This window comes from Streptomyces sp. CB02980 (assembly GCF_014451325.2).
In the GTDB taxonomy this organism is placed as follows: Bacteria; Actinomycetota; Actinomycetes; order Streptomycetales; family Streptomycetaceae; genus Streptomyces.
On record NZ_JACSCH020000022.1, the window covers coordinates 57,086 to 113,809 of the forward strand.

General features: G+C 72.1%; 46 protein-coding genes and 1 pseudogene (2 of these 47 only partly in view). 25 read left to right on the forward strand and 22 right to left on the reverse strand.

Going from position 1 to position 56,724, the window contains the following annotated elements; translation table 11 throughout:
• The 3 genes from uraD to E0F75_RS33935 all read right to left on the reverse strand — a co-directional run.
• Positions 1–356: the 5' portion of a 2-oxo-4-hydroxy-4-carboxy-5-ureidoimidazoline decarboxylase gene (uraD, locus tag E0F75_RS33925; protein WP_229314808.1), read on the reverse strand. It extends 169 nt beyond the left edge of the window; 356 of the gene's 525 nt are visible here — the first part of the coding sequence; it begins with the start codon at positions 354–356; its stop codon lies off the left edge, out of view.
• Between the two features lie 155 nt (positions 357–511).
• Positions 512–850: a helix-turn-helix domain-containing protein gene (locus E0F75_RS33930; RefSeq protein WP_229314890.1), complete on the reverse strand. Its 339-nt coding sequence runs from the start codon at positions 848–850 to the stop codon at positions 512–514.
• 44 nt (positions 851–894) lie between these two features.
• Positions 895–1,146 carry a thiamine-binding protein gene (locus tag E0F75_RS33935; RefSeq protein ID WP_229314891.1) on the reverse strand — a complete coding sequence of 84 codons (252 nt, stop codon included), beginning with the start codon at positions 1,144–1,146 and terminating at the stop codon, positions 895–897.
• A 140-nt stretch (positions 1,147–1,286) separates the two neighbouring features.
• Between E0F75_RS33935 and E0F75_RS33940 the strand changes: the two genes are divergently transcribed.
• The 4 genes from E0F75_RS33940 to E0F75_RS33955 all read left to right on the forward strand — a co-directional run bounded on the left by E0F75_RS33940 (position 1,287) and on the right by E0F75_RS33955 (position 5,893).
• Positions 1,287–2,120 carry a TIM barrel protein gene (locus E0F75_RS33940; RefSeq protein WP_229314809.1) on the forward strand — a complete coding sequence of 278 codons (834 nt, stop codon included), beginning with the start codon at positions 1,287–1,289 and terminating at the stop codon, positions 2,118–2,120.
• A 47-nt stretch (positions 2,121–2,167) separates the two neighbouring features.
• On the forward strand, positions 2,168–3,085 hold the full coding sequence (locus tag E0F75_RS33945; protein ID WP_229314810.1) for a 2-hydroxy-3-oxopropionate reductase: 918 nt from the start codon (positions 2,168–2,170) through the stop codon (positions 3,083–3,085).
• A gap of 189 nt (positions 3,086–3,274) precedes the next feature.
• Positions 3,275–4,732 (forward strand): catalase, encoded by a 1,458-nt coding sequence (locus E0F75_RS33950; protein ID WP_229314811.1) that lies wholly within the window; start codon positions 3,275–3,277, stop codon positions 4,730–4,732.
• Positions 4,733–5,227: 495 nt separating this feature from the next.
• Positions 5,228–5,893, forward strand: a complete 666-nt coding sequence (locus E0F75_RS33955; RefSeq protein WP_229314812.1) for an HNH endonuclease family protein — start codon at positions 5,228–5,230, stop codon at positions 5,891–5,893.
• Here E0F75_RS33955 and E0F75_RS33960 read toward each other — a convergent pair.
• Positions 5,829–7,055, reverse strand: coding sequence for an MFS transporter (locus tag E0F75_RS33960; protein ID WP_229314813.1), 1,227 nt, complete (start codon positions 7,053–7,055; stop codon positions 5,829–5,831). The genes E0F75_RS33955 and E0F75_RS33960 overlap by 65 nt on opposite strands.
• Before the next feature lie 70 nt (positions 7,056–7,125).
• On the opposite strand from E0F75_RS33960, the gene E0F75_RS33965 reads away from it, so the two are divergent.
• Positions 7,126–8,154, forward strand: a complete 1,029-nt coding sequence (locus tag E0F75_RS33965) for an ArsR family transcriptional regulator (RefSeq protein ID WP_229314814.1) — start codon at positions 7,126–7,128, stop codon at positions 8,152–8,154.
• Between the two features lie 12 nt (positions 8,155–8,166).
• On the opposite strand, the gene gcl is transcribed toward E0F75_RS33965, so the two are convergent.
• Complete coding sequence (gcl, locus tag E0F75_RS33970) at positions 8,167–9,945, reverse strand: glyoxylate carboligase (protein WP_229314892.1); 1,779 nt, start codon at positions 9,943–9,945, stop codon at positions 8,167–8,169.
• A 332-nt stretch (positions 9,946–10,277) separates the two neighbouring features.
• Here gcl and E0F75_RS40795 point away from each other — a divergent pair, with 332 nt between their 5' ends.
• The 3 genes from E0F75_RS40795 to E0F75_RS33990 all read left to right on the forward strand — a co-directional run bounded on the left by E0F75_RS40795 (position 10,278) and on the right by E0F75_RS33990 (position 13,026).
• Positions 10,278–11,531, forward strand: coding sequence for a hypothetical protein (locus E0F75_RS40795; RefSeq protein WP_374115482.1), 1,254 nt, complete (start codon positions 10,278–10,280; stop codon positions 11,529–11,531).
• A gap of 135 nt (positions 11,532–11,666) precedes the next feature.
• Positions 11,667–12,470, forward strand: a complete 804-nt coding sequence (locus tag E0F75_RS33985) for a TIGR04222 domain-containing membrane protein (RefSeq protein ID WP_229314815.1) — start codon at positions 11,667–11,669, stop codon at positions 12,468–12,470.
• A gap of 19 nt (positions 12,471–12,489) precedes the next feature.
• Positions 12,490–13,026 carry a GNAT family N-acetyltransferase gene (locus tag E0F75_RS33990; protein WP_229314816.1) on the forward strand — a complete coding sequence of 179 codons (537 nt, stop codon included), beginning with the start codon at positions 12,490–12,492 and terminating at the stop codon, positions 13,024–13,026.
• 59 nt (positions 13,027–13,085) lie between these two features.
• On the opposite strand, the gene E0F75_RS33995 is transcribed toward E0F75_RS33990, so the two are convergent.
• The 3 genes from E0F75_RS33995 to E0F75_RS34005 form a co-directional block, all read right to left on the reverse strand.
• Positions 13,086–14,867 carry a bifunctional UDP-sugar hydrolase/5'-nucleotidase gene (locus E0F75_RS33995; protein WP_229314817.1) on the reverse strand — a complete coding sequence of 594 codons (1,782 nt, stop codon included), beginning with the start codon at positions 14,865–14,867 and terminating at the stop codon, positions 13,086–13,088.
• A gap of 321 nt (positions 14,868–15,188) precedes the next feature.
• Positions 15,189–16,817, reverse strand: a complete 1,629-nt coding sequence (locus tag E0F75_RS34000; protein WP_229314818.1) for an AMP-binding protein — start codon at positions 16,815–16,817, stop codon at positions 15,189–15,191.
• Entirely contained in the window at positions 16,814–18,499 is a 1,686-nt protein-coding gene (locus E0F75_RS34005; protein ID WP_229314819.1) for an AMP-binding protein, read from the reverse strand. Before E0F75_RS34005 ends, E0F75_RS34000 begins: the two co-directional genes overlap by 4 nt.
• Before the next feature lie 91 nt (positions 18,500–18,590).
• Here E0F75_RS34005 and E0F75_RS34010 point away from each other — a divergent pair, with 91 nt between their 5' ends.
• Complete coding sequence (locus E0F75_RS34010; protein ID WP_229314820.1) at positions 18,591–19,406, forward strand: helix-turn-helix transcriptional regulator; 816 nt, start codon at positions 18,591–18,593, stop codon at positions 19,404–19,406.
• A gap of 178 nt (positions 19,407–19,584) precedes the next feature.
• Here the strand turns inward: E0F75_RS34010 and E0F75_RS34015 are convergent, their stop codons facing one another.
• Positions 19,585–20,700: a winged helix DNA-binding domain-containing protein gene (locus E0F75_RS34015; RefSeq protein ID WP_229314821.1), complete on the reverse strand. Its 1,116-nt coding sequence runs from the start codon at positions 20,698–20,700 to the stop codon at positions 19,585–19,587.
• Positions 20,701–20,846: 146 nt separating this feature from the next.
• Here E0F75_RS34015 and E0F75_RS34020 point away from each other — a divergent pair, with 146 nt between their 5' ends.
• Positions 20,847–21,953, forward strand: coding sequence for a magnesium and cobalt transport protein CorA (locus E0F75_RS34020; RefSeq protein ID WP_229314822.1), 1,107 nt, complete (start codon positions 20,847–20,849; stop codon positions 21,951–21,953).
• Between the two features lie 291 nt (positions 21,954–22,244).
• Here E0F75_RS34020 and E0F75_RS34025 read toward each other — a convergent pair whose 3' ends face one another.
• Both E0F75_RS34025 and E0F75_RS34030 read right to left on the reverse strand, forming a co-directional pair.
• Complete coding sequence (locus E0F75_RS34025) at positions 22,245–23,432, reverse strand: MFS transporter (protein ID WP_229314823.1); 1,188 nt, start codon at positions 23,430–23,432, stop codon at positions 22,245–22,247.
• Positions 23,429–24,667, reverse strand: coding sequence for an aminotransferase class V-fold PLP-dependent enzyme (locus tag E0F75_RS34030; RefSeq protein ID WP_229314824.1), 1,239 nt, complete (start codon positions 24,665–24,667; stop codon positions 23,429–23,431). The genes E0F75_RS34025 and E0F75_RS34030 overlap by 4 nt, the downstream gene beginning before the upstream one ends.
• On the opposite strand from E0F75_RS34030, the gene E0F75_RS34035 reads away from it, so the two are divergent.
• Together E0F75_RS34035 and E0F75_RS34040 are read left to right on the forward strand one after the other, a co-directional pair.
• A complete protein-coding gene (locus E0F75_RS34035; protein WP_229314825.1) occupies positions 24,666–26,099 on the forward strand; it encodes a PLP-dependent aminotransferase family protein in 1,434 nt (477 codons plus the stop codon). The two genes, E0F75_RS34030 and E0F75_RS34035, sit on opposite strands and share 2 nt — an antisense overlap.
• A gap of 45 nt (positions 26,100–26,144) precedes the next feature.
• Positions 26,145–26,543, forward strand: a complete 399-nt coding sequence (locus E0F75_RS34040; protein WP_229314826.1) for a molybdopterin-binding protein — start codon at positions 26,145–26,147, stop codon at positions 26,541–26,543.
• A 15-nt stretch (positions 26,544–26,558) separates the two neighbouring features.
• Here the strand turns inward: E0F75_RS34040 and E0F75_RS34045 are convergent, their stop codons facing one another.
• Positions 26,559–28,088: a PucR family transcriptional regulator gene (locus E0F75_RS34045; protein ID WP_229314827.1), complete on the reverse strand. Its 1,530-nt coding sequence runs from the start codon at positions 28,086–28,088 to the stop codon at positions 26,559–26,561.
• Positions 28,089–28,315: 227 nt separating this feature from the next.
• Here E0F75_RS34045 and E0F75_RS34050 point away from each other — a divergent pair, with 227 nt between their 5' ends.
• The 5 genes from E0F75_RS34050 (at position 28,316) to E0F75_RS34070 (ending at position 35,418) form a co-directional block, all read left to right on the forward strand.
• A complete protein-coding gene (locus tag E0F75_RS34050; protein WP_229314828.1) occupies positions 28,316–29,167 on the forward strand; it encodes a xanthine dehydrogenase family protein subunit M in 852 nt (283 codons plus the stop codon).
• Positions 29,164–31,965 carry a molybdopterin-dependent oxidoreductase gene (locus E0F75_RS34055; RefSeq protein ID WP_229314829.1) on the forward strand — a complete coding sequence of 934 codons (2,802 nt, stop codon included), beginning with the start codon at positions 29,164–29,166 and terminating at the stop codon, positions 31,963–31,965. The genes E0F75_RS34050 and E0F75_RS34055 overlap by 4 nt, the downstream gene beginning before the upstream one ends.
• 106 nt (positions 31,966–32,071) lie before the next feature.
• On the forward strand, positions 32,072–32,458 hold the full coding sequence (locus tag E0F75_RS34060) for a molybdopterin-binding protein (RefSeq protein WP_229314830.1): 387 nt from the start codon (positions 32,072–32,074) through the stop codon (positions 32,456–32,458).
• Between the two features lie 89 nt (positions 32,459–32,547).
• Positions 32,548–33,384 carry a molybdate ABC transporter substrate-binding protein gene (gene modA, locus E0F75_RS34065; protein ID WP_229314831.1) on the forward strand — a complete coding sequence of 279 codons (837 nt, stop codon included), beginning with the start codon at positions 32,548–32,550 and terminating at the stop codon, positions 33,382–33,384.
• Positions 33,385–33,480: 96 nt separating this feature from the next.
• Positions 33,481–35,418 carry an ABC transporter permease gene (locus E0F75_RS34070; RefSeq protein ID WP_229314832.1) on the forward strand — a complete coding sequence of 646 codons (1,938 nt, stop codon included), beginning with the start codon at positions 33,481–33,483 and terminating at the stop codon, positions 35,416–35,418.
• Positions 35,419–35,503: 85 nt separating this feature from the next.
• On the opposite strand, the pseudogene E0F75_RS40800 reads toward E0F75_RS34070, so the two are convergent.
• Positions 35,504–35,605 (reverse strand): annotated as a pseudogene (locus tag E0F75_RS40800) (TOBE domain-containing protein); the annotation flags it as partial.
• Positions 35,606–36,183: 578 nt separating this feature from the next.
• On the opposite strand from E0F75_RS40800, the gene E0F75_RS34080 reads away from it, so the two are divergent.
• A complete protein-coding gene (locus E0F75_RS34080; RefSeq protein ID WP_229314833.1) occupies positions 36,184–36,876 on the forward strand; it encodes a class I SAM-dependent methyltransferase in 693 nt (230 codons plus the stop codon).
• Here E0F75_RS34080 and E0F75_RS34085 read toward each other — a convergent pair.
• From E0F75_RS34085 to E0F75_RS34095, 3 genes are all read right to left on the reverse strand, one after another.
• A complete protein-coding gene (locus E0F75_RS34085) occupies positions 36,847–37,413 on the reverse strand; it encodes a universal stress protein (RefSeq protein WP_308189629.1) in 567 nt (188 codons plus the stop codon). The genes E0F75_RS34080 and E0F75_RS34085 overlap by 30 nt on opposite strands.
• A 287-nt stretch (positions 37,414–37,700) precedes the next feature.
• A complete protein-coding gene (locus E0F75_RS34090; RefSeq protein WP_229314835.1) occupies positions 37,701–38,036 on the reverse strand; it encodes a YnfA family protein in 336 nt (111 codons plus the stop codon).
• Positions 38,037–38,083: 47 nt separating this feature from the next.
• A complete protein-coding gene (locus tag E0F75_RS34095) occupies positions 38,084–39,403 on the reverse strand; it encodes an NAD(P)/FAD-dependent oxidoreductase (protein ID WP_229314836.1) in 1,320 nt (439 codons plus the stop codon).
• Between the two features lie 262 nt (positions 39,404–39,665).
• Between E0F75_RS34095 and E0F75_RS34100 the strand changes: the two genes are divergently transcribed.
• Both E0F75_RS34100 and E0F75_RS34105 read left to right on the forward strand, forming a co-directional pair.
• The gene (locus tag E0F75_RS34100; protein WP_229314837.1) at positions 39,666–41,273 is read left to right on the forward strand and encodes a carboxylesterase/lipase family protein; all 1,608 of its coding nucleotides are present in this window, start codon (positions 39,666–39,668) and stop codon (positions 41,271–41,273) included.
• Positions 41,274–41,430: 157 nt separating this feature from the next.
• Positions 41,431–42,585 carry an ABC transporter substrate-binding protein gene (locus E0F75_RS34105; RefSeq protein WP_229314838.1) on the forward strand — a complete coding sequence of 385 codons (1,155 nt, stop codon included), beginning with the start codon at positions 41,431–41,433 and terminating at the stop codon, positions 42,583–42,585.
• A gap of 5 nt (positions 42,586–42,590) precedes the next feature.
• Here E0F75_RS34105 and E0F75_RS34110 read toward each other — a convergent pair whose 3' ends face one another.
• Together E0F75_RS34110 and E0F75_RS34115 are read right to left on the reverse strand one after the other, a co-directional pair.
• A complete protein-coding gene (locus tag E0F75_RS34110) occupies positions 42,591–43,376 on the reverse strand; it encodes a DUF4239 domain-containing protein (protein ID WP_229314839.1) in 786 nt (261 codons plus the stop codon).
• A 242-nt stretch (positions 43,377–43,618) separates the two neighbouring features.
• A complete protein-coding gene (locus E0F75_RS34115; RefSeq protein WP_229314840.1) occupies positions 43,619–44,902 on the reverse strand; it encodes a hypothetical protein in 1,284 nt (427 codons plus the stop codon).
• Positions 44,903–45,268: 366 nt separating this feature from the next.
• Between E0F75_RS34115 and E0F75_RS34120 the strand changes: the two genes are divergently transcribed.
• The 3 genes from E0F75_RS34120 to E0F75_RS34130 all read left to right on the forward strand — a co-directional run bounded on the left by E0F75_RS34120 (position 45,269) and on the right by E0F75_RS34130 (position 49,684).
• Entirely contained in the window at positions 45,269–46,471 is a 1,203-nt protein-coding gene (locus tag E0F75_RS34120; protein ID WP_229314841.1) for a serine hydrolase, read from the forward strand.
• Positions 46,472–46,905: 434 nt separating this feature from the next.
• Positions 46,906–49,119 (forward strand): RNA polymerase recycling motor ATPase HelR, encoded by a 2,214-nt coding sequence (gene helR / locus E0F75_RS34125; RefSeq protein WP_229314842.1) that lies wholly within the window; start codon positions 46,906–46,908, stop codon positions 49,117–49,119.
• 145 nt (positions 49,120–49,264) lie between these two features.
• Complete coding sequence (locus E0F75_RS34130) at positions 49,265–49,684, forward strand: hypothetical protein (RefSeq protein ID WP_229314843.1); 420 nt, start codon at positions 49,265–49,267, stop codon at positions 49,682–49,684.
• A 21-nt stretch (positions 49,685–49,705) separates the two neighbouring features.
• Here the strand turns inward: E0F75_RS34130 and E0F75_RS34135 are convergent, their stop codons facing one another.
• Complete coding sequence (locus E0F75_RS34135) at positions 49,706–50,197, reverse strand: SRPBCC domain-containing protein (protein ID WP_229314844.1); 492 nt, start codon at positions 50,195–50,197, stop codon at positions 49,706–49,708.
• 316 nt (positions 50,198–50,513) lie between these two features.
• Between E0F75_RS34135 and E0F75_RS34140 the strand changes: the two genes are divergently transcribed.
• Entirely contained in the window at positions 50,514–51,035 is a 522-nt protein-coding gene (locus tag E0F75_RS34140; RefSeq protein WP_229314845.1) for a molybdopterin-dependent oxidoreductase, read from the forward strand.
• A 27-nt stretch (positions 51,036–51,062) separates the two neighbouring features.
• On the opposite strand, the gene E0F75_RS34145 is transcribed toward E0F75_RS34140, so the two are convergent.
• The 3 genes from E0F75_RS34145 to E0F75_RS34155 form a co-directional block, all read right to left on the reverse strand.
• The gene (locus E0F75_RS34145) at positions 51,063–52,106 is read right to left on the reverse strand and encodes an ABC transporter permease (RefSeq protein WP_229314846.1); all 1,044 of its coding nucleotides are present in this window, start codon (positions 52,104–52,106) and stop codon (positions 51,063–51,065) included.
• 134 nt (positions 52,107–52,240) lie between these two features.
• Complete coding sequence (locus E0F75_RS34150; RefSeq protein ID WP_229314847.1) at positions 52,241–53,833, reverse strand: sugar ABC transporter ATP-binding protein; 1,593 nt, start codon at positions 53,831–53,833, stop codon at positions 52,241–52,243.
• Positions 53,834–53,926: 93 nt separating this feature from the next.
• Positions 53,927–54,988, reverse strand: a complete 1,062-nt coding sequence (locus E0F75_RS34155; protein ID WP_229314848.1) for a substrate-binding domain-containing protein — start codon at positions 54,986–54,988, stop codon at positions 53,927–53,929.
• A gap of 401 nt (positions 54,989–55,389) precedes the next feature.
• On the opposite strand from E0F75_RS34155, the gene E0F75_RS34160 reads away from it, so the two are divergent.
• Positions 55,390–56,724 carry the 5' portion of a beta-galactosidase gene (locus E0F75_RS34160; RefSeq protein ID WP_229314849.1) on the forward strand. The gene runs 420 nt beyond the window's last position, so only the first 1,335 of its 1,755 coding nucleotides appear in the window; it begins with the start codon at positions 55,390–55,392; its stop codon lies off the right edge, out of view.

A 56,724-nucleotide genomic window follows, 5' to 3' on the forward strand; every position in this document is an offset into this window, starting at 1 on the left:
AGGAAGACGTGTCCGAACGTGTCCTGGTAGGCCAGGTTGAGTTCGAGCATCTCGGCCTTGAGCTCCGCGGAGGCGCCGGCCATCCCGCTCTGTTCGCGGGAGGAGGTCGGGTCCCCGGCCTTCGGACGACCGATCGGCGGGTGCCCCGCCATCGCCTCGGCCAGGTCCTCGGCGCTCAGCTCGGCCATGGCGGCGTCGCTGGCGAGGAAGAGAGCTTCGGCGGTGGTGTACGGGCGCTGGGCGAGGATTTCGCTCCCCCACGCCGAACTGGAACACACCTCGTGGAGCGCGGCGAGGGCCTCGCTGTCCGCGGAGGTGTTGAACCGGGTGAGGCCCGGTGTCGTACCTGAAGTCACGGGAAGCCTCCGTGGCTGTTTTTCGCTGTGCGTCGGACGGGCTGCGGATAGCTAACGCCCTCCGCAACACAACGTCAACACTTTGTTGAAAACTCGGCCATACAAAAGCCGTCGTCCCGACATCCGGACGACGGCTTGTGGCCACACATGATCAACTACTCGCCCTTGGCGGCCTTTTCCCTGCTCAGAGCGGTCTCCCTGTTCAGGTAGTTGTACACGGTGAAGCGACTGACACCCAGTGCACCCGCCACCGTCTCCACTCCATGGCGTACCGCGAAGGCCCCGCGCGCCTCCAGGAGACGGACGACCTCCTGCTTGGCCTTGCGGTCCAGTTCGGCCAGCGGCATCCCGTGCCGCCGCTCCATCGCCACGAGGATGTGATCGAGGGATTCGGACAGCTGCGGCAGCCGTACGGCGAGCACGTCCTCTCCCTCCCAGGACAGGACGACGTCGTCGGCCTCCGCCTGCGCGGGGACGAGCAGCTCGGCGCCCATGGCGTCGACCAGCGGCTTCACCGCAGTGATCAGAGGGTGCTCGTTCACTTCTCGCCCTCCCCGAGCACATTGACCTGGAGCGAGACGCGCGTGGCCCCGGCCGCGAGCGACTTGCGGAGCAGCGCGTCGACGGCGGTGAGCACCTCGTCGGCGCCCCCTTCCGCCGTATTGCCGAAGGGGCCGACGTCGACCGCGTCCAACTGAGCCGACTGGATGACCTCACGGGCCACGACCGCGTGCGCCGGCGCCTCGTCGAGGTCGAACGGCTCGGTCGTGAACTCCACTCTCAAACGCACCATGGCCCCACGCTACGGCCCCACTCCCGTCTACGGGAGCCCCGGACCTGCGGCGACCTCTTGACAAGCGGCTCCCCCGCCTTGCAACATTCCGTCAGACAGAAACTTACTTCCGCGATACGGAAGGAGCGCCGCCCCTCATGGGATACACGGACCAGCGCTTCGATGTGAACCTGTCGATCCTCTTCACGGAACTCCCGCTCCTGGAGCGCCCCGCGGCCGCCGCCGCGGCGGGCTTCACCGCGGTCGAGCTGTGGTGGCCCTGGATCGACACCGCCACCCCCGAGCAGAGCGAGCTCGACGCCCTCAGGAAGGCTCTTGAGGACGCCGGCACCCAGCTGGTGGGCCTGAACTTCTACGCCGGGCAGCTCCCCGGCCCGGACCGCGGAGCCCTCTCCGTACCCGGGGACGAGTCGGACCGCTTCCGCGCCAACATCGAGGTGGCCGCCGACTTCGCCGCCTCGGTCGGCTGCAAGGCGCTCAACGCGCTCTACGGCAACCGCGTCGAGGGCGTCGACCCGCAGATCCAGGACACCCTCGCCCTGGAGAACCTGGTCCTGGCCGCCCGTGCGGCCGACCGGATCGGCGCGATCCTCCTCGTCGAGACCCTCAACAAGCCGGAGTCGCCGCTCTACCCGCTGGTGAGCGCCCCCTCCGCGATCGAGGTCATCGACAAGGTCAACGCGGCGACCGGGCTCGGCAACGCCAAGTTCCTCCTCGACATCTACCACCTGTCGATGAACGGCGAGGACGTCGGCCAGGTCATCGCGGAGTACGCGGCCAAGACCGGCCACGTCCAGATCGCGGACAACCCGGGCCGTGGCGCGCCGGGCACCGGCGACCTGCCGCTCGAGCAGCTCCTCGACGAGCTGAAGAAGGCCGGTTACGACGGCTGGATCGGCCTGGAGTACAAGGCCGCCGACGCCGCCGCTTCCTTCGAGTGGCTGCCCGTCGAGGCCCGCCCGGCTCGCTGACGCAGGCCCCCTCCCCGTACCACCTTGTTTTGAGAGGCACCCTCACCATGAGCAGCAACCTCGCTGATTCTTCCCAGCCCACCCGCCCGGCGATTGCCTGGATCGGCCTCGGCATCATGGGCTCCCCCATGGCCGAGAACCTGCTGAAGGCCGGCTACTCGGTCACCGGCTTCACCCTTGAGCAGGACAAGCTGGACCGGCTCGCCAAGGCCGGCGGCACCTCCGCCTCCTCGATCGCCGAGGCCGTCAAGGACGCCGACGTCATCATCACGATGGTGCCCGCGTCCCCGCACGTCGAGGCCATCTCGTACGGCCCCGAGGGCATCCTGGAGAACGCCAGGCAGGGCGCGCTGATCATCGACATGTCGTCGATCACCCCGCAGACCTCGGTAGACCTCGCCAAGAACGCCAAGGAGAAGGGCATCCGCGTCATCGACGCGCCCGTCTCCGGCGGCGAGGCCGGCGCCATCGAGGCCGTGCTCTCGATCATGGTCGGCGGCGAGAAGGCCGACTTCGACGAGGCCCTCCCGGTCCTCGAGGCCCTCGGCAAGACCATCGTCCTCTGTGGCCCGCACGGCTCCGGCCAGACGGTGAAGGCCGCCAACCAGCTGATCGTCGCGGTCAACATCCAGGCCTGCGCCGAGGCCGTGGTCTTCCTGGAGAAGTCCGGTGTGGACCTCCAGGCCGCCCTCGACGTCCTCAACGGCGGTCTGGCCGGCTCGACCGTGCTGACCCGCAAGAAGGACAACTTCCTGAACCGGGACTTCAAGCCCGGCTTCCGGATCGACCTGCACCACAAGGACATGGGCATCGTCACCGACGCCGCCCGCAACGTCGGTGCGGCCCTCCCGGTCGGCGCGGTCGTCGCCCAGCTCGTGGCCTCGCTGCGCGCCCAGGGTGACGGCGGCCTGGACCACTCGGCCCTGCTGCGCGCCGTCGAGCGCCTCTCCGGCCAGCAGGTCTGAGCCGACGCCCCCGTGTGCGGGGGCCCCAGATTTCCGGTCGGTGGCGGCGCTGACAACTGTCCTGTCGCGCCCAGGCGCCGCCGCCGACCGGAACACCACACTTCCTTTTCAACAAACTGTTGACGTCGCGTTCGAGCCGAATCTACGCTCCTCGCACCCGCCAGCAGAGCTCCCGTACGGAAGGTCACGATGTCGAAGCGCGTGCTTACGACCGAGTCCGGCGCCCCCGTCGCCGACAACCAGAACTCCGCCACCGCCGGCGTCGGTGGCCCTCTCCTCCTCCAGGACCAGCACCTGCTGGAGAAGCTCGCGCGCTTCAACCGTGAGCGGATCCCGGAGCGTGTGGTGCACGCCCGCGGCTCCGGCGCGTACGGCTACTTCGAGGTGACCGACGACGTCACCGGCTTCACCAAGGCGGACTTCCTCGGCGAGGTCGGCAAGAAGACCGAGACGTTCATCCGCTTCTCCACCGTGGCCGACTCGCTCGGTGGCGCGGACGCCGTCCGCGACCCGCGCGGCTTCGCGCTGAAGTTCTACACCGAAGAGGGCAACTACGACCTCGTCGGCAACAACACCCCGGTGTTCTTCATCAAGGACCCGATCAAGTTCCCCGACTTCATCCACTCCCAGAAGCGCGACCCCTTCACGGGCAAGCAGGAGGCGGACAACGTCTGGGACTTCTGGGCCCACGCCCCCGAGGCCACCCACCAGATCACCTGGCTCATGGGCGACCGCGGCATCCCGGCCTCGTACCGTCACATGAACGGCTACGGCTCGCACACCTACCAGTGGACCAACGAGGCGGGCGAGGCCTTCTTCGTCAAGTACCACTTCAAGACGAACCAGGGCATCCGCTCCCTCTCCGCCGACCAGGCCGCCGAGCTCGTCGGCAAGGACGCGAACTCGCACCAGACCGACCTGCTGCAGGCGATCGAGCGCGGTGTGAACCCGTCCTGGACCCTGTACGTCCAGGTGATGCCGGCCGCCGAGGCCGCGGACTACCGCTTCAACCCCTTCGACCTCACCAAGGTGTGGCCGCACAGCGACTACCCGCTGCAGCGCGTGGGCCGTCTGGTCCTCGACCGCAACCCGGACAACGTCTTCGCCGAGGTCGAGCAGGCCGCGTTCTCGCCGAACAACTTCGTCCCGGGCATCGGCCCCTCGCCGGACAAGATGCTCCAGGGCCGCCTCTTCGCCTACGCGGACGCCCACCGCTACCGCCTCGGCGTCAACCACACCCAGCTCGCGGTGAACGCCCCCAAGGCGACCGTCGCAGAGAACTACGGCCGGGACGGCGCCATGGCCACCCGCCAGGGCTCGCGCCACGACAAGAACTACGAGCCCAACTCGTACCAGGGCCCGGCCCAGACCGACGCGGCGCTCTCCGCCCCGCTCGCGATCCACGGCTGGACCGGCACCCACGAGGCGCCGCAGCACACCAAGGACGACGACTTCTTCCAGGCCGGCGAGCTCTACCGCCTGATGTCCGAGGACGAGAAGAAGCGTCTGGTCGCCAACATCGCCGGCGGCCTGTCCCAGGTGTCCCGCGAGGACGTCATCGAGAAGAACCTCGCGCACTTCGCCGCCGCCGACGCGGACTACGGCAAGCGCGTGGCCGAGGCCGTCAACGCCCTGCGCGAGGACTGACCGACCAGCACCACCCAGACTGCGTACGGCACCTGACGGGAGGTCAGTGCCGTACGTGGTCCGGATCGCCGACCCGGATGAGGGGTGGCCGGTGATCCGGACAAGCGTGAGGACCGCGGCGGCGCCGAGCCAGTGCGGTGGTAAGGGCGCCGATCCCCCTTCTTGACCTGAAAGAAGGGGAGCACCGGCCGCCCGTCGGCACCGCCGCGGTCCCAACGCCCCCTCCCCGGCGATTCCCTCCCGAGGGAATCCTCCTGAGGGAATCCCCCAGACTCCGCCCGGCGGCGCGAACGTCCTGTCGCGCCAGCCTCGTGCCGTCGGGCGGTCACAAGCGGAGAGCGCGGAACCAGGTTTACGGTCCCTGGTTCCGCGCTCTTCTCTGTGCGTACGACTCCGCCAGCGCATCGTTTCTGCGGTGAAGATCCGCACCCGCTCGGAGGAGCGCACCGCGATTCGGGGCCCCCGCACCCGCTCGTCGGCGCTATCCACTCGTACATGATCAAGAACCTGTTGCGCGGGCTCACCCCGCTCGCCCTCATCCTGTCCCCGCTCGCCGTCACCTCCCCCGCCCTCTCCGCGAACGTCGTGATGCTGCCCGACGCACTCGCCGAGCTCACCGAGGCGTCGGAGGACCCGGACGGCTTCACGGCGAGCGCGTTCCCCCACTGGAACGCCGGTCTCGACGCGACGGACGGCTGCGACACCCGCTCCGAGGTCCTGCTCGCCGAGGCCGTCGACGCGCCCACCACCGGTACCGGCTGCGCGCTGACCGGGGGCCGCTGGACCTCGTACTACGACGGCCAGAGCGTCTCCGACCCGGCAACGCTCCACGTCGACCACCTCGTCCCGCTCGGCGAGGCCTGGGAGTCGGGGGCGTCCGGCTGGACCGCGTCCCGGCGCGAGCGGTTCGCGAACGACCAGGGCGCGACCGCGACCCTCGTCGCCGTCACCGCCCGCAGCCGACAGGACAAGGCGGGACGGGACCCGGCCGACTGGGTGCCCTCGGACGCCGCCCAGTACTGCCGCTACGTGGGCGAGTGGGTGTCCACCAAACTGCGCTGGGGCCTGTCGGCCGACAAGGACGAGGCGGAGGCGCTCAAGCTGTTCGCCGACGGTCCGTGCGAGGAGACGGTCGTGATCCGCTCGGCGACACCGAAGTAGGCCCCTGCGCCCTCCCCTCGGCCCGTGCCAGCGAGTACGTCACGGTGAGCGAGGCGAGGGCGAGGAGCACCATCCCCGTGCGCGGTGACGTGTACTGGGCGAGGGTGCCGGCGAGCGCCGCGCTCACCCCCTGGAGCGCGAGCATCCCCGAGGTGTGAAGGCCGAGGGCGTGACCGCTCAGTTCCTCCGGCACCAGGGCCATCAGCCGCTCCTGGTGCAGAAGGCTCGCCGCGTACCCGCTCGCCGAGACCGTCACCGCGAGGACGGCGAGCGGCAGGGCCGGGTCGAGGACGAACACCAGGAACGGGACCGCGAGCAGCGCCTGCAGCGGGAACCGGATCCGCCCCCGCAGCCGTGCCGGCAGGAAGCGCCCGACGGCGGTGTCCCCGGCCAGCATCCCGAGCGCGGCGCAGGCGAAGAGGAGCCCGGCGCGCTCGGGGTCGTACGGCACGAAGAGCGACTCGCAGCCCACGATCAGCCCGTTGGGGATCCAGAGGGCCAGATAGGCGCGGCGGCGCGCGGGCGAGGACAGCAGCCGCCGGTTGGTGCGCCAGGTCTCGCCGACCGAGGCCCGGCCGGCGGCGCGGGGCGGGCGCGCCCCGAGGCCGAGGCGGGCGAGGAGCGCGGCGGCGAGGTAGAGGCCGGCGCCGACGAGGACCGTGCCCCGCGGCGAGAACAGGGCGATCAGGAGGCCGCCGGTCGCGAAGCCGCCGATCTGGCAGACGCCGACGGCCATGTTCGTCACCGAGCGGCCGAGGAGGAAGTCCTCGCGGGCGAGGATCTCGTTCAGGAGGCCGTGTCGCACGCCGCCGCCGAGCGAGGCGGCGAGCCCCTCGGCGAGCAGGATGACGAAGACCGCCCAGGTCGGCAGCCCGGGAACCGCGAGGACGGCGGTGCCCAGGGCGAAGAAGAGCGCGATCCCGGAGATCGCGGCGCGCGGCGGCAGCCGGTCGGCGGCCGAGAGCAGGGTGGTCGCGCCGATCAGCTGGGCGAGCGAGGGTCCGAAGAGGGCGAGCGCGGAGAGGAGCGGGGAGCCGGTCGCGCGGAACACGAGCGTGGCGAGCCCGAGCCCGACGAGCGTCTGCGCGGCGGTGTGGACGGCGCCCGTGAGGAAGAGCGGGGTGAACTCGGGGGTACGGAAGAGGTCGCGGTAGCGGGGCATGCGGGGAGTCTCGGACGCGGGCGACGGCCTCGGTAGTGTTTCGCGCAGTGGCGAAACGACGGGGCGCGGCATGGGCTGGTGGCAGATCGGCACGGACTCCCTCGCCGGGAGCAGATTCGTCGTCTCCCCGCTCGCCGAGGCGATCGCGGCCCTCAAGACCCTGCACGCGGCGGCCGACGGGCACGGGTCCGGTGCCCATCCGGGCGAGCGCGCCTGGCTGGCCGCCCAGCTGTCCGCGTACCGGTTGCGCCTCGCCGCCGAGCCGCTCGACGCGCTGCTCGTACGGGCGGCCATCGGCCCCACCTGGAACGCCGACTTCCTGACGCCGACGCCGACGGGCGATCGCGAGCGGTCCTTCGAGGAGGAGGTCGCGGCGGTCCGTGAGGCCGAACCCGCCGACGCGATAAACCAGTTGGAGGTCGCGGTCGGCGGACCCGTACCGGAGCCGCTGCGGTCGGCGACGGACCTGCCGCGGCGCATGGCGGAGGTCCTGGACTGGGTGTGGCGGGAGACGGTGCTGCCCGACTGGCCGCGCCGCCGCCGGATCCTGGAGGCCGATGTGGTGGCCCGGACGGCCCGGTTGGCCCGGGACGGCTGGGCGGCGGCGCTCGACGAGCTGTCCCCGGGGAGGATGCGCTGGCTGGGCGACGGGCGGCTCCAGGTCAACCCCCGGGCGTATCCGCCGCGTTCGGTCGACGGCGGCCGGCTGCTGTTCGTCCCGGTGACCCCCGCCACGGGCTGGGTCTCCTGGGAGGGCACGGAACGGTTCGCGGTGGTCTACCCGTGCGCGGGCGTCCTGGCGGACCAGTCGGGCCCCGTCGCGCCCCGGGCGCTCGGGGCGTTGCTCGGCACGGCGCGCGCGGGGGTTCTCGTACGACTCGAATCCCCCACGTCCACCAGCCAGTTGGTGGCGCTCACCGGGCAGGGACTCGGCTCGGTGGGGCGGCATCTGAAGGTGCTGCTCGACGCCGGGCTCGTACGGCGGGGACGGGCGGGCCGGTCGGTGCTGTACGAGTGGACGGAGGCGGGCGCGGTGCTGGTGGCGGCACAGGGAGACCCCCGCCCCGGTGCTCCTCGGGGCGGGGGTCGGTCCCTCTGACGAGGGGGACGATCAGACCTTGAGGGCCTTGATCGCGGTCGGCGCGTGGCCGGGCTCGGTGGCCAGCTCCTCGAACTCGGTGACATCGCTCATGTCGACCGTCTTGCTCATCGCGATGTTGGTGATGCGCTCCAGGATGGCCTCGACGACGACCGGGACCTGGTGCTCGACGGCCAGCTTCTTGGCCTCCTCGAACGCCTCGCCCAGCTTGTCGGGGTCGGTGACGCGGATCGCCTTGACGCCCAGGCCCTCGGCGACCTTGACGTGGTCGACGCCGTAGACGCCGATCTCCGGGGTGTTGATGTTCTCGAATTCGAGGTTGACCTCGAAGTTGATCCCCAGGCCGCCCTGCGCCTGACGGATCAGGCCCAGGTAGGCGTTGTTCACCAGGACGTGGACGTAGGGGACCTTGTGCTGGGCGGCGACCGCCAGCTCCTCGATCATGAACTGGAAGTCGTAGTCGCCGGAGATGGCGACGATCGGGGTCTCCGGGTCCGCGGTGGCGGCACCGATGGCGGCCGGGATGGTCCAGCCGAGCGGACCGGCCTGGCCGCAGTTGATCCAGTTGCGCGGCTTGTAGACGTGCAGGAACTGGGCCGCGGCGATCTGGGAGAGACCGATGGTGGTGACGTAGCGGGTCTCCGGGCCGAAGGCCTTGTTCATCTCCTCGTAGACGCGCTGCGGCTTCAGGGGGATGTTGTCGAAGTGCGTACGGCGCTGGAGGCTCGCCTTGCGCTCCTGCGCGGAGGCCGCCCAGGCGGAGAAGTCGGGGAGCCTGCCCGCGGCCTTGAGCTCCTTGGCGATCTCGACGAAGAGTTCGAGCGCGGCCTTGGCGTCGGAGGCGAAGCCGAAGTCCGGGGCGAAGATCTTGCCGATCTGGGTGGGCTCGATGTCGACGTGGACGAACTTCCGGCCCTTGGTGTACGCGTCCAGGTTGTAGCCGGTGTGGCGGTTGGCCCAGCGGTTGCCGACGCCGAGGACGAAGTCCGACTCCAGGAAGGTCGCGTTGCCGTAGCGGTGCGCGGTCTGGACGCCGACCATGCCGGCGGCCAGCTCGTGGTCGTCCGGGATGGCACCCCAGCCCATCAGGGTGGAGATGACCGGGATGTTCGTCAGCTCGGCGAACTCGACCAGCAGGTCGGATGCGTCGGCGTTGATGATGCCGCCACCGGCGACGATCAGCGGGCGCTCGGACTCCAGGAGGAAGTTCAGGGCCTTCTCGGCCTGGGCGCGGGTGGCGCGCGGCTTGTAGACCGGCAGCGGCTCGTACGTCTCCGGGTCGAACTCGATCTCGGTCAGCTGGACGTCGATCGGCAGGTCGATGAGGACCGGGCCGGGACGGCCGGAGCGCATCAGGTGGAAGGCCTCCTGGAAGACGCCCGGGACCTGAGCGGCCTCCAGGACCGTGGTGGCCTTCTTGGTGACCGGCTTGGCGATCGAGGCGATGTCGACGGCCTGGAAGTCCTCCTTGTGGAGCTTCGAGACCGGAGCCTGACCGGTGATGCACAGGATCGGGATCGAGTCGGCGATCGCCGAGTACAGGCCGGTGATCATGTCGGTGCCGGCGGGGCCGGAGGTACCGATGCAGACACCGATGTTGCCGGCCTTGGCACGGGTGTAGCCCTCGGCCATGTGGGACGCGCCCTCGACGTGGCGGGCCAGCGTGTGGCCGATGCCGCCGACGTTCTTGAGCTCGCGGTAGAAGGGGTTGATCGCCGCGCCGGGCACGCCGAACGCGGTGGTGACGCCTTCGCGCTTGAGGATCTCAACGGCCGCTGCGGCGGCGGTCATACGAGGCATGGGAGTGCTCCTGCTTCGGCCGGGCGGATCCAAGCCCACCGGTCGGCTAGGGAGCCCGGAGCGACTTGTTTCCGTAATGCGGAAATACTGTTCTGCTATACGGAAGCAATGTAGGTCGGGGTCCGGAGAACCGTCAAGAGAAGTCCGACCGGCGGGATCACGGAAGTGGCCGAACACCTCCCCCCGAGGCGTCCGATGGGTGGACGATGGGACGGAACGACAGGGGGTTGGTTGTGGGCGAGTCGGTACCGGTGCGCTGCCCGGAATGCCTGCGCACGCAGGCGTACGCGGCGCCCGTCTTCCCCTGCGCGTGCGGAAGCCCGGTGGCGCCGCCCGTGACGGCGGGCGCGACGGCGGAACCCATCACGCACCGGAACTGGACGGACGAGTGGGTCACCGTCCGCTGCGGAGCCTGCGGCCGCGAGGACGACTGGCCGCACCCGGAGACGGGCTGCACGTGCGGGGCGGTCCTGCGGGTACCGGTGCGGGCGGTGGAATCGGGGACCCCGACGGCCGGCGGGCCCGCGGAGGGCTCCGGAGGAGCCGCCGGGTCGTGGCCGGAAGCGGGTGCCGACCGGTCGGGCTCGGGCTCGGGTACGCGTCCGGGTACGGGCAGGGGCACGGGCACGGGCAGGGGCACGGGTACGGGCACGGGTACGGGTACGGGCACGGGTACGGGTACGGGCGCTGCCGGGCCGGGAGCGATCGGCGGTGGCCGGGCTCCGTCCTCGCCGCCCTCTCCTCAGGCCGGCCTGTCCGGCCCGTTCGATCCGTCCGCCACGTCCAGCCCGATCGATCCCATCGATCCCATCGATCCGATCGGTCCGTCCAGCCCGTCCGGCTCCTCCGGTCTGACTGGTCCGATCGGTCCGATCGCCGCGGGCGGGCCCCACCCGCCCCGGGCGGACGCCTCCCCCGGTACGGAGCACCCCCAGCCCGTCGAACCCGGCTCGGCCTGGTTCGGCACGGGCCCCGGCCCCCTTGGTACGGGTCCCGGTCCCGCGGGTACGAGCCCGGGCACCTCCGGAGCCGCGCCCGGGCCCGGTCCGGCCCCCGGCGCCCCCGGCGCCCCGCCCGGGCCCGCCGCCCACCGTCACCCCGCGAACCCGCCCCGTCCGGGCGGGCCCCGCACCTTCGCCGAGCGCTATCCCTCCCACATACCCCTGCCGCCCACCGCCCCGCGTCCGGCCCCGGTGCGCGGGGACTTCCGGCCGCTGACGATCCGGACCGCTCGGGACGCGGTCGCCGCGGCCGCCGGGTACCTGCGCTGGCTGGGGTTCCGGGACGTGGTCCAGCCCGAGGAGCGTCCCGCGTCCGGGGTGGACCTGCGGGCGCTGGGGCTCGTCGCGCAGGTCGACCCGAGCACCCGGCCCACCGGGCTCCGGGCCGTCGAGTGCCTCTGGCTGAACGGGCTGAGCGCCTCCTCCGTGAGCGTGTTCTTCTCGCTCGCCGGCTACACCCCTGAGGCCCGTTCGCGGGCCGCCGAGGTCGGCCTTCCGCTCTTCGTGCTCGACCTGACCGGCACCCCGCAGCCGGTGAACAGCGCCGCCGACGACCTGGCCTCGGGCGCCGTCTGAGCGTGCCGCCCAGGGCCCGCCCCTGTGCGCCGGCCCCGAAGGCGTGGCGCCCACAACACCTCGGCATCCGAAACCGGCCATTCACGCGTGACGATCACGCTCCCCCGGGCACAACACCCTCGGGGGGTGGGCGTCATGCCGACGGGGATGTGGTGGTTCATAGGAGCGGCCTGCGGTCAACTACTGCTCGCCGTCGCCTTGTTGCGAACCCGCAGCAAGGAAAGCGAAGGGCCGCGTCCGGACGACGTGCCGCCGCCGCAGGCCCTGGCGCTGCTGCGCGGCGGGCGGCGGGCGGCCGTCACCGTGGCGCTGGTGGCGCTGCACCAGCGCGGGGCGGTCGCGGCGGGCCGCAAACATACGATTCGGGCCAACGGCGGCCCCGGCCGCACCCGGGACCCCGTCCAGCTGGGGGTGCACGGGGCGCTCCACCGGGCGTTCGCGTTGCGCGATCTGGCGCTGCGCCCCGAGGCACGCCGGGCGGTGGACGCGCTGCGCCGCGAGCTGCGCGGGGCCGGGCTGCTGCAGCCGCCGGCGCGGATGTGGGCGGCCAGGGTGCTGCTCGGCTGCGTACCGCTGACGGTGGCGGCGGGGGCGTACGCGACGGGGGCGACCGGTACCGGTCTGGCCGGGGCGCTGGCGGCCGGGGCCCTGCCCGTCCTGCTCGCGGCCGTGGTGCTGCTACGGCTGCCGCCGGCGACCCGGGCGGCGCGACGGCTCCTCACCGGGCTGCGGGAGCGGTACCCGCTGCCGGCGCATCGGCGTGAGGTGACGGACGGGTGGCTCGTCCAGCTGTACGTGGCCCTGTACGGCGATCCGGCGCTCGCGCTGTTCCTGCCCCATTTCTCGCGGGACGGCGGGCTGCTCGACCGGCCCGGTGAGGTGGACCGGAACCGGCCGCCGCAGGATCGTGGTCCGGTTCCGGGAGACGGCGCGGGGTGAGGCCGCGCCATACTGTCGTATGCGCATCAGAGCGGCCGCTCCGGCCGAACTCCCGCTGCTCCAGGACATCGAACGGGCGGCGGGCGAGCCGTTCCGTACTCTCGGCATGGCGGCGATCGCCGACGACGACCCGCTGCCCCTGGACGTCCTGGAGTCCTATCGCCGTGCGGGCCGGGCGTGGGTGGCGGTGGCCGCCGCCGACCGCCCGGTCGCGTATCTGCTGACCGACACGGTCGACGGCTCCGCCCACATCGAGCAGGTGTCGGTGCATCCGGACGCCGCCCGCCGGGGGGTCGGCCGGGCCCTGATCGAGCATCTGGCGGCGGCCGCCGGGGAGCAGGGTCTGGCGGCGCTGACCCTGACGACGTTCACCGAAGTGCCGTGGAACGCGCCGTACTACGCGCGGCTCGGCTTCCGTCCGCTCACCGACTCCGACCCGGCGCTCACGGAGGGCCTGCGGGCGATCAGCCGTGCGGAGGCCGACCACGGTCTGTCGGTCTGGCCGCGCGTCTGCATGCGCCGGGAGGTGGAGGGCGCCGCCCGGCTGCAGAGTTGACCTTCGCACCGGTGTCGACCGTCAGCGTCGACTGCCGCCGCACGCCGGATCCGATCGTGTCAGCCCTTGACGCGGACGCGGTTGAGGGGTGCCGGGGAGATCGTCCTGTGGGTCTTCAGGTAGTCCACGAAGCTCTCGTGGTCGGGGCTGTTGCGGACGGGCGCGGTGTAGCCGGCGAAGGCGCCGTACCCGTCGGCTCCGACGACCGTGTAGGCGAGGGCGGCGACCCGGTAGGTACGGGCGGGGTCGAGCGGCCGGCCGTTGATCCTCACGTCCCGGGGGGAGACGCGGTCGCCGACGGGCCGGGCCGGGTCGTAGCTGTACGAGACGTTGCGGGACACGGCGAGCGGCGCGGACCTCACCGACCCGTCGGTCTGCTTCTGCCACTGTTGTTCGAGGATCGCGTCGAGCTGACGGCCCTTCACGCCGACGGTGAGGACGGGGTTGCCGTAGCCGTAGGCGTTCCAGGACTCGCCGAACAGGATGCGCCCGTCCGCGTCGGCGGGGTTGCTCCCCTTCTTGAACGGCAGGTCACCCCGGACGGCGTTGCTGCCCTTGGCGGGCCGCGCGGAGATCAGCGCCAGATCGGCCCGCCCCTGGCTGGTGCGGTTGGCGTTCCAGAGCTGCGCGTCGGCGTACAGGTCGGCCGCCGTGCTCTCGCCCGCCGCGTTCGGTGTACGGGTGAAGGAGCCGGTCTGCCGGGCGAGCGGCTCGGCGAACCGCCGGGCTCCGCGCGCGACCCAGTAGTCGACGATCTTCTGGACGTCGCGGTCCGGTGCCACGTCGCGCGTCACGGCGTGGTTGACGGACCGGGTGCGGTCCCTGAGGACCTCACCGGTCGCCGGATCGAGGGACAGGTTGATCTCGTTGATCACACCGCCGTGGTGGCCCGCCTCCACGATCGGGCGCGGTTCGCCGGCCGGGTCGGGCACCATGCAGTTGAAGCGCCAGTGCCAGTCTCCCGTGACGATCGCGTCGATCTCGGCGGGGACCTTCCTCGCCAGTTCGAAGACCGGGCCGAAGACGGCGTCGCACGCGTCGTAGCCCGCGGTGATGTCGGTCGGCGACCCGCCCTCGTGCACGTTGAGGACGATGGCCTCGACGCCGCGACGCTTGAGCTCCTTGGTGTAGCGCTCGATGGTCCGTGCCTGGTCGAGGGCGCGCAGCTGCGGCTGGAAGGACGTCGAGTTGGTGACGGAGCCCTCCACCGTGGTGCTGATGAAGCCGACGGGTACGCGCTTCCCGCCGGCGGTGCGGAACCACTCGACGCGGTAGGGGTCCACCACCGGGCGACCGGTCCGCGCGTCGATGATGTTGCCCGATTGGAAGGTGAAGTCGGCGCCGTGGAAGCGCCGTCCGGTGGAGTCCGTGAAGCAGCTGTCCACGTCCACGGTGCCGAAGCACCGCCCCTCCTCCATGTGCTGGACCAGGAACTCGGGTGAGACGTCCAGCTCGTGGTTGCCCAGGGCCGAGAAGCGCACGCCGAGCTTGTTGAGCACCTCGACCGTCGGCTCGTCCTGGAAGGCGTCCACTTCGAAGGGCCAGCCGGCGAAGCTGTCTCCTGTGGCGAAGGTGACGGAGCGGGGGTGGTCGCCCCGTAACCGCTTGAGGTGGGTGGCGAGATAGGCGGCGCCGCCGACGGTGACCGAGGTGCCGCGCCCGGTGGGGATGGAGCCGCCCTGCCCGGCGGTGGGCGGCTGCAGGTAACCGTGGAAGTCGGTGATGCTGAGGAGTTGGATGTCGACAGTGTCGTCTGCGGCTGCCGGTGAGACGGACAGTGCGCCACCGAGGAGGGCGGTGCCCGCGGCGATGACGCCGATCCGGCGAAGGAAGTGTCTCAAGGCGATGACTCCTTCGGAGTGGGACGAGCGAACTCATCCCACTCCCCGTCGGTGTCATGGCCATGAACGTCGTACTGCGCTCCAAGGCATGGGGAATGACCGCTTCAGCGACTTCCCGGCCGGCGGGCGGGCCACGGGAACGCAGGTTGGCCGATGCCCCAACTGCCGTGATCCCGCAGCCGAAAAGGGGCCGCACCGCACCCGGCGGACTCGTCCGGCCCGACCGCCGCCTGCCACCTGACGCCACCCGCCTGCCGCTCGCTCCCGCCGCCCGCCGCCCGCCGCCCGCCGGTGCCGCCTACCGCCCACCGCCCCCGGTACCTACTCCGCGGCCGAAGCCTCCCCGTACCGCTGACGCAGTTCCACCTTCCGTACCTTCCCGCTCACCGTCATCGGGAACTCGGTGAGGATCTCCACCCGGCGCGGGATCTTGTAGTGGGCGAGCCGGTCGCGGCAGAAGGCGGTGACGTCCTCCAGGGTGGGCGGATCGGCCGGGTCGCGGGGGATGACGCAGGCGAGGATCTCCTCGCCGTAGCGCTCGTCGGGCACGCCCACGACCTGGACGTCGGCGATCTTCGCGTACCCGTAGAGAAACTCCTCGATCTCGCGCGGGTACACGTTCTCACCGCCCCGGATGATCATGTCCTTGATGCGGCCGACGATCTGGACGTAGCCGTCGTCGCGGATCACCGCCAGGTCGCCGGTGTGCATCCAGCGGCCGGAGTCGATCGCCTCGGCGGTCTTCTCCGGCTCGTCCCAGTAGCCGAGCATCACGCTGTAGCCACGGGTGCACAGCTCGCCCGCGGTGCCGCGTCCGACGGTGAGGCCGGTCGCCGGGTCGACGACCTTCACCTCGACGTGCGGCATGACCCGTCCGACCGTGCCCGTGCGGCGCTCCAGGTCGTCGTCGCGGCGGGTCTGGGTGGAGACCGGCGAGGTCTCGGTCATGCCGTAACAGATCGACACCTCCGCCATGTTCATCTCGGCGACGACCCGCTTCATCACCTCCACCGGGCACGGCGAGCCGGCCATGATGCCGGTGCGCAGGCTCGACAGGTCGTAGGTGGCGAAGTCGGGGAGGTTCAGCTCGGCGATGAACATCGTGGGCACGCCGTAGAGCGAGGTGCAGCGCTCCTCCTGTACGGCCCGCAGGGTGGCGGCCGGGTCGAAGGAGGGCGCGGGGATCACCATGCAGGCGCCGTGCGAGGTGGCGGCCAGGTTCCCCATGACCATGCCGAAGCAGTGGTAGAAGGGCACCGGGATGCAGATGCGGTCCTGCTCGGAGTAGGCGATCATCTCGCCCACGAAGTAGCCGTTGTTGAGGATGTTGTGGTGGGAGAGCGTGGCCCCCTTGGGGAAGCCCGTGGTCCCCGAGGTGTACTGGATGTTGACGGGCTCGTCGCAGGAGAGCGGTTCGGGGCGCAGCTCTCCCGGGGTGCGGGCGAGGAACGCGTCCCAGCCCGGGTCGCCGAAGTAGACCACCTCGCGCAACTCAGGGCATTCGGACCGCACTTGCTCGACCATCGCCCGGTAGTCGCTCGTCTTGTGCGTGAGCGAGGCGAAGAGCAGCGCGATCCCGGCCTGGTTGAGGACGTACGCCAACTCGTGCGGGCGGTAGGCGGGGTTGATGTTGACCATGACGGCGCCGATCCGGGCGGTGGCGTACTGCACGAGGACCCACTCGGCGCAGTTGACCGCCCAGATGCCGACCCGGTCCCCCTTCCGCACCCCGCTGCCGAGCAGCGACCCGGCCAACCGGTCGACGTCGGCGCCGAATTGCCCGTACGTCCAGCGGCGTCCGGTGGGCACGTCGACGAGTGCCTCCCGGTCCGGCCAGGCGGCGACGGCCCGGTCCAGGTTGGCGCCGATGGTGTCGCCGAGGAGCGGGGTCTCCGACACCCCATGGGCGTAGGAGAGTTCGGCGGGCGCGACGGTGCCGGACGTGGTCATGCGAGGTCCCCTTCCACGAATTCCCTGCCGCCGCCCTCGGCGGTCAGCCGGCGCAGTTCCACCCGCCGGATCTTGCCGGAGACGGTCTTGGGCAACTCGGCGAACTCGATGCGCCGGACCCGCTTGTACGGGGCGAGGACCGCGCGCGAGTGGGCGAAGAGGGCCTTCGCGGTCTCCGCGTCGGGCTCCCAGCCGGCCGCGAGGACGACGTACGCCTTGGGGACGGCGAGCCGCAGCGGATCCGGGGCGGGGACGACGGCGGCCTCGGCGACGGCCTCGTGCTCCAGGAGCGCGCTCTCCAGCTCGAAGGGGCTGATCTTGTAGTCGGAGGCCTTGAAGACGTCGTCGGCGCGTCCGATGTAGGTGACGTACCCCTCGGCGTCCCTGGAGCCGATGTCGCCGGTGCGGTAGTAGCCTTCGGCCATCGCCTCCGCCGTACGCTCCGGGTCGCCGTGGTAACCGGTCATCAGGCCCACCGGGTTGGTGGACAGGTCGAGACAGATCTCGCCCTCCTCCACGTCCGCCTGCCCGCTCACCGGGTCGACGAGGGTGACCCGGAAGCCGGGGCTCGGGCGCCCCATGGAGCCCTCCTTGAGCCGCTGGCCGGGGCTGTTGGAGACCTGGACGGCGGTCTCCGTCTGGCCGAAGCCGTCCCGGATGGTGACGCCCCAGGCGCGCCGTACGGACTCGATGACCTCGGGGTTCAGCGGTTCGCCCGCGGCGACGACCTCGCGCGGCGGGGTCTTCAGCTGGCCGAGGTCGGACTGGATCAGCATCCGCCACACGGTCGGCGGGGCGCAGAAGCTGGTGACGCCGTTGCGCTCCATCTCGTTCATCAGCCGGGCCGGGTCGAAGCGCGTGTAGTTGTGGATGAAGACGGTCGCCTCGGCGTTCCACGGGGCGAAGAGGTTGGACCAGGCGTGCTTGGCCCAGCCCGGCGAGGAGATGTTGAGGTGCACGTCGCCGGGCTTGAGGCCGATCCAGTACATCGTCGAGAGGTGCCCGACCGGGTACGAGGTGTGGGTGTGCTCGACCAGCTTGGGGCGGGCGGTCGTGCCGGAGGTGAAGTACAGCATGAGGGTGTCGTCGGCGAGGGTGACGCCCTCGGGCTCGAACACCTCGGACTCGCGGGCGGCGTGCTCGTACCCCAGCCAGCCCACCCCGTCGCCGCCGACCGCGATCCGGGTGTACTCCCCCGGGACGTCGTCGAACTTGGCGGTGTCCTCGGCGCGCACGACGACATGCCGGGCGCGGCCCCGGTCGACGCGGTCGCGGAGGTCGGCGGGGCCCAGGAGCGGGGTGGCGGGAATGACGACGGCGCGCAGCTTCATGGCAGCGAGCACGGTCTCCCAGAGCTCGACCTGGTTGCCCAGCATCACGATGATCCGGTCGCCGGCGCGGACGCCCTGGGCGCGCAGCCAGTTCGCGACGCGGTTGGAGCGCGCGGACATCTCGGCGAAGGACACCTTGGTCTCGGATCCGTCCTCCTCGACGAGGTGGAGCGCGGTCCGGGCGTTGCCCTCGGCGATGACGTCGAACCATTCGAGCGCCCAGTTGAACCGGTCGGACCGGGGCCAGGAGAAACCCTCGTAGGCCGTCTCGTAGTCCTCGCGGTGCTGGAGCAGGAAGTCCCGGGCAGCCCGGAACCTCTCCGTCGCACTGGTCGCGCTCTGTGCCGTCATACGTCCTCCTCGTTGCGGGACCGGTCCCGGACATCGTGTAATCAGTGACCCAGGTCTCACTACCCCCGTTCGGGGGTGAAGGAGTGGTCCCGTGACCGAGCAGAGGGAAACGGCCGAACTGCGCGCGGCGCTGCTGCGGCTGCGCCGGGGCAGCGGACTGCCCGTGGTCTTCGGCGGGCTGCTCCAGGACGGGCGGGGGATGCGGATCGGCGAGACCTGCGGAGCGGTGACGCCCGCGCTGCACGGCCTGACGATCTCGACCGGCTCGGGCCTCGGCGGCAAGTGCCTGGCCCTGTCGCGGCCGTGCGCGGTCACGGACTACCCCTCGGCCCGGCACATCACCCATGAGTACGACGGCCCGGTCGCGGCGGAGGGGCTGCGCTCGGTGATCGCGGTGCCCGTCGTCGTACGCCGCAAGGTGCGCGGTGTCCTGTACGGGGCACTGCGCGACGCCCTGCCGATCGGCGAGCGGGTCTTCGACGCGGCGGTCGCGGCGGCCCGGGACGTGGAGCAGGCGCTGGCCGTACGGGACGAGGTCGGCCGCCTCGACACCCTGCCGGCCCCGGGACCGTCCTGGGAGGAGGTCCGCCAGGCGTACGGGGAGCTGCGCGAACTGGCCCCGCAGGTCCCGGACCCGGAGCTGCGGGAACGCCTGCTCGCGGTCTGCGGCCGCCTGGAGACGGCCTCGGGGACACCCCGCGACCTGCCGGGGGTGGCGCTGACCCCTCGGGAGACGGACGTCCTCGCGGCGGTGGCCTCGGGCGCGACGAACGCGACGGCGGCGACGCGCCTCGGCCTGCGCCCGGAGACGGTCAAGGGCTACCTGCGCTCGGCGATGCGCAAACTGGGCGCGCACACCCGTCTGGAGGCGGTGGTGGCGGCCCGGAGGGCGGGGGCGCTGCCGTAGGGCGCGTCACCGGGGGAAGTCCCGTGATTCCCGCTGGGGCCCACTTCAGGAGCTCGGGCGGCTGGGCGCCGATTCGCCCGCCGGGTACCGGCCGGCCGCGCCGAGGACGGCGGCCAGGGCTTCCTCGCCAGTCACTCGGCCGACCCCGCCGTCTCCGCCGTCTGCACCAGCCCCGCCGTCACTCCGCATGGACGATCTCGTACGGGATCTCCGACGGCGTCATGAGCCGGAGGGTCCGCTCGGCCTCGGCGGTGAGGGCCGCACGCTGGGAGCGCGTCACATGCCCGAAGGGCTCGACGGTGAGGATGGTGCGGTCCTTGCCCTCGTCGAGGCGCCAGAGCCCGGCGAGGAAGCCGTCGAGGAGGAAGACGCGGTGGGCCTGGTTGCCGGTCCAGGTGCGGCCCTTGTGCTCGGCGGGCATGACACGGCTGCGGTCGGCGTGCGACAGCAGCAGGTTGTCGAACTCGGGGAGGAAGCGGGGCGGGGCCGGGGTGTCCTCGTCGGGGCGGGGCGCGTCGGGCAGGTCGAAGAGTTCGGTGCCGCGCGCGTCCTGGAAGACGAGGAGCCGGGGCCGCAGCCGCTCGAAGGCGGGGCCGAGCCTGGTGAGGCCGCACCAGGTCTGCATGTCCTTGACGGAGGCGGGTCCGAAGGCGCCGAGGTAGCGGAGCACGGTCTCGTCGAGATCGGCGGCGCCGTCGGCGGGATCGTCGAACCACTGGTCGGTCGTCGTGAGCGAGACCTGGCCGCCGCGCCCCCAGAGACCGCGCGGGGTGACCTGGACCAGGGGAAGGAGGCAGCGGGCGGCGACGGAGAGCGACAGGGGGTCGGCGTCGGGCCACTGGGGAAGCAGCGCTTCGCGCAGTTCCTTGGGAGTGCGGGGCCGCTCGGTCACGAGCGCGCGGGCGAGGTCGGCGAGCCGGTCGAGGTCGACGCCGTCGAGGCCCCCGCGGGAGACGAAGATGGCGAGCTCGCGGTCGATGGCCCCGCCCTGCGCGAGCCCGCGCAGGGCGACCGCGTCGCGGGCGGTGTGGGTGTGCACGGTGGAGCGCATGGTGACGATACGGGCGACGTCACGGGACTCCATGAGCGCGGAGAGCTGCTCGGGGCGGAATCCGTCGAGGCGGGCGGCGAGCGCGTAGTACGGGGGCTTGGTGTTCTGCGCCTGTAGGCCGAGAAGGTGCTCGACGGCCTCCGTGACGCCCAGGGAGGCGGGGCGGAGGAGCAGCTGGCGGTCGAGGGTGGCACGGTTCAGGGCGCGGGCACCGAGCACGGGGTGGGTCGTCTTGAGGGCCATGACGGGCACGCTACCCGGACTTGCGGACAGATACGGTCCGCAAGGCGGGATCGAGGCCACGACGGGGGGCGCCGGGCGCCGATCCATCCCCATTCACCCGAAACCAACCCCATATATCCTTCCCGGAGACTCAGGAGGTGCACGAGATGTCCGACCGTCGCCCACGCCAGGCATGGCGCCGCCCCCCGGCGGAGCCGCCCACGACCGCCGCCCCGGAGTCGTCGGAGGAGCGGCGGAGCGTGGTGCAGGCGAGCCTGTACCGGGACGGCCGTCGCGTCTCGTCCCCGGCGACGCTCGCGGAGACCTTCCGGCAGCTGCGCGAGCACCCGGACGGCATGGCGTGGATCGGTCTCCAGCGCCCGACCGAGGAGGAACTCCACTCCCTGGCTGCCGAGTTCGACCTGCACGAACTGGCCGTCGAGGACGCGATGGAGGCGCACCAGCGCCCCAAGCTGGAGAGGTACGGCGACACGCTCTTCGTGGTCCTCCGGGCGGCCCGCTACCTGGACGCGCAGGAGGAGGTCGAGTTCGGCGAGCTCCACGTCTTCGTGGGCCCGGACTTCCTGATCACGGTCCGCCACGGCGCCGCACCGGACCTCTCCACGGTCCGCCGCCGCATGGAGAAGGACCCGGAGCTGCTCGCCCTGGGCCCGGAGGCGGTCCTGTACGCGATCCTCGACGCGGTGGTCGACGGCTACGCGCCGGTGGTGGCGGGCGTCCAGAACGACATCGACGAGATCGAGACGGAGGTCTTCGGCGGCGACCCCGCGGTCTCCCGCCGCATCTACGAACTCTCCCGGGAAATGGTCGAGTTCCAGCGCGCCACCCGCCCCCTGGTCGGCATGCTGCACGGCCTGATGGCCGGCTTCGCCAAGTACGGCACGGACGAGGAACTCCAGCGCTACCTCCGCGACGTGGCGGACCACGTCACCCACACCAGCGAGCGCGTCGACGGCTTCCGCCAGGCACTCGCGGACATCCTCACGGTCAACGCGACCCTGGTCACCCAGCAACAGAACGCGGAGATGCGGGCGTTGGCGGAGGCGGGCTTCGAACAGAACGAGGAGATCAAGAAGATCTCCTCGTGGGCCGCCATTCTGTTTGCACCCACACTCGTGGGAACCATCTACGGCATGAACTTCGACACCATGCCGGAGCTGCACTGGGCGGGCGGGTATCCGTTCGCGATCGTGCTGATGGCCGTGGTCTGCACGAGCCTGTACGTGATCTTCAAGAAGCGCGACTGGCTCTAGCCGGCCCGGCGGGCTGGCTCCTGCGAACGCCGAGGAGCGGTCCGTCGGACCGCCCGGGGCGAATCAGGCGTTCGCATCTCGCTTCCTCCGCCGGTCCCCTCGACGGGCACGTCGCCGAAGGCCCCTCCGCTGAAGGTGGGGCCCCGCGACGTTCTCCGTCTCAGCCGGATGCCTGCCCGTCCGTTGCCGCCGTGACGGGTTCCTCCGGCGCCGACGGCAGGCCGCGTAGCCGGCTCACCGGGGACAGGACAAGCGCGATCAGCACGGCGGCGGAGCCGATCGCCGCCACGGTCAACGCCCCCCCCGGGCGCCGATCCGGCCCGACAGCAGGCCCGCGAACAGACCGCCGAGTGCGCCGCCGCCGAACAGCAGGGTGCGGAAGACCGCCGTCATCCGGCCCATCATCGACTGCGGGGTACTGGCCTGCCGCAGGCTGACGATGACGACGCCGGCGACGCCGAGTCCCAGGTAGGTGGTGAAGAAGGAGAGGACGAACATCCCCACCATCACCGGCCGTGGGCCGGCGGCCAGGGCGATCAGCGTCGGGCCGATGAGGAGGACCGACTGGGCGACGAGGTAGACGAGACCGAGCCGGAAGCGCCGGATGACCTTCCGGGAGATCGCCGCGCCGATCAGACCTCCCACGGAGGCAGTGGCGAAGATACCGCCGAGGGTCGTCGAGTCCAGGTGCAGGTCCCGTGCCCCGTACAGCAGGAACATCGTCCACACGGTGACCATGGAGAAGTTGCAGCAGAACCCGATCAGCGCCAGCGACCGCAGAACCGGGTTCCTCAGCACCCAGCGCAAGCCGTCCCGGAGTTCGGTCGGCAGGTGCCGCCGTGCGGCCGACGGTCCGGGACGGGGCTCGGGCGTGCGGATGAGCAGCAGCGAGATCAGGGACACCAGATAGGAGAACGCGTCGACGATCAGCGCCACGGGCGCGGTCAGGGCGCCGACCAGGACACCCGCGAGTCCGGGCCCTGCCACATCCGCCGCCGATGAGCTCATCCCCATCTTGGCGCCGGCCTCCACGTAGCGATCGGGGTCGCGTACGAGGGTGGGTACGTACGACATCCAGCTCACGTCGAACAGCACCGAGGCGACGCCGACGGCGCAGGCGATCACGAGCAGCGAGCCCATGCTGAGCACGTCCGTCCAGTACAGGACGGGGACGAGGGCCAGCAGGATCATCCGGACGAGGTTGGCGCCGAGCATGATCCGCCGCCGTCGGGCCCGGTCCACCCACACCCCGAAGACCAGGGCAAGCCCGAGGTACGGGACGAGCTGCAGGAACCGCAGGACACCGACCTGCTCGTCGGTGGCTTTGAAGGCGATGATGGCGGTCAGCGGCAGGGCGAGGTTCGTGACCTGGGTGCCGAGGAGCGAGAGTGTCTCGCCGAGCCAGAACCTGAGGAAGTCGCCGTTGCGCCAGAGACTCTCCTGGGACGGTTCCTCGGTGCGTATCTGCGTGGCGGTCATCGCCGTCCCTGGCGGACGAGGTCCGCGACCGCGTCGGCTACGTGATCCACCTCTTCCTCGGTGTTGTAGTAGTGCGGCGACAGGCGCAGACACCATTCGATGCCCTTGTCCCCGAAGTCGAGCTGCGCGAACTCGCGGAAGCTGAGTGCCGAGTTGATGGATCGGGCGTCCAGGGCCGCCTTGAACGGCTCCGGCTGCCAGCCCTCCACGCCGAAGGTGACGAGCGCGGCAAGACGCCGGCCGCGGTCGAGCAGGCGCACCCCGGGGATGGGTGCGAGCCGGTCGCGCAGCCGGGCCGCGAGCATCGGTGTGCGCTGCTCGATGGCCTCGATGCCGACCTCGCGGGCGTAGCGCGTCGCGGCCGCGCTGCCGAGCACCGCGGCGTACGGCAACTCCCACTCCTCGAACCGGGCCGCCGTCCTGACGGGCTCGTAGTCGCCCGGCTCGGTCCAGCGAGCGCCGTGCATGTCGATGAACAGCGGTTCGTAGCCCGCGCGCAGGACGCGATCGGAGACGTACAGGAATCCGGAGCCGCGCGGACCGCGGAGGAACTTGCGGCAGGTGGCGGTGAGGAAGTCGCAGCCGATCTCCTCCACGTCGATGACGAACTGGCCCACCGACTGACAGGCGTCGACCAGGTAGAGCAGGTCCGACTCGCGGCAGTGGCGGCCGATCTCGACCACCGGCGAGACCAGGCCCGAGTTGGTGGGGACATGGGTGGCGGACACCAGGCGCGGGCGGTGGGTGCGCATCAGCGCGGCCATCGCCTCCACATCGACCCCGCCCTCGGGTGCGTCGGGCGCGTGGACGATGCGTACGCCGAATCGCTTGCGCAGGGACAGGAAGGCGATCTGGTTGGAGACGAAGTCGTCGCGGGTGGTGAGGATGACGTCGTCGGGCTCGAACGGGATCGACGACAGTGCGTTGGAGTAGGCGTGAGTGGCGCTGCCCGCGAAGGCGATGTTGTCGGGCGTCGTGTTGATGAGGGCGGCGATCTCCGTGTAGAACTCGCGGACTTCGGCGGATCGGGCGGCCGAGGCCTCGTAACCGCCGATCCGGGCCTCAAGGTTCACGTGGCCGACCATCGCGTCGAGGACCGGGGCCGCCAGGAGGCCGGAGCCCGCGTTGTTGAAGTGGATGACCTGCCGGCACCCCGGGGTGTCGGCCCGCAGAGCGGCGACATCCAGCTGAAGTGCTTCCGAAGCGGAGCCAGTAGCGCTATTCTTATCTGTCATGAATGACGGTAGCACTTCTGGCGAGTTGGCCGACAGTCTTCGTACGCTGCTCTCCCGGCTTTCGCCCGGCGACCGGCTGCCGAGCAGCCGGGAGCTGATCAAGGAGTACCGGGTCGGCCCGGCGACCGTGGCGCGGGCCATCGCCGCACTGGCCGCCGAGGGTGCCGTGGTGACCCGACCGGGCAGCGGGACGTACGTGGCGCAGCGCACCCGGTTCGGCGACGCAGCCGCTGCAGGCGACATGTCCTGGCAGACGGTCGCCCTCACCGACCGCGCCGTCGACACCCACCTGATCGCCGACCCGCTCGGTCCGCCACCGGCCGGCACGATCACGATGGACGGCGGCTACGTGCACCGATCGCTCCAGCCCACCCGGGCCCTCAGTGCGGCGCTGGCGCGGGCGGCACGCCGTCCGGACGCGTGGGACCGCGCCCCGGCAGGCGGCCTGTTGGCGCTGCGCACCGTGTTCGCCCGGATCGTCGGCGGCAGCGTGGTCCCGGAGGACGTGCTGGTCTCCGCCGGCGGGCAGAGCGCCCTGTCGATCGCGTTCCGGGCCATCGCCGGGCCCGGCAGCCCCGTCCTGGTGGAGTCCCCCACGTACCCCCGGGCCCTGGCCGCCGCCCGTGCCGCAGGGCTGCGGCCGGTCCCGGTACCGCTCGACGCAGACGGCCTGCGGCCCGACATGCTGGCCGACGCGTTCGCGATGACCGGCGCGCGGCTGCTGTACTGCCAGCCGACCTACCAGAACCCGACCGGCACCGTGCTCACGCCCGAACGGCGCCGCCAGATCCTCGATGTGGCGCGCGCCTCGGGCGCGTTCGTGGTCGAGGACGACTTCGCACGGCACCTGGGACACGGCGGCGCCGTGCCGCGGCCGCTGGTCGCCGACGACCGGGACGGTACGGTCGTCCATGTCACCTCACTCACCAAGCCGGCCGCACCGAGCCTGCGGATCGGGGCCCTCGTGGCCCGCGGGCCGGTGATGGAGCGCATGCGGGCGGTGCGTCTGGTCGACGACTTCTTCGTCACGCGCCCGCTCCAGGAAGCCGCGCTGGAAGTGCTCAGCTCCCCCTCCTGGGACCGCCACGTCCGTTCTCTCGGTGCGGCGCTGCGGGAGCGGTGCGCCGTACTGGCCGCCGCGGTCACGCAGGAGATCCCCGGCGCGACCCTGGCCGGGTTGCCTACGGGCGGGCTGCACCTGTGGGTTCGCCTGCCGTCGGGCGTGGACGACACGCTCCTCACCGGCGCCGCCCGGCAGCACGGCGTCGCCGTGAGCGCCGGCAGTCGCTACTTCGCCACCGAGCCGCCGGCGGCTCACCTGCGCATCGGGTTCGCCGGGACCGCCGACCATGCCGAGCTGGCCGAGGGTGCTCGTCGACTGGGAGCCGCGCTTGCGGATGTCGGCCCTCGGCAGCAGCGAGGCGCGCTGTAGCGACGCCCGGGACGCGGAGGCGCCGGCGTGACCTAGAGTGCGGGGGTGCCGTCGTACAGCATTGGGCAGGCCGCGCGGCTGCTCGGAGTGAGTTCGGAGACCGTTCGCCGGTGGGCGGACGGCGGTCGGCTGCGCATGGACCGGGACGGCTCGGGCAACCGGGTGATCGACGGGGTGGGGCTCGCCCGCTTCGCCCAGGAGCGTGGGGCCGGGCTGCACGCCGTTCCCGAGGACGATGTGCCGACCTCGGTGCGGAACTCCTTCGTGGGGATCGTCACCGGGGTGCGGAGCGACGACGTGGCCGCGCAGGTGGAGGTGCAGTCCGGGCCGCACCGGCTGGTGTCCCTGGTGACCCGGGAGGCCGTTGAGGAGCTGGGGCTCGACGTCGGGATCACGGTGACGGCGCGGGTGAAGTCGACCAGCGTGCACATCGACCTGCCGTGACGGCCGGGGGTGGGGTCAGCGGCAGAGGAGTGCGGCGCTCAGGTCCACCCGGTCGTCGAGCCGGGACAGGTCCCGGCCGGTGAGGGTCTCGATGCGTTCGACGCGGTAGTGGACCGTGTTGACGTGGATGTGCAGGGCCTCGGCGGTCCGTGTCCAGGAGCAGTCGTGCGCCAGGAAGACCTCCAGGGTGTCCAGGAGCATGACCCCCGACCGCCCTCCGTTCAGCAGGGGTCCGAGGACCGTCTCTCGGTAGACCTCCCGTACGGCGTCGGGGATGCCGCCCAGCAGCAGGGCGAGCCCGTCGAGGTCGCTGAGCCCGGCGACCCGTGGAGCCGGACGTGTCGCGGTACGGGCCGCCGCGAGGGCGTAACGGGCCTGCGTCAGCGCGGTGTTCAGCTCCGCGGGCGTCGCGACGGGCGTGCTCAGGCCGGCCTGCCAGATGCTCTCCGGGCGGCAGGCCTGCACCAGGGGCCACACCTCCCGTAGGCGATCCCTCGTGGCGTCGGCGGTGACGGCCTCGTGGGCGAGGACGGCCGCCACCTCGTCGCCGGCGCACGGGGCGACGGCGAACGCGACGGACGTCAGATGACCGAGTGCCTCGGTGAGCGCGGCGATGCCGTCGGCGCCGGCGTCCGCGTTCGGCTCCAGGGAGGCGACGACCACCGTGTACGCCGCCCGGTCGCCCAGACCGCAGGAGGCCAGCGCGTCCCGCAGGTGGTCGGTGTCGGCGCGCGGGGCGCCGATGGCCTCCACCAGCCGGGCGGCGGCGGGGCCGCGTGCCGCCCGGTGCCGGTCCTGGCGGCGGCGGTGACGGCCCAGGAGTTCGGATATCTCGTGGAGGACCCTCGGGGGCACCTGTCCCTCCTCGGGCAGGTGCAGGTACCAGGTGTCGAAGTCCGTGCCCTCGGCCTCGACGCGCAGTGTCGTGCCCTGCCCGCCACGCAGGGCTTCCACGGCCGCCCTGGCGGGGAGTTCCGCCGCGGCGTCGGTCCGGGTGACGGTGCGGCCGCTGGCGGTGAGCAAGTGGCAGGCGGGCGAGCCGAGATGGGCGAAGGCCCGGTCGAGCAGCTCGCCGGCCGTCGCGCCGCTCTCCAGGGCGCGGTCGAGGTCCAGGCGGACGTTCTCCGGCAGGGCGTGGTGCCCGGTGGGGCGGCGGCTGAGTTCGCCCCACTGCCGCAGGTACACGGCTTCGGTGATGGCCCGGAAGCCGGTGTGCGGGGGCACGGCGATCAGGGCGACGCGGTGTTTGCGGCAGGCGTCGGCGAGTTCGCGCGGCACGTGTCCGTGGGTCTCCTCGCCGGCGAGGAGTGCCACCGCTCCCGCCCGGCGCAGGGCCGACACGAAGTGGTCGGTCTTGGCCGGTGCGCCGTCCGGGGTCCACCACACGAGTCCGCTCAGCACGACCTCGCCCGGCTGGAGAAAGCGCTCCGGGTCCTCCAGGTCGGTCGCGGTGACCCCGGCGATCTCCTGGCCGAGGAGCGACTCGTCGCCCCAGACGAGGGAGAGGTCCAGGCGGTCGAGCCGGAGGAGGTGGTCGACGTGCATACGTGGCTCCTTGCGCGGTCGCGGGAGTGGCCCGCGCTCACATTCACGAGGCGAATACGAGTCGATGCATCGTAGATGCCAAGGTGAAGGCGGAGAACCGTTCCTGGTCGATCATCCAGCACCGGGGGCCGGGAGGTGGATGTTTTCCGGGTTCCCGTCCAGTCGTGCGGCAGGTCTCCGCCGGGCTTCACTGGCCTGAAGGCACCGGTCGGAAGGCAGTGGTGGGGATGGACCTGAACACGATCACGGACGTGAGGGACGCGCGCCTGCGTGAGCCCTGGCGCCCCGGGGACGCGTGGCTGGGGGGCGGGACGTACCTGTTCTCCGAGCCCCAGCCCCACCTGCGACGGCTGCTCGATCTGAGCCGGATGGGCTGGGAGCCGCTCAGGCGTCACGCGGACGGCTCGCTGGAGATCGCCGCGACCTGCACGATCACCCAGCTGTCCCGCTTCGGGCGGCGCTTCCTCGACTCCCCCGCGGCACCGCTCTTCGAGCAGTGCTGCCGGGCCTTCCTCGCCTCGTTCAAGATCTGGAACATGGCCACCGTCGGCGGGAACCTCTGCAACGGCCTTCCGGCCGGGCCGATGATCTCGCTCACCGCCGCCCTGGACGGCACCTGTCTCCTCCAGGCGCAGGACGGCTCCACCCGTGAGGTGAAGGCGGCCGACTTCATCCGGGGCGCGGGCGTCAAGGACCTCGCGGACGGGGAACTGCTGCGCTCGGTGACCCTGCCCGGGCGCGCGCTGGAGTGCCGTACGGCCTACCGGCAGGCGTCGTTGTACGGGCTCGGCCGGTCCGGGGCCCTGGTGATCGGGGCGCTCGACCCGGTGGACGGCTCGCTCGCGGTGACGGTGACCGCGGCCACCACCCGCCCGTTCCGGTTCTGGTTCCCGCTGCCGCCCACCGCGGAGCACCTCCGGACCACGATCGACGCCGCGGTGTCCGGCTCCGAGTGGTTCGACGACATCCACGGACTGCCCGAGTGGCGGCGGCACATGGGCCTGCGCCTCGCCGAGGAGGTCCGCCGCGAACTGACCGCGCCCACCACACCCCACGGCTCCCAGGAAGGTGCCCGATGAGCTTCGGACTCCACGTCAACGGCCGCCCGTTCGACACCGAGCCGCGCTCCGGCCAGTGCCTGCGCACCTATCTGCGCGAGCGGGGCTGGTTCGGCGTGAAGAAGGGCTGCGACGCCGGCGACTGCGGGGCCTGCACGGTCCACGTGGACGGTGCGCCGGTGCACAGCTGTCTCTACCCCGCCGTGCGGGCCGAGGGACGGTCCGTCACCACGGTGGAGGGGCTCGCCTCCCGGGACGGCGAACTCCACCCCGTACAGCAGAAGTTCCTCGACGCGCAGGGGTACCAGTGCGGCTTCTGCACCGCCGGGTTCCTGATGACGACCGCCGCCCTGGAAGCCGAGCGGGGTTCCGCGCACGACGACGGCAAGCTCGACGATCTCCCCCGCGCCTTCAAGGGCAACATCTGCCGCTGCACCGGCTACCGGGCGATCGAGGACGCCGTCCGGGGCGTGCAGCACACCGAACGGCCCTGCGCCGGAAAGGCGGTGGGCCGCAACGTCGCCGCCCCGGCAGGACCGCAGGTCGTGACCGGCACCGCCCGCTACACCTTCGACGTCGAGGTCCCGGGCCTGCTCCACATGAAGCTGCTGCGCTCCCCGCACCCGCACGCCCGGATCCTGGCGATCGACACCTCGGCCGCGCTCAGGGTCCCCGGCGTCCACGCCGTACTGACCCATGAGGACGCACCGGCGACCCTGTACTCCTCGGCCCGGCACGAGCATCCCACCGAGGACCCCGACGACACCCGGGTCCTGGACGACGTCGTCCGGTACGTCGGGCAGCGGGTCGCCGCCGTCGTCGCCGACAGCGAGCAGGCCGCCGAGGAGGGCTGCCGCCGCATCGAGGTGACGTACGAGGAACTCCCGTACGTCACCGACCCGGAGGAGGCGATGCGCCCCGGCGCCCCCGTCCTGCACGCCGGCAAGGGGCCGGAGGTGCGGATCGCCCGGGTCGAGAACAACGTCGCCGGCGAGGTCCACGGCGAGATCGGTTCCGTCGAGCAGGGCTTCGCCGAGGCCGACGTCGTGTACGAGGAGACCTTCCGCACCCAGCGCGTGCAGCACGCCAGCCTGGAGACCCACGGCTGCGTCGCGTACCTCGAGCCGAAGGAGGACGGTACGGGCGAGCGCCTCACCGTGCGCTCCTCCACCCAGACGCCGTTCCTGACCCGACGGGCCCTGTGCGCGCTGTACGGCCTGCCGGAGGACGAGGTGCGGGTGGTCGCCGGCCGGGTCGGCGGCGGCTTCGGCGGCAAGCAGGAGATGCTCACCGAGGACATCGTGACGCTGGCCGCGCTGAAGCTGCGCCGGCCGGTGAAGCTGGAGTACACCCGGGCCGAGCAGTTCTACGGGGCCACCACCCGGCACCCGTTCACCATCGGCATCAAGGTGGGCGCCCGCGCCGACGGGACGCTGACCGCCGTGCGGATGCGGGTCGTGTCCAACACCGGCGCGTACGGCAACCACGGCCCCGCGGTGATGTTCCACAGCGTCGGCGAGTCCTTCGCGGTCTACCGCGCCCCGCACAAGAAGGTCGACGCCTTCTCCGTCTACACCAACGCCGTCCCGGCGGGCGCCTTCCGCGGCTACGGCCTCGGCCAGGTCACCTTCGCCGTCGAGTCCGTCATGGACGAACTGGCCCGCCGCCTCGGCATGGACCCCCTCGTCCTCCGGGAGAAGAACATCATCGGGGCCGGCGAGGGCATGCACAGCCCGATCGGCGAGGAGGAGGACCTGTACATCGCCTCCTACGGCCTCGACCAGTGCCTGTCGGTCGTCCGGAACGCCCTGGCCGAGGACCGCAGTGCCGAGGAGGCACCGGAGGGCTGGCTGGTCGGCCAGGGCACCGCGATGGCGATGATCGCCACCGGACCGCCCGGCGGCCACTACGCCGACGCCCGCGTGTCGCTCCTGGAGGACGGCACCTACGACATCGCCGTCGGCACCGCCGAGTTCGGGAACGGCACCACCACCGTCCACCAGCAGATCACCGCCGGGGCCCTCCACACCACCGAGGACCGCCTCACCGTCCGCCAGTCCGACACCGACGTCGTCCGCCACGACACCGGCGCCTTCGGCTCCGCCGGCACCGTCGTCGCCGGCAAGGCCGTCCTGCTCGCCGCGACCTCCCTCGCCGAACGGCTCCGGACCCTTGCCGCCCGTCACGCCGGCGTGGCCCGCCACCTGTGCGTGCTCGGCGCCGAGTCCGTCGACTGCGCCGGCCGTACGGTGACCCTGAAGGAGCTGTACGAGGCGGGTCACGCGCTCGGCGCGGCGGAGGAGCTGGCGGCCGACGGGCACTGGGGCGGCTCGCCGCGCTCGGTGGCCTTCAACGCCCAGTGGTTCCGCGTCGCGGTCGACCCCGGCTCCGGCGAGATCCGCATCCTGCGCAGCGTGCACGCCGCCGACGCCGGCAAGGTCATGAACCCGATGCAGTGCCGCGGCCAGGTGGAGGGCGGAGTCGCCCAGGCGCTGGGCGCGACCCTCTTCGAGACCGTGCGGCTCGACGAGCGCGGCGAGGTCACCACGGCCGCGTTCCGCCGCTATCGGCTTCCCCAGTACGCGGACGTCCCCCGTACCGAGGTCCACTTCACGGAGACGTCCGACGCGATCGGCCCGCTCGGGGCGAAGTCGATGAGCGAGAGCCCGTTCAATCCGGTCGGCCCGGCGTTCGCCAACGCTCTGCGGGACGCCACGGGCATCCGCTTCACCGAGCTGCCGGTGACCCGCGACCGCGTCTGGCTCGCCCTCGACCGACAGGCGAGGTCCGAGGTCCGAGACCCGCGTATCACCCGGTGACACCGTCGACCTCTCTCGTCACTTCCTCCAACCCCCCTCTCATTCGCCATGGAGAGTCCCACGACGTTGTTGCAGATGAGATCGAGCACGGCCTACGGTGTCGCATATGCAGTCCTACACGATCGGGCAGGCCGCTCGTCTGCTGGGCGTCAGCCCGGACACGGCGCGGCGCTGGGCGGACGCGGGCAGGGTGGCGACCCACCGCGACGAGAGCGGTCGGCGTGTCATCGACGGGAAGTCGCTCGCGGAGTTCTCCGTGGAGATCGCGCAGGGCGACGACGACGCGTCGTACACCTCGGCGCGCAACGCGTTCCCGGGGATCGTCACGGCGATCAAGCTCGGCGACGTCGCGGCCCAGGTCACGATCCAGGCCGGTCCGCACCGGCTCGTCTCCCTCCTCACCCGTGAGGCCGTGGAGGAACTGGGACTGGAAGTCGGCGTGCAGGCCACCGCCCGCGTGAAGTCGACCAGCGTGCACATCGACCGCACCTGACCACCCCTCACGCAGTACCGAGCAGCTCGGCCGTCGGCGCGGCCGCCTCCCACCGCATCTTCCGTTCCCATCAAGGAGTCCAGACCCTCATGTCTCTCACCCACACCCCCGCCAGACGCCGTACCGCCGCCGCCGTGCTCACCGCCGCCCTGCTGGTGCCGCTCGCGGCCTGCGGGAACAGCGACGACACCAAGGAGGACGCCGCCGGCTCCTCCGGCTCGGCGTCCGCATCCGCCACCGGCTCCGCGAGCGGCGCGCCCGCGGCCGACCTGATCGTCCTCGCCGCCGCCTCGCTCACCGACGTCTTCAAGACGGCGGGGGCCGCGTACGAGAAGTCCCACCCGGGCACGAAGCTCACCTTCTCCTTCGCCGGCTCGCAGGAGCTCGTCGCGCAGGTCTCGCAGGGTTCGCGCGCCGACGTCCTGGTCACCGCCGACACCAAGAGCATGGACAAGGTGAAGGCCGACACCGGCACCCCCGCGATCATCGCGAAGAACCGGCTCGTCATCGCCACCGGCGAGGGCAACCCCTTCAAGGTCGACGACCTCAAGGACCTGGCCGACACCAAGCTCAAGGTCGTCCTCGCCGCCCCCGAGGTCCCGGCCGGCAAGTACAGCAAGCAGATCCTGGACGCCCAGAAGGTCACGGTGAAGCCGGTCTCTCAGGAGCCGAACGTGCGCGCCGTCCTCAGCAAGGTCGAGCTCGGCGAGGCCGACGCCGGCCTCGTCTACAAGACGGACGCCGCGAGCGCCGCCGACAAGGTCGACGCCGTCGAGATCCCCGACGACCAGAACGCCATCGCGAAGTACCCGGCCGCCACGATCAAGGACTCCAAGAACGCCGAGGCGGCCGCCGCGTTCGTCGCCTGGCTTTCCTCGCCCGAAGGCCAGAAGATCCTCCAGGACGCCGGCTTCCAGAAGCCGTAGCCGTCCGGGATCAACCGTCCGGGATCACCAGATCGTGAGGGCTGTCCGTCCCGGGGGAACGGACAGCCCTCCTCCCTCATGTCTTCGGGGTCGACGATGAAACGAGCAGGCGTACGCGCGGCCGGCACCCGGCCGCCCCTGACTCTCGCGCTGCCCGCGCTCCTGGCCGTGGCGTTCCTGACCCTGCCGCTGCTCGGCATCCTCGTCCGGACGGAGTGGGGCGAACTCGCCGACCATCTGCGCTCACCGGGCACGGTCGAGGCGCTGAAGCTCTCCCTCGTCGTGTCGTTCTGGGCGCTGGGGCTCTCCCTGGTCCTCGGTGTGCCGCTCGCCTGGCTGCTGGCCCGCGTGCCGTTCCCCGGCAAGGCGCTCGTCCGCTCCCTCGTCCTGCTGCCGATGGTGCTGCCGCCGACGGTCGGCGGTGTGGCGCTGCTGCTCGCCTTCGGCCGGCGCGGGCTCCTCGGCCCCTGGTTCGAGAGCACCTTCGACATCACCTTCCCGTTCCACACGTCGGGGGCGGTGATCGCGGCCACGTTCGTCGCGATGCCGTTCCTCGTCATCAGCCTGGAGGGCGCGCTCGGCGGGCTGCGGCCGCGGTACGAGGAGACGGCGGCCTCGCTCGGCGCCTCGCCGGTACGGGTCTTCTTCACCGTCACGCTGCCGATGGTCGCGCCCGGCCTGATCGCGGGCGCGGCCCTCACCTGGGCGCGGGCGCTGGGCGAGTTCGGCGCCACGATCACCTTCGCCGGGAACCTGCCGGGAACGACGCAGACGCTGCCGCTCCAGGTCTACCTGCTGCTCCAGGACGAGCCCGAGGCAGCCACCTCCGTCTCGCTCCTGCTCCTCGCGATCGCCATGGGCGTACTGATCGCCCTGCGCGGCCGGTGGACGGGAACACCCTCGGACCGCCGCCCCCGCCCTGCCCCGGAGGCCGGCCCCGAGGAACCGGCGCCGGTCCCGTCGGCCTCCGCTGCGCCCGTCGCCCCGAAGGGGACCCGGCACTGGGCGCTGCACGCCGAGGTCACCGGCTTCACCCGACTCACCCTGGACGCCGACCCCGGCACCACCATCGCCGTCGTCGGCCCCAACGGCGCCGGAAAGACCACGCTGCTCCGCGCCCTCCTCGGGCTCACCCCCCGCGCCCACGCCGACCTGCGGCTCGGCGAAGAGGACGTCACCGCGCTGCCCCCGCACCGGCGGCATGTCGCCTGGGTCCCCCAGGACGGCGCACTGTTCCCGCACATGAGCGCCCTCGCGAACACGGCGTACGGACTCCGCGCCCAGGGCGTCGCGCGTGCCGAGGCCCGGCACGAGGCACAGACCTGGCTCGACCGGCTCGGAGTCGGCCCGCTCGCCCATCGCCGGCCGCCCCAGCTCTCCGGCGGGCAGGCGCAGCGCGTCGCCCTGGCCCGGGCACTGGCCGCCCGGCCCCGGCTCCTCGTCCTCGACGAACCGCTCGCCGCGCTCGACCAGACCACCCGCGCCCATGTACGCCACACCCTGCGCACCCACCTCGCCGACTTCGGCGGCGTCTGTCTGATCGTCACCCACGACCCGGTCGAAGCGGTCTCGCTCGCCGACCGCGTCCTCGTCCTCGACGAGGGCCGGGCCCTCCAGGACGCTGCCCCCGTCGAGGTCACCCGGCACCCCCGCTCCCCCTGGGTCGCCCGCATGCTCGGCCGCAACGCCTGGCCGGGCACGGCGACCCCGGAGGGCCTCGCACTGGACGGCGGCGGCACCCTGGTCGCGACCGACCCGCCGCCGCCCGGCACCCCCGCGCTCGCGATCGTCGCGCCCGAGTCGGTGTCCGTCCACCGCGAGAAGCCCACGGGCAGCCCCCGTAACGTCTGGCCCGGCACCGTACGCGAGATCACGGCGAGCGGCAGCCGGCTCCGGGTCCTGATCATCTCCGACCGGGCCCCCGACCTCGTCGCCGAGATCACACCGCAGTCGGCGGCCGAACTCGGCCTCGCCGACGGGGTGTCGGTCTGGACGAGCGTCAAGGCGACGGAGGCGACGATCGTGCCGCTGTGACGGGACCCCACGCTCTGACCGCGCATCAGGCCTCGGCCATGAGGTCTCGGTCATGAGGCCTCGGCCATGAGGCGCGGGGCCAGGCGGAAGCGAGGGAGATCTCGGTCGACTTCACGAGCGCCTCGACCGCCGAACCCTCGGCCAGGCCCAGGTCCCTGACGGCGTCGGTCGTGATCGCGGCGGCGACGTACGTGTCGTGGCGCTCGAAGCCTCGCGACTCCGCATCAGCAAGATGAGATCCATGCCCTGCCTTGCAGATGTGATCCGGAGAGGCAGGATTCCCTCTTGGATGATCACCTGTACCGACCTCGGTCATCGAGGCCTTTTTCTGTGTCTGTATCCAGTCGTCGCGCCGGGGTGACGACTGATTCACTGCTCACACCGGCCTCGGCGACGGAGTGGCTCTCGCCGCCGGGAACAACCGGACCAGGGGGGGTCCTGCGCGCTGTTCGCGGTGTTCGGCGCGCAGGAACCCTGCGGCGCGCGGCCCGCAGGGCCGACGACCGGGAGGGTCGCTTCGCCGGTACCGACACCCCCGCCGCCGCTGCAGCGGCCGTCGACGCTGTCGATACCTCCAATCCTCCACACCACATTTGCACGCCGATACGGGCGAACGACCAAGCATTCACGAATCAATTGTGGGATCAGGCCAGCAGATGCAGGATGGGGCAAGCGACTGGCGGGGCGGCGGCGACAGGGCGACCACACCGACGCCCACGTTCCTCCCTGCCCCGCTGTTCCTGCTCACGAGGCGAGGCATGGCACATGAAGACACGTACGCGCGACGGCGGCGCCCACGACGTCGACCACGGCACGATCGGATCCGGATCGTCGGGCTGCCGCAGGCCGGACGAACGCGTCGCCCGGTTCGTCGCCGACGCCCTCGGAGGGGCCCGCAACGTGCTCGACGTCGGTGCGGGCGCCGGATCGTACGAGAACGTCGCCGAGGACCTGCCGTTCGCCGACGGCGAGTTCGACGCCGCGATGACGCTGTTCAGCCTGCACCGGTGGAGCGACGCGACCGCCGGCCTCCGGGAGATGCGCCGGGTGACCCGCGGCCCTGTCGTAGTCCTCACCTGCGACCCGGCGACGGTACGGGACTTCTGGCTGTACGACTACGCACCCGAGGTGCTCGACACGGAAGCCCGCCGCCACCCGCCCGTCGACGAGATCGCGGCCGCGCTCGGCGGATCGTGCACGGTCGAAGCCGTGCCGATCCCCCTCGACTGCACCGACGGCTTCAACGAGGCGTACTACGGCCGCCCCGAGATGCTCCTCGACCCGGCGGCCCGCCAGGCCTGCTCCGCCTGGAGCTTCGTCGACGACGGCGTCCGCGAACGCTTCGACCGCGCCCTGCGCCACGACCTGACGTCCGGCACCTGGGACGAGCGCTTCGGCGACCTGCGCACACGACCGACGTTCGAGGGCTCACTCGTCATCGTCCGGGCCACGCCCTGAACCCTGCGGCAGGAACCGGCCGCGCGACCGCGGCGGCAACGCCGAACGGGGTCCCGGAAGGAGTCCGCGCCACCCATCGCCGCCGGGACGGTTCAGGTGCTCCAGGTCGGCCTGAAGAGGGCTGGGCGGCACCGCGAGAACCGGGCAAGGGGCGTGCGCCAGGCAGTGGCGGGCCACGGACGGTCGCAGCACCCTGAGCAGCAGCCCGCGCGAGCCGGTGCCGACGACGAGGAGGTCGCCGGGGTCGTGGACCGCGTCGACGAGGGCGACACCGGGGGTGCCCCGGACCAGGCGCCCGACCGGAGTCACACCCGGCCGGCAGGCGCCGAAGGCTTCGAGGGTCTCGCGCAGCAGCGCGGCCGCCGCGTCCCGGCAGTCGGCCAGTACGGAGGGCCCGCAGGAGGCCCGGCTGCCGGAGCCGCCGCCGGGGGGTTGCCAGGCCATGACGACCACCAGCTCCGCCGCCCGCGCCCGGGACCGGGTCGCGGCCTCGTGCAGGGCCGCCAGGCTCCCCAGGGATCCGTTCGTCCCGACCACGACTCGTCCTCGCACCGTCATGCCTTCCTCTTCGCGGCTCGTCGCGTACAAGGGAAGACCCGACGGGGGCGTGTGGCGGTGGCGTTGACGGCCCCCTGACGCCGGGAGCCGGTTCCCTGGCGGATCCCTGACGCGGCCATCCGCCATCCGCCGACCACCAGCCGCCGCCCGCTGCCCGCTGCCCGTCGATGACGTGTACGGACTCGCCCCGGCATCGTCAAAGCACCGTCAGGAAGTGGTCGGGGCCCCGGGCCGGGGAGCGGCACGGTACCGGGCGACGGCCAGGGTCAGTTGCCGCGCGGCGCGTACATGATGACGGCCATGCCCGCGAGGCAGACCAGCGCGCCGATGACGTCGTAGCGGTCGGGGCGGTAGCCGTCGGCGACCACGCCCCAGGCGATCGAGCCGGCCACGAAGATCCCGCCGTACGCGGCGAGGATGCGGCCGAAGTCGTCGTCGGACTGGAGCGTGGCCACCACCCCGTACAGGCCGAGGGCGATGACTCCGGCACCGATCCAGACCCAGCCCCTGTGCTCGCGGATGCCCTGCCAGACGAGCCAGGCGCCGCCGATCTCGAAGAGGGCGGCCACCACGAACAGGGCGACGGAACGAGCGACGGTCATGAGCGGTGAGCCTACCGGCGGCCCCTCCTCATGACCGAGACGGCGGGTCAGCGTCCCGGGCGCGCTGCCCTTCGGCGGTGTCCGAGGTTGACGGCCGACGCCTTGGCCAGGGCCACGGGGCTCAGGAAGCGCAGTGGGCCGATCAGGCGGGAGCCGAACAGGTGCATGTGGCGCGCGAGCGATGCGTCGCGTGCCGCCGCCGAGAACATCAGCCGTTCCACCGGGTTGAACGGGCGGGCCTTGGCGAAGTCCGCGGCGAGGTACTGGTGGCCGCGCAGCCGGCGCCCGTGCCGGCGGGCGTACCGCGCGAGCGACCGGTCGAGGTCCCCTCGACCGGTCGCGGCCGGCGCGACCTCCTCCGCCAGCCACAGCGCGGACTGCAGGGCCCATCCGCATCCCACCCCCCACAGGGGATCGCCGGTCAGGGCGGCGTCGCCGATGAGCGCGAGGCCCGGGGCGGTCGGCCTGCGGCTGTGGAGGGGGTAGTCGACCAGGCCGATGATCTTCGAGATGCGCTCGGCGTCGTCGATGGGCGGCGCATCGGGCAGGCCACGTACGAACGCGTGGAAGCTGCCCTTCAGGTCCTCCTTGAAGGCGGGCAGTCGCTTCTTGTCCGGGAGCACGGCGAGGACCGTCACCCCGTCGTCATTGGGGAACGCGTACGCCATGTCGGGCTCGAGGAACCAGGTCTGGCCGATCCCGCCCCGCAGCGGGAGGTTGCGGAAGTGCGCGAGATAGCCGAACCGCGTGTTCTCGTGCTGTCGAGCAGCCACCCCGGCGAGCTTCGCCACCGCCGAATCCTTGCCGTCGGCGCCCACGACCAGCCGGGCCCGTATCTCGCGCTCACCGTCCGGCGTCGACGCGCGCACCCCGACGGTACGCCCGCCCGCCCCGACCAGTTCGGTCACCTGGTGGCCGAGGAGGAGATCCACGCCGGGGGTGTCCGCCGCGTGGGACCTGATCAGCGGATCGAGGACGCTGCGCCGGATGTTGTAGCCGTACGGCAGCTCGGGCCCCGCCGGCGCGGCCCTCGGCTCGATCCATCCCCAACGGGTGTGCCAGCGGGCCTCGCTGCGGACGGCCCCCGCCTTCTCCAGGGCGGGGACGAGGCCGAGTTCGTCCAGCACCGGGTAGGCGTTGGCCGTGAGGGAGTGGGTGCACAGCACCTTGTACGCCTCGGGATCCGAGCGACGCTCAAGGAGCGCGACGCGGACACCGCGTCGGGCCAGCAGGATCGCCGCGGCACTGCCGGCGAGGCCGGCTCCACTGATGACGACGTCGTAGTCCTCCACGTCGCCCACGTCGCCCACGTCGCCCACGTCGTTCGCGTCGTCCACGTCGTCCGCCGCGCTCTCAGGCCTGGTCATGCGCCGATCGCCCCCTTCGAGGAGTGCTGCCGTTCGTGGGAGTGGTGCGATGCCCGCCCTGCCTGTGGGACAGGTCCTGTCAGGCACATGACCGAGTGTAGAGAGCCCGGGATTCGTTGATCGAGATCCGGGCCCGTGGTGTGAGGGCACGGCGGCACGGCGGCGGTACGCGAAAACGGATGGCGTGACATCCGGACCCGGCGGATCATTCGAAGGGTCCGCGCTCTTAGCAAGCCCGCTCACCTGTCCGGGAGAAGTCGCGATGGCCGTCACCCCGTCCGAGCCCCCCGAGCCGTCCCAGCCGGCCCCGTCGACCCAACCGTCCCAGCCGGCCCCGTCGAACCAGCCGACCCAGCCGTCCGGTTCCCGGCCCGAGGTCCGCTCACTGGCCGGTGTGGTCCGCGGTACGCATGAGGCGGGTGTGGCGGTCTTCCGGGGCATCCCGTTCGCCGAGCCCCCCGTCGGCGCGCTGCGCTTCGCCGCGCCCCGGCCCGCGCGGAGCTGGAGCGGGGTGCGGGAGGCCGTCTCGTACGGGCCGCCGCCCCCGCAGGCCGGGCATTTCGGCATGGACGCCCTGTCGCGGGAAGCGCCGGGCGACGACTGGCTGACGGTCAACGTCTGGTCACCCGAACCGACCCCCGGCGCCGGGCTGCCGGTCATGGTCTGGATCCAGGGCGGCGCGTACGTCTTCGGGATGTCCGGTCTCCCCGAGTACGACGGCGGCCGCCTCGCCCGGGACGGCGGCGTGGTCCTGGTGACCTTCAACTACCGCGTCGGCATCGAGGGCTTCGGGCAGATCGAGGGGGCTCCGCCCAACCGCGGGCTGCTCGACCAGGTCGCCGCCCTGGAATGGGTGCGCGACAACATCCGGGCCTTCGGCGGCGACCCCGAGCGGGTCACGGTCTTCGGCCAGTCGGCGGGCGGGGGCTCCGTCGCCGCCCTGCTCGCGATGGACCGGGCGGCCGGGCTCTTCCGCCGGGCCGTCGCGCAGAGCGTGCAGGGCACGTACTTCTCCCCCGACCTCGCCTCGGACATCGCCGCGGCCTGCGCCGCCGAACTGGGGCTGCGGCCCACGGTGGCCGACCTGTCCGACGTGCCCCCGTACGACCTGCCGGCCGCGGGCGACGCGCTCGGCGCCACGATGGACCGGTGGGCGGACCGCTGGGGCCGGCCCGCGTACCGGACGATCCCCTTCTCGCCGGTCGTCGACGGCGACATCCTGCCCACCACACCGTGGCAGGCCCTGTCCGACGGCGCCGGCCGTGACGTCGAGCTCGTCGTCGGCCACACCCGCCACGAGCAGCGCCTGTTCACCGCGGTCACCGGCCTGCTCGGAGAGGTGAGCGAGGAGCAGGCGGCGGCCGCCCTCCGCTTCCTCGCTCCGGGCCCTGACGGCGCGCGCCGGTACCGCGAGGCCTTTCCGACGGCGGACCCGGACGGGCTGTACGAACTGGTCCACTCCGACTGGCTCTTCCGCATGCCGTCGCTCCACCTCGCCGAAGCCCAGGCTGCCGCCGGCGGTCGCACCCATGTGTACGAGCTGACGTGGGCCGCCCCCGGCATGGGCGGCGCCTTCGGCGCCTGCCACGGTCTCGACGTACCCCTTGTCTTCGGCAATCTGGACCGCGGCCAGCCCGCCGTGCTGATCGGTGAGGAGCCCTCCCCGGAGGCAGAGGCCCTGTCCGCCCGGATGCGCGCCGCCTGGACGTCCTTCGCCGCCCACGGCGACCCCGGCTGGCCCGCGTACGACACCGGGCAACGGCTCGTCCAGGTCTTCGACACCCACCCCGCCGTCACCTCCTACCCGGAGGAGGCCTCCCGCCTGATCTGGCGGGACCACGCCTTCCCCGTGCTCTCGGTGGTCACGTGATCGCTTGCCCGTCGGCCGCGGTGGTGGGTGCGACGTCCGGCATGATCACCCAGGTGCGCCCGCCCCGGCGAGCGGAGCCGAGCGCGTCCCGCCTCTCCGTTCCGCCGGCCGGTCCGGGCGCCCTGCGACCGACTCGTCACACAGGAGACGCCACCCCATGAGTACGCCCCTCGCGACGCCCGGAGCAGCGCGGACCGACGAATCGTCCGTCCGGATCGGCGCTCTCGTCCCGCTGACCCCGCCCGGCTGGGTCGAGGCCGGCCGCCACCTGCTCGCCGGACTCGAACTGGCCGTCCGCGAGGTCAACGAAGCCGGCGGGATCGGCGGCACCGGGGGGACCGACGGGATCGGCGCGACCGGCGGAAGGCCGCTCGAACTGGTGGTCCGGGACACCGCGGCCGACCCGCGACGGGCCGCGGCGGCCGTGGAGGAGCTGGCCGGCCTGGGCGTGGCCGCTCTGGCCGGTGAGTACCACAGCGTCGTCGCCCGCGCCGTCGCCGCCAGGGCCGACGCCCTCGGCCTGCCGTACCTCTGCTCGTCGGCCGTCCTCGACGCGCTCACCGAAGAGCCGACGGACCTGGTGGCGCGCCTCGCCCCCGCGCAGTCCCACGGCTGGCGGATCTACGCGGACTTCCTCCTGGCCGCCGGTCACCGTCGTATCGCCGTCGCCGCCCAGCCGAGCGTCTACTGGGCGTCCGGGACCCGCGTTCTGCGGGACCACCTCGCTCCTCGCGGCGGCACCGTCGTCCCGCTCGACATGGGCGGGCTCACGCCCACGGCGGTGTGCGACGCCCTCGTCGACCAGCGCGCCACCGCTCTCCTCCTGCTGGTGGGCCACCCCGAGCCGGCCGTGCCGCTCGTCCGGGCCGTCCGCCGCGACCGGCGGCTCGCCGAGATCCTGATCGGCGCTCCGGCGGGGCAGCCGGAGTTCGCCACGTGGGCGGCGTCGCTCGGCGACGACGGCGCCGCGATCCCGTTCCTGCGCTACCTGCCCGAGCGCTTCGGCCCGCTCGGCGCCCGAGTCGGGACGGCCCTGCGCGAGCGGCTGGGCGAAGCGCCCTCCTTCGTCGCCTACGAGGGCTACGACACCCTCACCGTCCTCGCCGGCCTGCTGCGCACCCACGGCACGGACCGGGCGGGCATCGCGAAGTCCTGGCCGCTCGTCGACGTCGAGGGCACCCGCGGGCAGATCCGGCTCTCCCGCACGCCGGGCATCGGCGTGTGGCAGTGGGCGTGGCCGCCCGTCCAGGTCGTCGACCGCGATCCGGCGGCGCCCGAACGTTTCCGCGTCCTTCACACGGGACCGGCCTGAACCCGCTACCAGTAGCGCTCCAGGGCCCCTTCCTTGTACGGGGCCGGGCTCACGCTGAGTTCGCCTGCGAAGGGGCGGTCCAGGACGAAGACCAGGAGCAGGCTGAAGCCGATCAGGGCGGCGACGGAGGCGACGAACAGGAGCTGGATCCGCAGCTTGCGCATGCCGTACAGGAAGGTGAGCGGGATCAGGACGAAGGCGCCGCCGAAGGCGAGAACCTGGAGGAGCGGGGGCAGTTCCTGTTCGGCCATGGTCAGGCGCGCCCGGCGCTGCGCGGCCACGCCGTTGAGGTGGCTGACGGCCTCCTCGTAGAAGACCTCTTCGCGCGGGGTCTTCGGGTCGTAGGCCTGGAGAACGTCGTAGACGGTCTGGAGCTTCGTGGCGGTGGCCCCGTAACTCGGCTGCCCCTCCCGCATCCGGGGCCACTGGACCTCGACGACCGAATGGACGTAGCCGCTGAGCGCGTCGTCGACGCGGGCGCGGACCGGGGGCGGGAAGGCGGCGGCGTCGCGGGCGATGAGCGCGACGTCGGTGGCCTCGGAGGCCACGATGTTCTGCGTGCTCTCCAGCTGCGTCCAGAGGGTCACGATGACGAAGGCGAGGATGATCCCGTAGATCGCACCGAACATGCCCAGGGTCACCCCGACCATGTCGTTGTGCTCCCCGTCGGACAGGGACGGGTGCCTGCGGCGCAGCAGCACGCTGCCGGCCACCGCCACGAGGACGGTTCCGCCGACGGTGACCACGGCCAGGGTGAAGGTGCTGAATTGATTGAGCAGCCAGAGCGACATGTGCGGGAAGTCTAGGGATTCGGCCACCGTCGCCCGGTGCACGCGCAGCGCCCGTTCCCCGCCGCAACCGCCGGAGCGCACGCCTGCGCGCGGGTGCGTGCCGCGGACGTCCGCACCCGAGGTTCACACCATCGAGTGAGCGGGCCGCCGCCGTCCCGCCCCGGGCGTCCCGCCGACGCCGTCCCGCCGAGGTCGTGTCAGTCGTGTGCGTGTCAGTCGAGGGCGTGTCAGTCGAGGGCGTGTCAATCGAGGGTGCTCTGCCCGCCCGCCTCCTCGTCGACGGCGTACGGGTGGACGTAACGGTCGTCGTCGAACGGGGTGAACCACGTGCCGATCGCCAGCGGCGTGACGCCCATGCCGGCGAGGGCGGGGTCCTCGTCGACGCCGTCCCGCGCGTCGTCGTAGAGCCACTCGAAGTCCATGTCCTCGTACACCTCGCCGGCGAAGCGGCCCAGGGCTTCCGCGACGTCGTCGCCGAGGAGCCCGTACAGGTCGAGCGTCGAGTGCGCCTGCTGCAGGAGCAGTTTCAGTACGAGCTCCTCCGCGAGACAGCCGAGCTCACGGAAGCTCCCGTCGGTGAACCGGGTGGTCAGGGCTATGGCGGTCACGAGGAAGCGGCGCGCGAAGAGTTCGTCGTACGCGAGGCCGTAGCGCGGCGGAAGCTCGGTGAGGTGCCACAGTTCGGCCCGGCACTCGGCGACGTTGGTCTCCTCGTCCGCGAGGGTCTGGATGTCGTCGTACAGCTCGTCGATGAGGACCTCCGCGGCGTAGACCAGGGCTCCGGCGGCCAGTTCGACGGCCTCGGAGACGATGGCGACCGGCGCGCCGCCTTCCGGGGGCTCCTGCTGCGCCCCGTGATCCCGCTGGTCCCTCGACTCCCCGTGCGTCCCCTGCTCCCCCTGCTCCCCCTGCTCCCCCTGTTCCCCCTGTTCCCTCGGCTCTCCCCGCTCCTCGGGGTCGGCGCCGCCGAAGAAGAGGGGACCGAAGGAGATCAGGCGCGGGGCCAGGGCGCGGATCTGGAGCTCCAGTTCGGCCTGGTCCTCGTCGTCGTCCCCGCTCCCGTCGGCGCCGTCGGTGGGCTGGGCGGGGTGCGTGACGTCAGCGGGGCCGGCCCCCGCCGTGTGGTGGGCGCGGCGGGCCCGGAGGTCGCTGGGCGGCGCGTCCGGCCCGTCGGCGGCCTCCAGGCTCTCGCGGATCAGATCGATGTGGAGTTTGACCTCGCTGCTCTCGACCACCCAGCCGGCGAGGAGCTCGGAGCGTTCGAGGACCTCCGCGGCGACGGAGCCGACGGCGTCCTCCGCGGTCTCCAGGGAGGGAGCGTGGACGAACACCTTGACGATCGACCCGCGCGGGTGGACGGCGACGATCGTCTCCAGGACGTCCACCTCGACCCCGCCGGGCCCCTCGATGCCCTCCACCGCGTCGAAGCCGTGCTCCAGGAGTGCGGACGCGCCGACCTGTTGCAGCGCGTCCAACTCGTCGGCACCGTCGGGCAGGCACGTTTCCACTGTTACGACGTAGCTCACGTCGGCAAGCGTGCCAGGCGAGGACCCGTCGTCGGGGCGGAATCCCGGGAGAACACGGCGCTGTCGGGGAGTTCCTTCCGCCCCGTGCGGTTGCCTGCGCCACGAGCCCCGTCCGCCGGCGATCCTACGAGCCGCCCGTCCTCCACCGCGCGCGTGTCTCCGTGGGTCCGGGTGCGGCGGAGAGGCCCTGGACACGGCGCCGGCGCCCTGTCGGCGACCGTCCGGACCCCAGGGCCGCCCCGGTGACCCCGATGGCGCCGAACGAGTGGACTTGGCGGGTGGTGGGGCGGGGCGGGGGGCCGGCGTGCGGGGTGGCGGTGGTGATGTGGCCGTCCCTGCCCGTGACCCTGGAAGAGGTCTGTCGACATGCGACGTACCCGCTATCGCCGATTGTTCGCCGCGACGGTCCTCGTGGCCTCCGTCCTCGCGCCGATGGCGGCGACTCCCGCCACGTCCGTGCACGCCGCCGCCGTCGACCGGCACGGTGACGACGACTGTCCGCCCGGCGGGCTGGGGCCCGAACTGACCGCCCGGCTCGACAAGACGATCGCGGACGTCCGCAAGCAGGCCGGCATCCCCGGTGTCGTGGTGGGGATCTGGATGCCCGGCAAGGGGAGCTACGTCCGTGCCACCGGGGTCGCCGACAAGGTCACCCGCGAGCCGATGTTCACCGATTCCTTCGTCCGGATCGGCAGCGAGACCAAGACCTTCACGGTCACCGCGCTGCTCAAGCTCGTCGACGAGGGCCGTATCGGCCTCGACGACCCGATCGCCAAGTACGTCCGCGGCGTCCCGAACGGCCCCCGGATCACCTTGCGTCACCTCGCGGAGATGCGCAGCGGCCTCTTCCCGTACACCGCCGACGAAAACTTCGTCCACGACCTGCTGAGCGACCCGCAGCGCCCGTTCACCCCGTGGGAATCGCTCGCGTACGGCTTCAAGCACAAGAACACCTTCAAGCCCGGCGCGCAGTTCCAGTACTCCAACAGCAATCTCGTCCTCCTCGGCCTCGTGATCGAGAAGGTCACCGGTCAGCGGCTCGAGGACTTCATCGAGCGGCGGGTGCTCCGCCCGGCCCGTCTGCGGCACACGCTCTTCCCCGAGGGCCCCGAGTTCCCCGAGCCGCACGCCCGCGGCTACACCGACCAGACGCTGACCGGCACGACCGCCGACGCCACCGACTGGAACCCCAGCTGGGCCTGGGCGGCCGGTGCGATGATCTCGGACCTGCACGACCTGCGCCGCTGGGCCAAGATCCTCGCCACCGGCGAGCTGCTGAGCCCCGAGACGCAGGCGCAGCGCCTGAAGACGCTGCCGACCGGCGTCCCCGGCCTGAGCTACGGCCTCGGGATCTTCGATGCCGACGGCTGGATCGGGCACAACGGCTCCATCCCCGGCTACGAGACCGTGACGGTCTACCTGCCCTCGCAGAAGGCCACCATGGTCCTCATGCTCAACACCGACTCCCAGGTGGGGGGCCAGGAGCCGTCCACCCTGCTCGCCCGGGCGATCACGGCGGTCATCACCCCGGACAACGTCTACGACGGCGGCGGGATCTCCCCGCGCTGAGGTCCCTGCGTCGAGGCCTCGGCGTGCCACCTCCTTGAGGGGAGCGACGACGCGCTCGACGTTCTGGTCTTCTCCGGGACCTCGTCGACCATTCGCTGCTCGAGGTCACGGCCGATCCGGTCGGCACCAGGTTCCCTATGCGGCAGGCCGTAAGGGAGTTCAGCGCGGGCCGGGGGGTCGAGGCGGGCGAGGAGAAGGGCATCGAGCGCCGATTCGGTTCCTGGGCAAGGGACTTCGGGCTCGCTCACCATGACGCGCCCTTCGACTCGCGCTCGACTCCGACGGCGGAGACGGCCGAAAAAGAAGGGCGAGAAGGTGTACTCACCTCTCGCCACTTACAACTTATACCGCACAGGGGGGCTTGCGGCAAGGCCCCCGGCGTAGCGCAGAATCTCTCTCCTCAGCCCCGGACCTGCAGAGAAGAGACTCAACCAGTGCGTGTGCTTTCGTCGGTGGACCAGTCGTGCGGCACCCGTGCCTTCGACCTTCCCGACCGCCTCTCCCCCAAGGCCGACCCGGCTCTGATCGCCGGTGACGAGCGGCACTTCGCGGCCATCGCGAAGAGCCTCGAGGAGACGATCGCCGAACTGTCCGACCGGCTCGACGCCACGCGCAAGGCCCCTGGCGGCGCCGGCCGGGAGGCGATGGACCGTGACGCCGAGATCCACCGGCTGACGGGGCGTCTGCGCACCCTGCGCCGCTTCGGCCTGGACCTGTGCCTCGGGCGCATCGTCGCCACGGAAGGCGCGGAAGGTACGGGAGTCACGGACGGGGTGGACGGCGGCGACGGCTCGGAGCCCGTGTACATCGGGCGTCTCGGCCTCACCGACAGCACCGGCCGTCGTCTCCTCGTCGACTGGCGCTCGCCCGCGGCCGAGCCCTTCTTCGCGGCGACCCACGCCAACCCGATGGGCCTTTCGAGCCGCCGCAGGTACCGCTGGAGCGGCGGCCGGATCAGTGACTACTGGGACGAGGTGTTCACCGCCGACGGCCTCGAGGAGCACGCGGCACTCGACGACCAGTCCGCGTTCATCGCCAGCCTGGGCAGCAGCCGTTCGCCCCGGATGCGCGACGTGCTCGCCACCATCCAGGCCGACCAGGACGCCATCATCCGGGCGGGCTCCCGCGGCACGCTCGTCGTCGACGGCGGACCGGGTACGGGAAAGACCGTCGTCGCGCTGCACCGCTCCGCGCACCTGCTGTACGCGGACCCGCGCCTCGGGCACCGTCGCGGCGGCGTCCTGTTCGTCGGCCCGCACCAGCCGTACCTGGCGTACGTCGCCGACGTCCTGCCCAGCCTCGGTGAGGAGGGCGTACAGACCTGCACCGTGCGGGACCTCGTCGCCGAGGGCGCCAAGGCGGCGACCGAGCGCGACCCCGAGGTGGCGCGGCTGAAGTCGTCCGCCGGCATGGTGCGGGCGATCGAGGCGGCCGTCCGGTTCTACGAGGAGCCGCCCACCCACGGGATGACGGTCTCGACCGACTGGGCCGACGTCCGGCTGACCGTCCGCGACTGGGCCGAGGCGTTCGAGGCGCCGGAGGCGGGGACGCCGCACAACGAGGCGCGCGAGCAGATCTGGGAGGAGCTGGGCTCGATCCTCCTGGGCAAGCTCGGCGACGAGGTCCCGGAGGACGAGTTCCGCCGGGCGCTGCGGCAGGACGAGGAGGTGGCCGGGGCCCTCCACGGCGCGTGGCCGCTGCTCGAGGCGACCGACCTGGTCGGCGACCTGTGGTCGGTCCCCGCCTACCTGCGGAAGTGCGCCCCGTGGCTGGACCGCGAGGAGGTCCGGACGCTCCAGCGCGAGGACGCGCAGGCCTGGACGGTGTCCGACCTGCCGCTCCTGGACGCGGCGCGGCAGCGGCTCGGCGACCCGGAGGCGGCACGGCGGAAGCGCCGGCAGCAGGCCACCGTCGCCGCCGAACGCGCGCGCATGGCCGATGTCATCGCCGACGTCCTCGCCGCCGACGTCGACGGCGAGGGCGCGGTGACGATGCTGCGCGGGCAGGACCTCAAGGACAGTCTGGTCGACGAGACCGCGCTGCCCGGCGTCGAGCCCGACCTGCTGGCCGGCCCGTTCGCGCACATCGTGGTGGACGAGGCGCAGGAACTGACGGACGCCGAGTGGCAGATGCTGCTGCTCCGCTGCCCGTCCCGCAGCTTCACCATCGTCGGTGACCGCGCGCAGGCGAGGCAGGGCTTCACGGAGTCGTGGCAGGACCGGCTGGAGCGGGTCGGGCTCGACCGGATCACCGTGGCGTCGCTGAGCATCAACTACCGGACGCCTGAGGAGGTCATGGCGGAGGCCGAGCCGGCGATCCGGGCCGCACTGCCGGACGCGAACGTGCCGACGTCGGTCCGCAGCAGCGGCATCCCCGTCGTCCACGACTCGGTGACGGAACTGGACGCGATCCTCGACGAGTGGCTCGACGCCCACGCCGACGGGACCGCGTGTGTGATCGGAGATCCCCGGTTCCGGCCGAGGCCCCGCGTGCAGTCGCTCACGCCGAGCCTGTCGAAGGGCCTGGAGTTCGACCTGGTCGTCCTCGTCGACCCGGAGAAGTACGGCGTGGGCATCGAGGGAGCGGTCGACCGTTATGTGGCGATGACCCGTGCGACCAGCCGGCTCGTCGTCCTGACCAGCGCCTGACGGCGAGCGGGACCGCGTCCGGAGGCCCGGCCCGGCACCTGCCCTGGTGCCGGGCCGGGGCTCCCCTGCCTCCGTGGGGCGAACCGGTGTCGCGCGTGGGCGCGCCACGGACGTTCCTGCGATGACATGACGTATCGATAGGTGCATGACTCAGACACGCGCACACGCCGCCGCTCCCGTTCACCACGACCAGGTCGTTCCCGGTGGGGAGTGCCCCGAGGTCGCGTCGCTTGTCGCGCCGTACCTGCGCATCATCCGTTCCGCTCTTCCCCCCGTAGAGGCGGAACGATTCTTCGTGCGGGCTCTGGACGCGCACGAGGAGGAGCGGCGCCGGGCGGGCGCCCCGCAGCTCGGATTCAGCGCGTACCTCTCGGACGGGCTCGGTGAGACCTGGGGCGGTTCCCTGGCGCACACCTCCGCCTGGGAGGCCATGCAGGCGATCCGCCAGCTCGTCCGCAAGGCACCGCGCGCGGACCTCGCCGCGTACCTGCGACTCGGCCTCCGGCTGGTCCGCGAACTCGGCACCGCGACCCCAAGCCGCACGCCGGTACCGGTGGGCGCCTGACCCCGCCCCCGCGTCCGGCGCTCAGCCCTCCGAAGGATTTCGCTCGTTCTCCGGCCTGTCCCGCAGCCAGGCGTCCGGTCCCGGGTCGCCGCCCTCGGCGCGGGTCGCGAGCCGGTCCACATAGTGCTGCCAGCTCTCCGCGTGGGCCTCACAGGCCTCCGAGGAGGGCAGGCCGCTGTGGATCATGCGGAGGAGGGTGCCGTCCGGGGTGGGTGCGAGGGTGATCTCGACCGTGCTGGAGCCCGGCGGGACGGGCAGGGGGCCGGACTCCCAGCCCCAGCTGAAGACGATCCGCCGGTGCGGGTCGACGGTGATGAAGCGGCCGGAGGCGATGCTCTCCCCGGTGACCCGGGTACGGTACGAGCCGCCCGGCTCGAAGGAGAACGAGCCGTCGGCGCCCATCCACGACAGCCACTTCTCCCGGTCGGCGAGGAAGCCGAAGACGGTCTCGGGGCGGGCCGCGATGCGCCGCTCGAGGGTGACGGTGTCCATGGGGGTCGGGGGGATCGTCATCAGGGCTTCTCGCTTCGTTCGGCCTCTTCGGCGAGCCGGGCCCAGGGTGTCGGGCCTGGTGGCCCGCATGGCCCGTCCTTGCGCAGCGTAACGAGACCGGCGCCCCGCAGCACGTCGAGGCACTGGGGGACGGCACCGCCTGGAGACGTCCGCCGCTCCTGGGATGTTGGACCGGAGAATGAGAACAGGAATCTCGTAGAAAGCTCACAATCACCGACTGAATCGTGGGATTCGGCTGGCATGCACGGTTCCTCGCTCCGGCGGTCGGGTATCACTGGGCGCAGTCGCCCGTACCGGCCGTCCGAAGGGGATCCCGATGAGTCGACCCAGCGCTCCGCCCGCCGCGCACGGCGCTCCCGCGGAGGTGTCCACCGCGTTCACGCTGTGGGGGGAGGTGGCCGAGCCGACACGTCTGACCGTCGCCGATCTCCGGACGGGCTGGGAACAGCACCGCGCCGAGGTCGTCTTCGACTGCGCCACGGCCGGGCCCCAGCACCACACCTTCGAAGGGCCGCTGCTCCGCGAGGTGCTCCGCCACGTCCGGCCTGACTTCGACCCCGCCCGGCGCAAGGAGCGCTCGCGGTTCCTGCTCACCGTGAGCGGGGGCGACGGCCATCACACGGTGCTGTCCTGGGCGGAGATCGACGCCGACTTCGGCAACGCCCCCGTCCTCCTCGCGACCCGTATGGACGACGAGGACCTCGACGTGACCGGCACCCAGCTCGTCGTTCCCTCCGACCGGTGCGGCGCCCGGTACGTCAGCGCCGTGACCGGGATCTGGATCGGGGCCTGCCCTGCGCCGATGCCGATGTCGGTGCCGGCACCGGTACCGGCCTGACCTGGGAGCAGGTCGCCCCGCGTGCGGTCAGTCGGGCAGGCCGACCGCGCGTTCGCCGTTGCGGCGTTGCTGGACGACGACCGCGACGACGAGCAGGACTCCCTGGGCGACGTTCTGCCAGAAGGAGTTGATGCCCTGCACCGTGAGGCCGTTCTCCAGACAGCCGAGGAGGGCGACCGCGAGGAGGGTGCCGCCGATACCGCCCTTGCCTCCGCGCAGGGCGCAGCCGCCGAGGGCCGCCGCCGTGATGGCCTTGAGTTCGAGGCCCTCGCTGCCGGACGTGGGCTGCCCGGATCCGGTCCGGGCCGTGAGCAGGATGCCGGCGACGGCCGCGACGATGCCGATCAGGGCGTACACCGCGATCAGGTACCGGTTGATCCGGATGCCGGCGAGCCGGGCGGCGGTGTCGTTGCCGCCGATGGCGTAGATGTTGCGCCCGATGTCGGTGTACGTGAGGAGGACGTGCACGACGACGGCGACGACCGCGAGGATCCAGACCATCACCGGAAGCCCGGCGATGCTGCCCCGGCCGAGGAACACGAACAGGTCGTCGTCGAGGACGTACCCCTGGGCGCGGCCGTCGGAGAGCAGCTGCGCCAGGCCCTTGTAGGCGGCCAGGCCGGCGAGGGTGGCGATGGTCGGGTTGACGCGGCCGTGGACGATGACGAGCCCGTTGAGGACACCGACCAGGACGCCGACGCCGAGGGCCGCGGCCACACCGACGACCGCGTTCGATCCGGTGCCGGTGAAGGCCATGGCGCTGACGACGGAGGCGACGCCGACCTGGGAGCCGACGGAGATGTCGAGTCCGCCGCAGATGACGACGACCGTCTGGACGACGGCGAGCAGGCCGGTGATGGTCGCGGCCTCCGCGATCACCCGCATGTTGGTGAGGCTGAGGAAGTTCTCGTCGAGCGTGCCGAAGAGGACGACGACGAGCAGCAGGGCACCGACGAGACCGAGGTTCTGACCGCCTGCCCGTGCGAGGAACCCGCCCACACCGGCGGGACGGACGCCCGGCCCCGGGGAGTCGGCCGTCGGGCGGCGGGGGTCGGTGGTGAGGGACGACATCAGGGGGCTCCAGGGGTGGGGGTCACGGACGGCATCAAGGGGCTCCGGGGGTGGGGGCGCGGACGACGTCGAGCGGCGCCGGGGGTGGGGGCACGGACGAGATCAAGCGGCCAGGGGCCGGGGCGCGGACGAGATCAAGGGGCGCCGGGGGTGGAGGGTACGGACGGGACACCGGCTGGGGCGGGGGCCAGGTCGTCGGCCATCGCGAGCGCGAGGACGGCCTCCTCGGTGGCGTCTGCGTGGTCGAGCGCGCCGGTGATCCTGCCTCCCTGCATGACCACCACGCGGTCGGCGAGACCGAGGAGTTCGGGGAGTTCGGACGAGATGACGAGGACGGCGACGCCCTCGGCGGCGAGGCCCGCGACGATCTGGTAGATCTCGGCCTTCGCACCGACGTCGATGCCCCGGGTCGGCTCGTCGAGGATCAGGACCTTGGGTTTCCGGGCGAGCCAGCGCGCGAGGACCACCTTCTGCTGGTTGCCGCCGGAGAGCGTGCGGACCTCGTGCCCGACGGAGGGCGTACGGACCCGCAGGCGGGTGGCGTACTCCCGGGCGAGTGCGCGTTCCGCCCCGCGGCGCACGAAACGGAAGCGGCGGATGCGGTCGAGGACGACGAGCGCGGTGTTGTCGCGGATCGACCGGTGCAGGAAGAGGGCCTGGGCCTTGCGTTCCTCCGGGGCGAGGCCGAGTCCGGCACGGATGGCCTCCCTGGGCCGCCCGCCCCGGAGCCGTACGCCGTCCACGGCGACCGTGCCCCGCCGGATCGGGCGGTCCCCGGCGAGCGCGAGGGCGAGTTCGGATCGGCCGGCGCCGACGAGCCCCGCGAGGCCGACGACCTCCCCCGCGCGGACCTGGAGGGTGATGCCGCGTACGTCGTCGGTGGTGACGTCCTGGACGTCGAGGACGACGTCGCCGGGCTGCTCCCCCTCACGTCGCCGTTCCCGTACGAACATGGTCGACAGGTCGCGGCCGACCATCAGCCGGACGAGGGCGCGTTCGTCGGTCTCCGCGGCCTCCACCACGCCCGCCGGACTTCCGTCCCTGAGGACCGCGATGCGGTCGGCGAGCCGGAAGATCTCCCGCATCCGGTGGGAGACGTAGACGACGGCGATGCCGTCGGCGCGGAGCCGGCCGATGAGGCCGAACAGTGCGTCGACCTCGTGCTCGGAGAGCGAGGACGTCGGCTCGTCGAAGGCGATCAGACGTGGTGGTACGTCTCCGGTCAACGCCCTGAGGATCTCCACGAGTTGGCGCTGCGCCGGAGTCAGCTGCGCGCCGAGGAGGCGGGGGTCGAGGACGTCGGAGAAGCCGAGGTCCGCCAGGTCCGCCGTGACCCGGCGGACGAGTTCGCGGCGGTCGAGGAACCTGCCCCGCCGACGCGGCAGCGCCCCGGCCCAGACGTTCTCGGCGACGGTGACGTGCGGGATGATCTCGGGTTCCTGCGGAATGACGCGGACTCCGGCGGCGCGGGCGGCCGCCGGGGAGTCGAACGTGACGGCCCGCCCTTCGACGAACACCCGGCCCTCGTCCGGCGTGTGGTCGCCGGTGAGGATCCTCAGCAGGGTCGACTTGCCCGCGCCGTTCTCTCCCATCAGGGCCGTGACCCGGCCGGCGGGGAAGTCGAGGGTGACGCCCCCGAGTGCCTGGACGCTGCCGAAGCGCTTGACGATGCCGTCGACGGCGAGCACCGGCGGGGCGGCGGGTGACGGGCTGCGTGCGGGAGTCATGCGGGGACCTCGCGGGGTGGTGGGAGAGGAGAGGACATGCGGAGTTGCGGGCATGCGGACATGCGGACGGTCGTGCGGTGCGGTGCGGTGCCGTCAACCGCAGGTCAGGCCCGAGGACTTCCAGGTGGTGGCGTCGACCATCGTGGTGGGGGCGAAGCCCTCGGCCGGGAACTCCCTGCCGTTCCTGAGCTTGTCGTACATGGTCTGGACGGCGAGGGCGCCGACGTCCCTGCCGTTGATGAAGAGCGCGGCCTTCATGCCGCTCGGCCTGCCGGAGCCCCATTCCTTGCAGGCGAGGTACGCGCCGAGGCCGACGCCGATGACCCGGTCCGGGCCGAGGCCGGCGTTGGTCAGGGCGGTGACGCCGCCGGCGACGTTCTCGTCGTTGCAGCCCCACACGATCCAGTTCTTCACGCCGGGGTTGGCCGTCAGGGTGGCGGCGACCTTGTCCTGTGCGCCGGTGGGCGTGTTGTCGGTGGCGACGTCGACGGCCTCCACTCCGGGGACGGCCGCGTCGAAGGCGGTCCGCGCGGCCCTCACCCGGTCCCCGCACACCGTGACGTCCTGTTTCCAGGCGGAGATGATCCTGGTCTCGGACGCCTTCCAGCCCGCCTTGGCGTACTCGGCGGCCGCCCGCTTGCCGACCTCGCCGCCCATCTGGGCCCCGCTGAAGCCGATCCGGGGTACGAGGTCCGCCTTGGCGCAGGCGGCCGGGTCGGGTCCGGTGGCGCAGATCTGGTCGTCGGAGGTCAGGAGGGCGACCTTGCCGTCGCGGGCGGTGCGGACGACCTGGGGGCCGACGGCCGGGTCGGGGACGACGACGATCACGCCGTCGGTGTTCTGGGCGATGGCGGCCTGGACCTCGCTGACGGTCTTGTTGGCGTCGTTGCCGAGGTTGACGACCTTCAGGTCGATGCCGAGCTCGTCGGCCCTGGCCTTGGCCCCGGCGGCCTCGCCGACGAAGTACTCCTGGTCACCCTGTTTCTGAAGATACGTCAGGGAGATCTTCCCCGACTTGGGGCCGGCGGCCGCACCGCCGGCCGACCCGGCGGAGTCGCCGGACGCGGTCCTGCCGGACGAGCAGGCGGTGGTGAGCCCGAGGCCCACGAGGAGGGTGGCGGCCATGACGGCACGACGGCGGGAGGTACGGGACATCTGCGGGATCTCCTAGGTGCCGGTCACACGAGGACGGACCGGCCCGACGCGGGAACGGATGGATGACACGGCGGTGTTCGGACGACGCGGAGGTGTACCGGGCGGCCCGGAGGTGCATCGGGCGGCGCGGAAGCGGAACAGGTGGCGCGGAGGTGCGGGGCCCGGGGGCGACGGGGGCGGCGAGGCGCCGACGAGGGGTGCAGCCGACGGGCCACAAACACCCAAAACTCAACACGTTCAAACGTGATGCGACATATGAGACCGCTCGAACGCCCCGCCGTCAAGAGCCGGGCCCAAATTCCGCTCCCGGGCCGCCGACGCATCACAAGGGCTTGCCCTGCGGTCATGTTTACGTAAACATACTCGTAGCAGCAATCACCGAGCACAGGAGCCGCCACCCCATGCCCGTTCTCCAGACAGACAAGGCCGGTTTCCTGCTCGACGGCCGACCCTTCCGGCTCCTGTCCGGAGGCCTGCACTACTTCCGGGTCCACCCCGGACAGTGGGCCGATCGCCTGCGCAAGGCCCGGCTCATGGGGCTCAACACCGTCGAGACCTACGTCCCCTGGAACCTCCACCAGCCACGCCCCGACACCTTCCGCCTCGACGGCGGCCTCGACCTGCCGCGCTTCGTCGAACTCGCCGCCGCCGAGGGTCTGCACGTCCTGCTCAGGCCCGGCCCGTACATCTGCGCCGAGTGGGAGGGCGGTGGGCTTCCGTCCTGGCTGCTCGCCGAACCGGACATACGGCTGCGCTCCGGCGATCCCCGGTTCCTGGCGGCCGTCGACGACTACCTCGACCGCCTGCTCACACCCCTCCGGCCGCACCTCGCCTCGCAGGGCGGCCCGATCCTCGCCGTACAGGTGGAGAACGAGTACGGGGCGTACGGCGACGACACCGCCTATCTGGAGCACCTCGCCGACTCCCTGCGCCGCTGCGGGGTCGACGTCCCCCTGTTCACCTGCGACCAGCCGGTGGACCTGGAGCGCGGCGCGCTGCCCGGTGTCCTCGCCACGGCCAACTTCGGCAGCCGCTCGGCCCACCATCTTGCCGCTCTGCGCGCGCAGCGTCCCGAAGGGCCGCTGATGACCTCGGAGTTCTGGATCGGCTGGTTCGACCGCTGGGGCGCGCACCATGTGGTCAGGGACCCGGACACGGCGGCCCGGGAGCTGGACGAACTACTCGCCACCGGCGCGTCGGTCAACTTCTACATGTTCCACGGCGGCACCAACTTCGGCTTCACCAACGGCGCGAACGACAAGGGGACCTACCGCCCCACCGTCACGTCCTACGACTACGACTCCCCGCTCGACGAGGCCGGCGACCCGACGGCGAAGTACACGGCCTTCCGTGACGTCATCGCCAAGTACGCCCCCGTTCCGAGCGAGCCCGTACCCGCTCCCGGCCCCAAACTCGCCCTTCCCGCAATCGCGTTGACGGAGAGCGCCGAGCTGTTGCCGCACGCGGCCGCGCTCTCCCCGTCGGCCGTGGAGTCGCGCCGCCCGCTCACGATGGAGGAGCTGGAGCAGGACTTCGGCTTCGTCCTCTACGAGACGACGCTGCCCGTAAGAGGCCCGGCGCTCCTCGAGATCGAGCAGGTCCGCGACCGTGCCCAGGTGTTCGTCGACGGGCAGCCCGTGGGCGTCCTGGAGCGCGAACTGCACCAGCACGCACTGGCGTTCACCGTGCCGCGGGCGGGCAGCGTTCTCACCGTCCTCGTGGAGAACCAGGGGCGG

Excerpts from the sequence above, each read along its gene's own strand:
- E0F75_RS34030 (WP_229314824.1), bottom strand. The coding sequence starts at position 24,667 with ATGACAGATAAGAATAGCGCTACTGGCTCCGCTTCGGAAGCACTTCAG.
- E0F75_RS34140 (WP_229314845.1), top strand. The coding sequence starts at position 50,514 with ATGAGTCGACCCAGCGCTCCGCCCGCCGCGCACGGCGCTCCCGCGGAG.
- E0F75_RS33955 (WP_229314812.1), top strand. The coding sequence starts at position 5,228 with ATGATCAAGAACCTGTTGCGCGGGCTCACCCCGCTCGCCCTCATCCTG.
- E0F75_RS34045 (WP_229314827.1), bottom strand. The coding sequence starts at position 28,088 with ATGCACGTCGACCACCTCCTCCGGCTCGACCGCCTGGACCTCTCCCTC.
- E0F75_RS33960 (WP_229314813.1), bottom strand. The coding sequence starts at position 7,055 with ATGCCCCGCTACCGCGACCTCTTCCGTACCCCCGAGTTCACCCCGCTC.
- E0F75_RS34070 (WP_229314832.1), top strand. The coding sequence starts at position 33,481 with ATGAAACGAGCAGGCGTACGCGCGGCCGGCACCCGGCCGCCCCTGACT.
- E0F75_RS34090 (WP_229314835.1), bottom strand. The coding sequence starts at position 38,036 with ATGACCGTCGCTCGTTCCGTCGCCCTGTTCGTGGTGGCCGCCCTCTTC.
- E0F75_RS33965 (WP_229314814.1), top strand. The coding sequence starts at position 7,126 with ATGGGCTGGTGGCAGATCGGCACGGACTCCCTCGCCGGGAGCAGATTC.
- E0F75_RS33950 (WP_229314811.1), top strand. The coding sequence starts at position 3,275 with ATGTCGAAGCGCGTGCTTACGACCGAGTCCGGCGCCCCCGTCGCCGAC.
- E0F75_RS33985 (WP_229314815.1), top strand. The coding sequence starts at position 11,667 with ATGCCGACGGGGATGTGGTGGTTCATAGGAGCGGCCTGCGGTCAACTA.
- E0F75_RS34060 (WP_229314830.1), top strand. The coding sequence starts at position 32,072 with ATGCAGTCCTACACGATCGGGCAGGCCGCTCGTCTGCTGGGCGTCAGC.
- E0F75_RS34130 (WP_229314843.1), top strand. The coding sequence starts at position 49,265 with ATGACTCAGACACGCGCACACGCCGCCGCTCCCGTTCACCACGACCAG.
- E0F75_RS34145 (WP_229314846.1), bottom strand. The coding sequence starts at position 52,106 with ATGTCGTCCCTCACCACCGACCCCCGCCGCCCGACGGCCGACTCCCCG.
- E0F75_RS33945 (WP_229314810.1), top strand. The coding sequence starts at position 2,168 with ATGAGCAGCAACCTCGCTGATTCTTCCCAGCCCACCCGCCCGGCGATT.
- E0F75_RS34015 (WP_229314821.1), bottom strand. The coding sequence starts at position 20,700 with ATGGCCCTCAAGACGACCCACCCCGTGCTCGGTGCCCGCGCCCTGAAC.
- E0F75_RS34155 (WP_229314848.1), bottom strand. The coding sequence starts at position 54,988 with ATGTCCCGTACCTCCCGCCGTCGTGCCGTCATGGCCGCCACCCTCCTC.
- gcl (WP_229314892.1), bottom strand. The coding sequence starts at position 9,945 with ATGACCGCCGCCGCAGCGGCCGTTGAGATCCTCAAGCGCGAAGGCGTC.
- E0F75_RS34055 (WP_229314829.1), top strand. The coding sequence starts at position 29,164 with ATGAGCTTCGGACTCCACGTCAACGGCCGCCCGTTCGACACCGAGCCG.
- E0F75_RS34050 (WP_229314828.1), top strand. The coding sequence starts at position 28,316 with ATGGACCTGAACACGATCACGGACGTGAGGGACGCGCGCCTGCGTGAG.
- modA (WP_229314831.1), top strand. The coding sequence starts at position 32,548 with ATGTCTCTCACCCACACCCCCGCCAGACGCCGTACCGCCGCCGCCGTG.
- E0F75_RS34135 (WP_229314844.1), bottom strand. The coding sequence starts at position 50,197 with ATGACGATCCCCCCGACCCCCATGGACACCGTCACCCTCGAGCGGCGC.
- E0F75_RS34025 (WP_229314823.1), bottom strand. The coding sequence starts at position 23,432 with ATGACCGCCACGCAGATACGCACCGAGGAACCGTCCCAGGAGAGTCTC.
- E0F75_RS33930 (WP_229314890.1), bottom strand. The coding sequence starts at position 850 with ATGGGCGCCGAGCTGCTCGTCCCCGCGCAGGCGGAGGCCGACGACGTC.
- E0F75_RS34105 (WP_229314838.1), top strand. The coding sequence starts at position 41,431 with ATGAGTACGCCCCTCGCGACGCCCGGAGCAGCGCGGACCGACGAATCG.
- E0F75_RS34120 (WP_229314841.1), top strand. The coding sequence starts at position 45,269 with ATGCGACGTACCCGCTATCGCCGATTGTTCGCCGCGACGGTCCTCGTG.
- E0F75_RS34110 (WP_229314839.1), bottom strand. The coding sequence starts at position 43,376 with ATGTCGCTCTGGCTGCTCAATCAATTCAGCACCTTCACCCTGGCCGTG.
- E0F75_RS33940 (WP_229314809.1), top strand. The coding sequence starts at position 1,287 with ATGGGATACACGGACCAGCGCTTCGATGTGAACCTGTCGATCCTCTTC.
- E0F75_RS34095 (WP_229314836.1), bottom strand. The coding sequence starts at position 39,403 with ATGACCAGGCCTGAGAGCGCGGCGGACGACGTGGACGACGCGAACGAC.
- E0F75_RS33990 (WP_229314816.1), top strand. The coding sequence starts at position 12,490 with ATGCGCATCAGAGCGGCCGCTCCGGCCGAACTCCCGCTGCTCCAGGAC.
- E0F75_RS34000 (WP_229314818.1), bottom strand. The coding sequence starts at position 16,817 with ATGACCACGTCCGGCACCGTCGCGCCCGCCGAACTCTCCTACGCCCAT.
- E0F75_RS34150 (WP_229314847.1), bottom strand. The coding sequence starts at position 53,833 with ATGACTCCCGCACGCAGCCCGTCACCCGCCGCCCCGCCGGTGCTCGCC.
- E0F75_RS34020 (WP_229314822.1), top strand. The coding sequence starts at position 20,847 with ATGTCCGACCGTCGCCCACGCCAGGCATGGCGCCGCCCCCCGGCGGAG.
- E0F75_RS34035 (WP_229314825.1), top strand. The coding sequence starts at position 24,666 with ATGAATGACGGTAGCACTTCTGGCGAGTTGGCCGACAGTCTTCGTACG.
- E0F75_RS34005 (WP_229314819.1), bottom strand. The coding sequence starts at position 18,499 with ATGACGGCACAGAGCGCGACCAGTGCGACGGAGAGGTTCCGGGCTGCC.
- E0F75_RS34080 (WP_229314833.1), top strand. The coding sequence starts at position 36,184 with ATGAAGACACGTACGCGCGACGGCGGCGCCCACGACGTCGACCACGGC.
- E0F75_RS34100 (WP_229314837.1), top strand. The coding sequence starts at position 39,666 with ATGGCCGTCACCCCGTCCGAGCCCCCCGAGCCGTCCCAGCCGGCCCCG.